67 protein-coding genes and 1 pseudogene (2 of these 68 running past the window's edge) are annotated in these 53,181 nt (G+C 72.2%); 22 read left to right on the forward strand and 46 right to left on the reverse strand.

Features of this window, described 5'->3' with window-relative positions:
* From BA062_RS11965 to BA062_RS11985, 5 genes are all read right to left on the reverse strand, one after another.
* On the reverse strand, positions 1 to 620 hold the 5' portion of the coding sequence (locus BA062_RS11965) for an AEC family transporter (protein WP_110336112.1). 310 nt of this gene lie to the left of the window's left edge; the window shows 620 of its 930 coding nt (coding positions 1-620); its start codon is at positions 618 to 620; its stop codon lies beyond the left edge, outside the window.
* A gap of 77 nt (positions 621 to 697) precedes the next feature.
* Positions 698 to 1,492 carry an SDR family NAD(P)-dependent oxidoreductase gene (locus BA062_RS11970; RefSeq protein WP_110336113.1) on the reverse strand — a complete coding sequence of 265 codons (795 nt, stop codon included), beginning with the start codon at positions 1,490 to 1,492 and terminating at the stop codon, positions 698 to 700.
* A 71-nt stretch (positions 1,493 to 1,563) separates the two neighbouring features.
* Positions 1,564 to 2,751, reverse strand: coding sequence for a cation:proton antiporter domain-containing protein (locus BA062_RS11975; RefSeq protein WP_110336114.1), 1,188 nt, complete (start codon positions 2,749 to 2,751; stop codon positions 1,564 to 1,566).
* Complete coding sequence (locus BA062_RS11980) at positions 2,748 to 3,257, reverse strand: RDD family protein (RefSeq protein WP_110336115.1); 510 nt, start codon at positions 3,255 to 3,257, stop codon at positions 2,748 to 2,750. Before BA062_RS11980 ends, BA062_RS11975 begins: the two co-directional genes overlap by 4 nt.
* Positions 3,254 to 3,712 carry a hypothetical protein gene (locus BA062_RS11985; RefSeq protein WP_146240026.1) on the reverse strand — a complete coding sequence of 153 codons (459 nt, stop codon included), beginning with the start codon at positions 3,710 to 3,712 and terminating at the stop codon, positions 3,254 to 3,256. The genes BA062_RS11980 and BA062_RS11985 overlap by 4 nt, the downstream gene beginning before the upstream one ends.
* 81 nt (positions 3,713 to 3,793) lie before the next feature.
* Between BA062_RS11985 and BA062_RS11990 the strand changes: the two genes are divergently transcribed.
* Positions 3,794 to 4,642, forward strand: coding sequence for a PaaX family transcriptional regulator (locus tag BA062_RS11990; protein WP_245959784.1), 849 nt, complete (start codon positions 3,794 to 3,796; stop codon positions 4,640 to 4,642).
* Here BA062_RS11990 and BA062_RS11995 read toward each other — a convergent pair.
* From BA062_RS11995 to BA062_RS12010, 4 genes are all read right to left on the reverse strand, one after another.
* Positions 4,599 to 5,375, reverse strand: a complete 777-nt coding sequence (locus BA062_RS11995) for a class I SAM-dependent methyltransferase (RefSeq protein ID WP_110336117.1) — start codon at positions 5,373 to 5,375, stop codon at positions 4,599 to 4,601. The genes BA062_RS11990 and BA062_RS11995 overlap by 44 nt on opposite strands.
* A 264-nt stretch (positions 5,376 to 5,639) precedes the next feature.
* Positions 5,640 to 6,110 (reverse strand): maleylpyruvate isomerase family mycothiol-dependent enzyme, encoded by a 471-nt coding sequence (locus BA062_RS12000; protein ID WP_342768900.1) that lies wholly within the window; start codon positions 6,108 to 6,110, stop codon positions 5,640 to 5,642.
* Positions 6,107 to 6,580, reverse strand: coding sequence for an SRPBCC family protein (locus BA062_RS12005; protein ID WP_110336118.1), 474 nt, complete (start codon positions 6,578 to 6,580; stop codon positions 6,107 to 6,109). Before BA062_RS12005 ends, BA062_RS12000 begins: the two co-directional genes overlap by 4 nt.
* Positions 6,577 to 6,906, reverse strand: coding sequence for an ArsR/SmtB family transcription factor (locus BA062_RS12010; RefSeq protein WP_110336119.1), 330 nt, complete (start codon positions 6,904 to 6,906; stop codon positions 6,577 to 6,579). Before BA062_RS12010 ends, BA062_RS12005 begins: the two co-directional genes overlap by 4 nt.
* A gap of 133 nt (positions 6,907 to 7,039) precedes the next feature.
* Here BA062_RS12010 and BA062_RS41315 point away from each other — a divergent pair.
* The 3 genes and pseudogenes from BA062_RS41315 to BA062_RS40510 form a co-directional block, all read left to right on the forward strand.
* Positions 7,040 to 7,207: pseudogene (locus tag BA062_RS41315) on the forward strand (phospholipase); the annotation flags it as partial.
* Positions 7,208 to 7,262: 55 nt separating this feature from the next.
* Entirely contained in the window at positions 7,263 to 7,421 is a 159-nt protein-coding gene (locus tag BA062_RS40505) for a hypothetical protein (RefSeq protein WP_245959786.1), read from the forward strand.
* 26 nt (positions 7,422 to 7,447) lie between these two features.
* Positions 7,448 to 8,230, forward strand: coding sequence for an alpha/beta fold hydrolase (locus BA062_RS40510; RefSeq protein WP_245959787.1), 783 nt, complete (start codon positions 7,448 to 7,450; stop codon positions 8,228 to 8,230).
* A 411-nt stretch (positions 8,231 to 8,641) separates the two neighbouring features.
* Here BA062_RS40510 and BA062_RS12020 read toward each other — a convergent pair whose 3' ends face one another.
* A complete protein-coding gene (locus BA062_RS12020; protein ID WP_146240027.1) occupies positions 8,642 to 9,082 on the reverse strand; it encodes a DUF6292 family protein in 441 nt (146 codons plus the stop codon).
* A 104-nt stretch (positions 9,083 to 9,186) separates the two neighbouring features.
* Between BA062_RS12020 and BA062_RS12025 the strand changes: the two genes are divergently transcribed.
* Both BA062_RS12025 and BA062_RS12030 read left to right on the forward strand, forming a co-directional pair.
* Entirely contained in the window at positions 9,187 to 9,546 is a 360-nt protein-coding gene (locus BA062_RS12025) for a helix-turn-helix domain-containing protein (RefSeq protein WP_391355195.1), read from the forward strand.
* A 7-nt stretch (positions 9,547 to 9,553) separates the two neighbouring features.
* On the forward strand, positions 9,554 to 9,973 hold the full coding sequence (locus tag BA062_RS12030) for a hypothetical protein (protein WP_110336122.1): 420 nt from the start codon (positions 9,554 to 9,556) through the stop codon (positions 9,971 to 9,973).
* A gap of 43 nt (positions 9,974 to 10,016) precedes the next feature.
* On the opposite strand, the gene BA062_RS12035 is transcribed toward BA062_RS12030, so the two are convergent.
* Positions 10,017 to 10,412, reverse strand: a complete 396-nt coding sequence (locus BA062_RS12035; RefSeq protein WP_146240028.1) for a DUF4383 domain-containing protein — start codon at positions 10,410 to 10,412, stop codon at positions 10,017 to 10,019.
* Positions 10,413 to 10,706: 294 nt separating this feature from the next.
* Here BA062_RS12035 and BA062_RS12040 point away from each other — a divergent pair, with 294 nt between their 5' ends.
* The 3 genes from BA062_RS12040 to BA062_RS12050 all read left to right on the forward strand — a co-directional run bounded on the left by BA062_RS12040 (position 10,707) and on the right by BA062_RS12050 (position 15,180).
* Entirely contained in the window at positions 10,707 to 11,381 is a 675-nt protein-coding gene (locus BA062_RS12040) for an IclR family transcriptional regulator (RefSeq protein ID WP_110336124.1), read from the forward strand.
* A 119-nt stretch (positions 11,382 to 11,500) separates the two neighbouring features.
* Entirely contained in the window at positions 11,501 to 13,813 is a 2,313-nt protein-coding gene (locus BA062_RS12045; RefSeq protein ID WP_110336125.1) for a cytochrome P450/oxidoreductase, read from the forward strand.
* Between the two features lie 35 nt (positions 13,814 to 13,848).
* Positions 13,849 to 15,180: an MFS transporter gene (locus BA062_RS12050; protein ID WP_110336126.1), complete on the forward strand. Its 1,332-nt coding sequence runs from the start codon at positions 13,849 to 13,851 to the stop codon at positions 15,178 to 15,180.
* Positions 15,181 to 15,204: 24 nt separating this feature from the next.
* Here BA062_RS12050 and BA062_RS12055 read toward each other — a convergent pair whose 3' ends face one another.
* The 4 genes from BA062_RS12055 to BA062_RS12070 form a co-directional block, all read right to left on the reverse strand.
* Positions 15,205 to 16,176 (reverse strand): heme-dependent oxidative N-demethylase family protein, encoded by a 972-nt coding sequence (locus BA062_RS12055; RefSeq protein ID WP_110336127.1) that lies wholly within the window; start codon positions 16,174 to 16,176, stop codon positions 15,205 to 15,207.
* Positions 16,173 to 17,108, reverse strand: coding sequence for a PDR/VanB family oxidoreductase (locus BA062_RS12060; protein WP_110336128.1), 936 nt, complete (start codon positions 17,106 to 17,108; stop codon positions 16,173 to 16,175). Before BA062_RS12060 ends, BA062_RS12055 begins: the two co-directional genes overlap by 4 nt.
* Positions 17,108 to 17,578: a dimethylamine monooxygenase subunit DmmA family protein gene (locus BA062_RS12065; RefSeq protein ID WP_146240029.1), complete on the reverse strand. Its 471-nt coding sequence runs from the start codon at positions 17,576 to 17,578 to the stop codon at positions 17,108 to 17,110. Before BA062_RS12065 ends, BA062_RS12060 begins: the two co-directional genes overlap by 1 nt.
* A 76-nt stretch (positions 17,579 to 17,654) precedes the next feature.
* A complete protein-coding gene (locus BA062_RS12070) occupies positions 17,655 to 19,295 on the reverse strand; it encodes an SLC13 family permease (protein WP_110336130.1) in 1,641 nt (546 codons plus the stop codon).
* A 120-nt stretch (positions 19,296 to 19,415) separates the two neighbouring features.
* Between BA062_RS12070 and BA062_RS12075 the strand changes: the two genes are divergently transcribed.
* Both BA062_RS12075 and BA062_RS12080 read left to right on the forward strand, forming a co-directional pair.
* Positions 19,416 to 20,303, forward strand: coding sequence for a LysR family transcriptional regulator (locus BA062_RS12075; RefSeq protein WP_110336131.1), 888 nt, complete (start codon positions 19,416 to 19,418; stop codon positions 20,301 to 20,303).
* Positions 20,304 to 20,403: 100 nt separating this feature from the next.
* Entirely contained in the window at positions 20,404 to 21,483 is a 1,080-nt protein-coding gene (locus BA062_RS12080; RefSeq protein ID WP_110336132.1) for a tartrate dehydrogenase, read from the forward strand.
* Between the two features lie 4 nt (positions 21,484 to 21,487).
* On the opposite strand, the gene BA062_RS12085 is transcribed toward BA062_RS12080, so the two are convergent.
* A complete protein-coding gene (locus BA062_RS12085) occupies positions 21,488 to 21,703 on the reverse strand; it encodes a helix-hairpin-helix domain-containing protein (RefSeq protein WP_110336133.1) in 216 nt (71 codons plus the stop codon).
* Between the two features lie 55 nt (positions 21,704 to 21,758).
* Positions 21,759 to 22,508, reverse strand: a complete 750-nt coding sequence (locus BA062_RS12090) for a nucleotidyltransferase domain-containing protein (protein WP_110337275.1) — start codon at positions 22,506 to 22,508, stop codon at positions 21,759 to 21,761.
* 133 nt (positions 22,509 to 22,641) lie between these two features.
* Here BA062_RS12090 and BA062_RS12095 point away from each other — a divergent pair, with 133 nt between their 5' ends.
* Complete coding sequence (locus BA062_RS12095) at positions 22,642 to 23,511, forward strand: 3-hydroxybutyryl-CoA dehydrogenase (protein ID WP_110336134.1); 870 nt, start codon at positions 22,642 to 22,644, stop codon at positions 23,509 to 23,511.
* A 12-nt stretch (positions 23,512 to 23,523) separates the two neighbouring features.
* Here BA062_RS12095 and BA062_RS12100 read toward each other — a convergent pair whose 3' ends face one another.
* From BA062_RS12100 to BA062_RS12170, 15 genes are all read right to left on the reverse strand, one after another.
* Positions 23,524 to 23,730 (reverse strand): transcriptional regulator, encoded by a 207-nt coding sequence (locus tag BA062_RS12100; protein WP_245959788.1) that lies wholly within the window; start codon positions 23,728 to 23,730, stop codon positions 23,524 to 23,526.
* A 249-nt stretch (positions 23,731 to 23,979) separates the two neighbouring features.
* On the reverse strand, positions 23,980 to 24,486 hold the full coding sequence (locus BA062_RS12105) for a pyridoxamine 5'-phosphate oxidase family protein (protein ID WP_110336135.1): 507 nt from the start codon (positions 24,484 to 24,486) through the stop codon (positions 23,980 to 23,982).
* Between the two features lie 11 nt (positions 24,487 to 24,497).
* Complete coding sequence (locus BA062_RS12110) at positions 24,498 to 24,749, reverse strand: nitroreductase/quinone reductase family protein (protein ID WP_245959789.1); 252 nt, start codon at positions 24,747 to 24,749, stop codon at positions 24,498 to 24,500.
* 36 nt (positions 24,750 to 24,785) lie between these two features.
* Positions 24,786 to 25,388 carry an Asp23/Gls24 family envelope stress response protein gene (locus BA062_RS12115; protein ID WP_110336136.1) on the reverse strand — a complete coding sequence of 201 codons (603 nt, stop codon included), beginning with the start codon at positions 25,386 to 25,388 and terminating at the stop codon, positions 24,786 to 24,788.
* Positions 25,385 to 25,921 (reverse strand): DUF6286 domain-containing protein, encoded by a 537-nt coding sequence (locus BA062_RS12120; protein ID WP_110336137.1) that lies wholly within the window; start codon positions 25,919 to 25,921, stop codon positions 25,385 to 25,387. Before BA062_RS12120 ends, BA062_RS12115 begins: the two co-directional genes overlap by 4 nt.
* A 14-nt stretch (positions 25,922 to 25,935) precedes the next feature.
* Complete coding sequence (locus BA062_RS12125; RefSeq protein ID WP_110336138.1) at positions 25,936 to 26,292, reverse strand: Asp23/Gls24 family envelope stress response protein; 357 nt, start codon at positions 26,290 to 26,292, stop codon at positions 25,936 to 25,938.
* Positions 26,289 to 26,465 (reverse strand): hypothetical protein, encoded by a 177-nt coding sequence (locus BA062_RS12130; RefSeq protein ID WP_110336139.1) that lies wholly within the window; start codon positions 26,463 to 26,465, stop codon positions 26,289 to 26,291. The genes BA062_RS12125 and BA062_RS12130 overlap by 4 nt, the downstream gene beginning before the upstream one ends.
* Before the next feature lie 28 nt (positions 26,466 to 26,493).
* A complete protein-coding gene (locus BA062_RS12135; RefSeq protein ID WP_110336140.1) occupies positions 26,494 to 26,775 on the reverse strand; it encodes a hypothetical protein in 282 nt (93 codons plus the stop codon).
* Positions 26,772 to 27,092: a hypothetical protein gene (locus BA062_RS12140; RefSeq protein ID WP_110336141.1), complete on the reverse strand. Its 321-nt coding sequence runs from the start codon at positions 27,090 to 27,092 to the stop codon at positions 26,772 to 26,774. The genes BA062_RS12135 and BA062_RS12140 overlap by 4 nt, the downstream gene beginning before the upstream one ends.
* A 3-nt stretch (positions 27,093 to 27,095) precedes the next feature.
* Entirely contained in the window at positions 27,096 to 27,563 is a 468-nt protein-coding gene (locus BA062_RS12145; protein WP_110336142.1) for an Asp23/Gls24 family envelope stress response protein, read from the reverse strand.
* Between the two features lie 26 nt (positions 27,564 to 27,589).
* Complete coding sequence (locus BA062_RS12150; RefSeq protein WP_110336143.1) at positions 27,590 to 28,045, reverse strand: Asp23/Gls24 family envelope stress response protein; 456 nt, start codon at positions 28,043 to 28,045, stop codon at positions 27,590 to 27,592.
* A gap of 123 nt (positions 28,046 to 28,168) precedes the next feature.
* Positions 28,169 to 28,744 carry an anti-sigma factor gene (locus BA062_RS12155; protein WP_110336144.1) on the reverse strand — a complete coding sequence of 192 codons (576 nt, stop codon included), beginning with the start codon at positions 28,742 to 28,744 and terminating at the stop codon, positions 28,169 to 28,171.
* Positions 28,735 to 29,307: an RNA polymerase sigma factor gene (locus tag BA062_RS12160; protein WP_110336145.1), complete on the reverse strand. Its 573-nt coding sequence runs from the start codon at positions 29,305 to 29,307 to the stop codon at positions 28,735 to 28,737. Before BA062_RS12160 ends, BA062_RS12155 begins: the two co-directional genes overlap by 10 nt.
* A gap of 124 nt (positions 29,308 to 29,431) precedes the next feature.
* Positions 29,432 to 30,403, reverse strand: a complete 972-nt coding sequence (locus BA062_RS12165) for a phosphotransferase enzyme family protein (protein WP_110336146.1) — start codon at positions 30,401 to 30,403, stop codon at positions 29,432 to 29,434.
* Positions 30,400 to 30,948 carry a TetR/AcrR family transcriptional regulator gene (locus BA062_RS12170; RefSeq protein ID WP_210406823.1) on the reverse strand — a complete coding sequence of 183 codons (549 nt, stop codon included), beginning with the start codon at positions 30,946 to 30,948 and terminating at the stop codon, positions 30,400 to 30,402. Before BA062_RS12170 ends, BA062_RS12165 begins: the two co-directional genes overlap by 4 nt.
* A gap of 85 nt (positions 30,949 to 31,033) precedes the next feature.
* Between BA062_RS12170 and BA062_RS12175 the strand changes: the two genes are divergently transcribed.
* On the forward strand, positions 31,034 to 31,867 hold the full coding sequence (locus BA062_RS12175) for a siderophore-interacting protein (RefSeq protein ID WP_110336148.1): 834 nt from the start codon (positions 31,034 to 31,036) through the stop codon (positions 31,865 to 31,867).
* Positions 31,868 to 31,997: 130 nt separating this feature from the next.
* Here the strand turns inward: BA062_RS12175 and BA062_RS12180 are convergent, their stop codons facing one another.
* Together BA062_RS12180 and BA062_RS12185 are read right to left on the reverse strand one after the other, a co-directional pair.
* Positions 31,998 to 33,443, reverse strand: coding sequence for a DUF4389 domain-containing protein (locus BA062_RS12180; protein WP_110336149.1), 1,446 nt, complete (start codon positions 33,441 to 33,443; stop codon positions 31,998 to 32,000).
* A gap of 188 nt (positions 33,444 to 33,631) precedes the next feature.
* Complete coding sequence (locus BA062_RS12185) at positions 33,632 to 34,234, reverse strand: CBS domain-containing protein (RefSeq protein ID WP_110336150.1); 603 nt, start codon at positions 34,232 to 34,234, stop codon at positions 33,632 to 33,634.
* A 122-nt stretch (positions 34,235 to 34,356) separates the two neighbouring features.
* On the opposite strand from BA062_RS12185, the gene BA062_RS12190 reads away from it, so the two are divergent.
* Positions 34,357 to 35,094, forward strand: coding sequence for a TIGR04222 domain-containing membrane protein (locus BA062_RS12190; protein WP_110336151.1), 738 nt, complete (start codon positions 34,357 to 34,359; stop codon positions 35,092 to 35,094).
* Positions 35,095 to 35,106: 12 nt separating this feature from the next.
* Here BA062_RS12190 and BA062_RS12195 read toward each other — a convergent pair whose 3' ends face one another.
* The 3 genes from BA062_RS12195 to BA062_RS12205 form a co-directional block, all read right to left on the reverse strand.
* A complete protein-coding gene (locus BA062_RS12195; protein WP_110336152.1) occupies positions 35,107 to 35,391 on the reverse strand; it encodes a hypothetical protein in 285 nt (94 codons plus the stop codon).
* Between the two features lie 151 nt (positions 35,392 to 35,542).
* Positions 35,543 to 35,761 (reverse strand): PLDc N-terminal domain-containing protein, encoded by a 219-nt coding sequence (locus BA062_RS12200; protein ID WP_110336153.1) that lies wholly within the window; start codon positions 35,759 to 35,761, stop codon positions 35,543 to 35,545.
* A 42-nt stretch (positions 35,762 to 35,803) separates the two neighbouring features.
* A complete protein-coding gene (locus tag BA062_RS12205; protein WP_110336154.1) occupies positions 35,804 to 36,532 on the reverse strand; it encodes a class I SAM-dependent methyltransferase in 729 nt (242 codons plus the stop codon).
* Between the two features lie 121 nt (positions 36,533 to 36,653).
* Here BA062_RS12205 and BA062_RS12210 point away from each other — a divergent pair, with 121 nt between their 5' ends.
* Complete coding sequence (locus BA062_RS12210; RefSeq protein WP_110336155.1) at positions 36,654 to 38,009, forward strand: MFS transporter; 1,356 nt, start codon at positions 36,654 to 36,656, stop codon at positions 38,007 to 38,009.
* A 3-nt stretch (positions 38,010 to 38,012) separates the two neighbouring features.
* Here the strand turns inward: BA062_RS12210 and BA062_RS12215 are convergent, their stop codons facing one another.
* A complete protein-coding gene (locus BA062_RS12215) occupies positions 38,013 to 38,489 on the reverse strand; it encodes a hypothetical protein (protein WP_110336156.1) in 477 nt (158 codons plus the stop codon).
* An 89-nt stretch (positions 38,490 to 38,578) separates the two neighbouring features.
* On the opposite strand from BA062_RS12215, the gene BA062_RS12220 reads away from it, so the two are divergent.
* On the forward strand, positions 38,579 to 39,331 hold the full coding sequence (locus BA062_RS12220) for a TetR family transcriptional regulator (RefSeq protein WP_245959790.1): 753 nt from the start codon (positions 38,579 to 38,581) through the stop codon (positions 39,329 to 39,331).
* Positions 39,332 to 39,425: 94 nt separating this feature from the next.
* On the forward strand, positions 39,426 to 40,184 hold the full coding sequence (locus BA062_RS12225; protein ID WP_110336157.1) for a phytanoyl-CoA dioxygenase family protein: 759 nt from the start codon (positions 39,426 to 39,428) through the stop codon (positions 40,182 to 40,184).
* An 11-nt stretch (positions 40,185 to 40,195) separates the two neighbouring features.
* Here BA062_RS12225 and BA062_RS12230 read toward each other — a convergent pair whose 3' ends face one another.
* The gene (locus BA062_RS12230; protein ID WP_110336158.1) at positions 40,196 to 41,143 is read right to left on the reverse strand and encodes an Lrp/AsnC family transcriptional regulator; all 948 of its coding nucleotides are present in this window, start codon (positions 41,141 to 41,143) and stop codon (positions 40,196 to 40,198) included.
* A gap of 173 nt (positions 41,144 to 41,316) precedes the next feature.
* On the opposite strand from BA062_RS12230, the gene BA062_RS12235 reads away from it, so the two are divergent.
* Both BA062_RS12235 and BA062_RS12240 read left to right on the forward strand, forming a co-directional pair.
* Complete coding sequence (locus BA062_RS12235; RefSeq protein ID WP_110336159.1) at positions 41,317 to 42,828, forward strand: peptide MFS transporter; 1,512 nt, start codon at positions 41,317 to 41,319, stop codon at positions 42,826 to 42,828.
* Positions 42,825 to 44,039 carry a metal-dependent hydrolase family protein gene (locus BA062_RS12240; protein WP_110336160.1) on the forward strand — a complete coding sequence of 405 codons (1,215 nt, stop codon included), beginning with the start codon at positions 42,825 to 42,827 and terminating at the stop codon, positions 44,037 to 44,039. Before BA062_RS12235 ends, BA062_RS12240 begins: the two co-directional genes overlap by 4 nt.
* On the opposite strand, the gene BA062_RS12245 is transcribed toward BA062_RS12240, so the two are convergent.
* Both BA062_RS12245 and BA062_RS12250 read right to left on the reverse strand, forming a co-directional pair.
* Positions 44,032 to 45,447: an amidase gene (locus tag BA062_RS12245; RefSeq protein ID WP_110336161.1), complete on the reverse strand. Its 1,416-nt coding sequence runs from the start codon at positions 45,445 to 45,447 to the stop codon at positions 44,032 to 44,034. The two genes, BA062_RS12240 and BA062_RS12245, sit on opposite strands and share 8 nt — an antisense overlap.
* Positions 45,448 to 45,510: 63 nt before the next feature.
* Positions 45,511 to 45,930 carry a hypothetical protein gene (locus BA062_RS12250; protein ID WP_110336162.1) on the reverse strand — a complete coding sequence of 140 codons (420 nt, stop codon included), beginning with the start codon at positions 45,928 to 45,930 and terminating at the stop codon, positions 45,511 to 45,513.
* Between the two features lie 166 nt (positions 45,931 to 46,096).
* Between BA062_RS12250 and BA062_RS12255 the strand changes: the two genes are divergently transcribed.
* Both BA062_RS12255 and BA062_RS12260 read left to right on the forward strand, forming a co-directional pair.
* Entirely contained in the window at positions 46,097 to 46,387 is a 291-nt protein-coding gene (locus BA062_RS12255) for a DUF1905 domain-containing protein (RefSeq protein ID WP_110336163.1), read from the forward strand.
* A gap of 181 nt (positions 46,388 to 46,568) precedes the next feature.
* Positions 46,569 to 47,420, forward strand: a complete 852-nt coding sequence (locus BA062_RS12260) for a formate/nitrite transporter family protein (RefSeq protein ID WP_110336164.1) — start codon at positions 46,569 to 46,571, stop codon at positions 47,418 to 47,420.
* A gap of 82 nt (positions 47,421 to 47,502) precedes the next feature.
* Here the strand turns inward: BA062_RS12260 and BA062_RS12265 are convergent, their stop codons facing one another.
* From BA062_RS12265 to BA062_RS12285, 5 genes are all read right to left on the reverse strand, one after another.
* Positions 47,503 to 48,513 carry a M14 family zinc carboxypeptidase gene (locus BA062_RS12265; protein ID WP_110336165.1) on the reverse strand — a complete coding sequence of 337 codons (1,011 nt, stop codon included), beginning with the start codon at positions 48,511 to 48,513 and terminating at the stop codon, positions 47,503 to 47,505.
* A 35-nt stretch (positions 48,514 to 48,548) separates the two neighbouring features.
* Positions 48,549 to 49,763, reverse strand: coding sequence for an erythromycin esterase family protein (locus BA062_RS12270; protein ID WP_245959791.1), 1,215 nt, complete (start codon positions 49,761 to 49,763; stop codon positions 48,549 to 48,551).
* Positions 49,764 to 49,822: 59 nt separating this feature from the next.
* The gene (locus tag BA062_RS12275) at positions 49,823 to 50,236 is read right to left on the reverse strand and encodes a CBS domain-containing protein (RefSeq protein WP_110336167.1); all 414 of its coding nucleotides are present in this window, start codon (positions 50,234 to 50,236) and stop codon (positions 49,823 to 49,825) included.
* Positions 50,237 to 50,460: 224 nt separating this feature from the next.
* Positions 50,461 to 51,471, reverse strand: coding sequence for a 2Fe-2S iron-sulfur cluster-binding protein (locus BA062_RS12280; protein ID WP_110336168.1), 1,011 nt, complete (start codon positions 51,469 to 51,471; stop codon positions 50,461 to 50,463).
* A gap of 1 nt (position 51,472) precedes the next feature.
* On the reverse strand, positions 51,473 to 52,696 hold the full coding sequence (locus BA062_RS12285) for a cytochrome P450 (protein WP_110336169.1): 1,224 nt from the start codon (positions 52,694 to 52,696) through the stop codon (positions 51,473 to 51,475).
* 138 nt (positions 52,697 to 52,834) lie between these two features.
* On the opposite strand from BA062_RS12285, the gene BA062_RS12290 reads away from it, so the two are divergent.
* Positions 52,835 to 53,181, forward strand: partial view of an AraC family transcriptional regulator gene (locus tag BA062_RS12290; protein WP_110336170.1) — the start only. Its footprint extends 592 nt past the window's final position; 347 of the gene's 939 nt are visible here — the first part of the coding sequence; the start codon lies at positions 52,835 to 52,837; the stop codon falls past the right edge of the window.

The following is a 53,181-nucleotide window of genomic DNA, read 5'->3' on the forward strand; positions in this document are numbered from 1 at the left end:
GCGAGCAGCATCCCCGGCACCGCCAGATCGGCCAGCAGCTCCACGGGCGCCAGCACGGAATCCGGCGGCACCAGACCCGTTGCGGACACCACGAGCCCGGCCGCCGTGGCCACGGCGATCGGATTGCGCAGCGGCGCGGTCACCGTGCGCAGGATCGGCGGCCGGGTGCCGTCGGCGCGTTCGGACAACACGTCGAGCACCGTGGTGAACAGCGGCGTCAGCACCGCGAGCTGGAACAACAGGACCGGCGCCACCTCGGCGGCATCGCCGAACACGTACGTCGCGATCGGCAGGCCGAGGTTGCCCGCGTTGACGTACCCGCTGGCCATCGACCCGACGGTGATCTCCCCCGCCGGCCTGCGCCGCAACAACCCCACCGGCAGGAACAGCGCGCACGCGAGCGTGCTCGTGACCGCCGTGACCACGAGGTCCTCGGAGAACACGGCACCGACATCGGCACGGGCGAGCGTGGTGAACAACAACGCGGGGCTCGCCACGAAGAACGCGGTCCGGGAGAGCACCTGTGTGGCGTGCGGGCCGAGCACGCCGGCACGGCCCACGAAGTAGCCGACCAGTACGACGACCCCGATGACCAGGAACCCCTGGGCCACCCCGTTCACAGTGCAGTCACGTCACCCAACCGTACGGCTGTGACGGAGATCAACCGGGACCGGGTGTCCGGTGAGGACCCCGCCCGTCAGGGCACGATCGAGTCGACGTAGCCGCCGTCCACCCGCACCGCGGCGCCCGTCGTGGCCGAAGCCTGGTCCGAACTGAGGTACACCACCATGTTCGCGATCTCCTCCGGTTCGATCAGCCGCTGCAGCAGCGACTGCGGCCGGTGCAGGCGCATGAACTCGCGCTGCGCCTCGGCCCACGGCAGGTCCCTGTCCACGAGCTGGTAGACGAACTCCTCCACACCGCCGGTGTGCGTCGGTCCCGCGATCACCGCGTTCACCGTCACACCCGTGCCGGCGGCCTCCTTCGCGAACCCGCGTGACACGGCCAGCAGCGCCGTCTTCGACACGCCGTAGTGGATCATCTCGGCGGGGATCACCACCGCCGAGTCGCTCGCGATGTACTGGATCCGGCCCCAGCCGCGCTCCGTCATGCCCGGCAGGTACGCGCGGGTCAAGCGCACGGCGGCGAGCACGTTGACCTCGAAATAGCGGCGCCAGTCCTCGTCGGTGATCTCCAGCGCGGGCTTCGCACCGAAGATTCCGAGGTTGTTCACCAGGATGTCCACGCGCGGCAGCTCGGCGAGCACGCGCTCCGCGCCCTCGCCGGTCCCGAGATCGGCGGCCACGCCCACCACGTCCGCGCCGTCCACTTCGGACCGCAACCGCTCGACGGCGCGCCCCACCGAGTCCGCGCCACGGCCGTTCACCGCCACCCGCGCGCCCGACCGCGCGAGGCCCGCCGCGATCTCGGCGCCGATCCCCTGCGTGGACCCCGTCACCAGAGCGATCCTGCCCGTCAGGTCCAGCCGCATGCCCGGCTCCTCCCCTTCGTGATCTTGCCCCTCCGCATCGTAGGTCTCGCCCCCACCCGGTGCAGCGCCGCTCACGGCGCACGCGTCACCGCGGCCCCGTAACGCGACGCGAGCGGCCTGGCGCTGAGACCGTGGGCCACCACGCTCGACAGCACGGTGAGCGCGATCGCCACGACGGCGGGGTCGGCGACATCGCCGAGCGCGTCGACCGCGAGCAACGCGAAGATGATCGACGGCAACCCGCGTGGACCGAACCAGCCGACGAACAACACGGTCACCCGGTCCAGACGCGTCCCGAGCAACGCCAGCGCCACCGGCACCATCCGCAGCACCGTCAGGCTCAGTACGGCGTAGACCACCACCTGCCAGCCGAGCCCCGCCGCCACGATCGGGAACGCGACGGCACCGGCCAGCAGCCACACGAGCACCGCCGCCAGTCCCCCGGTCTGCTCGACGAACCGCACGTCCCTCACCTGCTCGGAACCCGCCGTGCCGCCGAACGCCAGCCCCGCGGCGAACGCCGCGATGAAGCCGTTGCCACCGGCAGCGACCGCACCGGCGAAGGCGGCCACCACCAGTGCCAGCACCGCGGGCCCCGCGAACCCCTCGGGAACCCAGTCCAGCCTGCGCGCCCTTCTGATGAGCAGGCCGCCCACCGCGCCCGCCCCGGCACCGACGGCGCCGCCCAGCACCAGGTCGGCGAGCGCCGCGCCGACGCCACCGCCTCCCGTCCCCGCGACGCCCGCGATGGCGACCATCACCACGGGCGTCACGATCCCGTCGTTGAGGCCGCTCTCCACGTTGAGGGCCCCGCGGATGCGCCGCGGCACCGCGGGGTCGGTCAGCACCGGCAGCCCGAGCGCGGCGTCCGTCGGCGCCAGCGCGGCTCCGACGAGCACGGCCAGCCAGCCTCCCGCGCCCGGCAGCAGCCACTCCGCAACTAGCCAGCCACCCACCACCGTGAGCGGCAACCCGACTCCGAGCAGCCGCGCGTACCAGCCGGCCTCCCGCCGCAGCTGCGCCAACCGGATCGCCGAGGCATCCGAGAACAGCAGCCAGGCCAGGGTCAGCTCGATCAGCAGCCGGAACTCGTGCACCTCGATGTCGAACACCCCGACCGCCGAGCCCAGCAGACCGCCGAGCACGACGAACACCAGCGGAGCGGTCAGCTCGGCACGCTGCAGCCTGCCGCCCACCAGCCCCCACGCGAACACCGCGCCCGCCACGATCGCTCCCGTCGCGGCCGCCGAGCCGCTCATGATCGCGAACCCGGCGCGCCCGAGTGCGGGCTCCAGTCGTAGACGACCGTCGTGCGCAGGAGCACGTCCTGCACCGAGCGCCGCGCCGGGCTCACCGCCACCCAGAGCAGGCCCGCAGGGAACACCGTGCACAGCGCCGCCCGCCCCAGTGCGCGCGCCCAGCCCAGCCGCCGTCCCCCGCTGCCAGCGACCCGCAGCCCCAGCACGTGGTCGCCGTACGTCCGCCCGGCGAGCCGCCAGGAACCGGCGAGGTAGCCGACCAGCAGCGCGGCCGCCGCACCGACGAGCGCCTGCCGCGACACCGAGGGAAAGCGGAACCGCACCGGGTCGACGACGAAGATCAGGCCCGAGGTGACGAGGTAGCCGCCGGCGAGCACGGTGAGCACCACGGCGAGGTCGAGCGCGCACGCGAGCGTCCTGCTCACCAGCCCCGCGGGCCTGCCCTGCCACGACCGGGCCTCCTCGGGCACCGGGGTGAGCCTCGCGCGTGACCGCTCGGCGGTCATGCCCGGCGCCAGGGACGCACGGCCCTTCCCGCCCAGTACGCGACGGCCTCGTCCGCGCGCATCGCCTGGACCCGCACGTCGCGCACCGTTTCGGCCGTGACGGAACCGGTGGAGACCCGGATGATCTCCGGCAGGTCGATCTCCGCGGCGACCTGCGTGGCCAGCGTGGCGAGGTCGAGCCGGCGCACCACGTCCGCCGCGACGACCGGCACGGTCCTGCGGTAGGCATCCGTCAGCTCGGCCAGCACCCGCTGCCGCCCGCGCGCACCGGTCTCGGCGAGTGCGAGCAGGTGCCTGCCCGGCGCGTGTGCCGGCCGCAGGACGAGCCGGGCCACCGGCCGGGCGAGCCGGTCGAGCGCGCGACCCGCACGCAGTCCGGCACGAACGCTCTCGATCGCGAGCCCAAGGGCGACATCCGCCAGGTCCGCTGCCACCGGCCTCCGCTGTTGTGTCACCCCCGGAGCGTGGCGGCCGGCGCGGCCGCGCGGCTCATTCCCCGAGGGTGAGATCCCGGGTCTGCGGCTACGCTCGTCCAGGTGAGGGCACGTTCGGCCGGTCAGGGGCACCCGGTGCGGCCGCAGTCGCTGATGCTGAGTTTCCTCGGGCTCTACCTCCTCGGCCGCGGCACCGCGGTCTACTCGGGCAGCGTCATCGAGGTCTTCGCCAGGGTCGGCGTGTCCGAGGAGGCGGTCCGCTCCACGCTGAGCCGCATGGCACGGCGAGGGCTGCTCACGCGCACCCGCGAGGGCCGCAGGGTCTACTTCGGACTCACCCCGCACGCGACCGGCGTCCTCGAGGACGGCCGACGGCGGATCTGGGACACCGGCGCCGTGAACCGTGACTGGGACGGCACCTGGACCCTCGTGGGTTTCTCGCTGCCCGACGGGCGCTGGCGCGACCGCCACGACCTGCGCTCACAGCTCGTGTGGGCGGGCTTCGGCATGCTGCAGCACGGCCTGTGGATCGCCCCGGGCGTCAACGACGCGGCCGCGATCGCGGAACGGCTCGGCCTGACCGAGCACGTCACGGTGTTCACCGCGCAGCACGCGAAGCCGACGGAGTCGGCCGACCTCGTGCACCGCGCGTTCGACACCGCCGAGATCGCCGCGAGGTACCACGCCTTCCTGCGGCGGTGGGATGTTCCGGACCCACTGGCGGACGCACCCGACGACCTCGCACGTCAGCTCCTGCTGCACACGGACTGGCTCGAGCTGGTGCGCCGCGACCCGCACCTGCCCGCCGAGCACCTCGACCGGGACTGGCCCGCCATCAGGGCCGAGGCGCTCTTTCGCGGGCTCGACGCCCGGTTCCGGGAGCCCGCGGCCCGCCTCGCGGCCGAGGTCATGGCCGTGCTCGACGTCCGACCAGATGGAACACCCGGCTGAGCCGCCGGTAGGGGTCGCGTCGGCTCGCTTCGAGTTCGACGTCGGCGATCGTGCTCAGCCCTGTATCGCCCGCGTCGAGTGCCAGCCAGTCGGTGAACAGCCACACGCCGTACCAGGCCAGCGGGCGAAGCCCGTGAGTGGCGAACACCTCGGACAGCTCCTCGACGGTGTCGGCGCGGGTGTCCAGCCCCAGCACCCCGCGCTCGCCGCGAGCATCGAAGGCCGCCAGCGCGTCGTCCCACCGCTGTTCCAGCGCGGGACGCACGGCCAGCGTGGCCGCGTTGAGCGCCATCACCGAGACGATGCCGCCCTCGGCCGTGCACGCGGCCAGCGATGCGATCATCGGACCGGGCTCCGGCAGGTACATGAGCACGCCGTGACACAGCACGGCCGCGAACCGGCGTCCCCGGGTCAGCGCCGGCGCGTCCTCGCCGCGACCGAGCACGAGACGGACGCGCTCACGGACCTCGCCGGGCTCGCCGTCGAGGCGCTGCCGCGCGGCGTCGAGCATCGCCTCCGACGAGTCGAGCAGCACGACGTCGTAACCGAGGCGGGCCAGCGGGAGCGACTGGTGTCCGGCTCCCCCGCCGACGTCGAGCACAACGGCCGGTGGCGGCGGCAGGTGCTCCAGCAGGTGCTGGTGGAGGACGTAGGTGCGCACCCTCCCCTTCGCCGTCGCGTACGCCCCTTCGACGAACCGGTCCGCCAGGCTCGCCCACACGTCATCGGTCACGTGCCCATCCTGCTCGTTGCGCTTTTTCGGACGACAACGCGTCGTGAGACGGGGCCCGAAGGCCCCTACAAGGCCGGGCCGTATAGGGCGTTATACACCGGACTCACCAGGTTCGGCTGCGCCGCTCCAGTTCGGCCTGCCCCTCACCGGCGAGCTCGCCGACCACACTCGCCCTCCCCGCGATCGCCAGCAGCAGCGCCTCGGCCTTGCCGCGCACCTCCGGTCCCCTGCCATGCGCCCAGTCCAGGTCCGTCGCGACCAGCCTCAGCCCCCGCGCTCGCAACGCCCCTCGGATGACGGGCGCGTACAACGCGAACGGCAGCGGGGCCGCAGCCGTTCGCCCGGAACCTCCCTCGGCAACCCGAGCGGCCTGCGGATGTCCTGGTGGTGAATGAGCCCGTCGACCAGACCGATCCGGCCGCCGAACGCCGCGGTGAGGCCGCGCGGGGTCAGGTGCCGCGCGAGCAGGGCACGCAGTTCCTCCGGGTCTCGCCCCGCGTTCTCCGCGAGGCCGACGGCGTTGATGCGGCCCGGGGTGAAACGCCCCCTGGCGAGGCGTCGCAGCAGCCCTCGGCCGTCCAGCTCCTCGTAGCTGAGCATGTGGGCCACCACGTCACGGACCCGCCAGCCCGCGCACAACGACGGCGCCTCCCACTGCCCCGGGGTCAGCGTCGCCAGCAGGTCGGCGAGGTCGGCACGTTCGGCGCGCGCCAGCGCCAGCACGTCCACGCTCACGCGGCCAGCTCCACGGACGCGTGCAGCGTGCCGTCCCGGCCCCCTGGCGAGTCGAAGACCGCGTACGTGGCCCCGGCCTGGTCGCCGTAGCGCTCCAGGTGCCGGTGCCGCAGTTCGAGCCGGGTCCGGCCGCCGGGCTCCTCGGTGAAGGTGACCTCGACCTCGGTGTCCAGCTCCGGGTCGAGCCTCCAGTCGGCGCCGAGCTGCCACAGCAGCACCACGCGGCCGGGAGGCGCCCATTCGGCGACGCGGCCCCAGTCGCATTCGGAGCCGTCTGCGCCCCGCTCGAACCAGCGCCCGCCCTCGCGCGGCTCCACCACCACCTCGGCGAGTGCCGAGGATCCGATCGAATGCTCCGAGGGCCAGGACTCGGTCATCCTGGCCGTGAACAACGTGAAGGCCCGCTGCGGGGTGAGGGGAACGCTCACCTGGCGGTGGACCATGATCTCCGTGCCGGATTCGGCGCTCATGCCGGTCGCTCCTCTCGCTCGCCCTCGGCTTCGGCGAGGCGCGCGAAGTTGTCAAGTGTGCTCTTCCAGAACCCGTCGAGGTACTCCCGCACCACCGCGAGCCCCGCGGGGTCGATCCGGTACAGCCGTCGCGTGCCCGCCGAGGACTCGGTCACCAGCCCGGCCTCCTTGAGGACGCGCAGGTGCTGGGACACGGCCGGACGGGAGATCGGCAGCCGGTCCGCCAGCACCCCCACGGCCATCGCTCCCCCGGTCAGCAGCTCCAGGATGGCGCGCCGGTTGGCGTCACCGAGTGCGTCGAGTACGGCGGAAGCGGACACGGGCATATCGGTAAGTCTGGACGAACGGTAAGCCACAGTCAACCGTTCGTCGGAACTTACCGAGTTGGGCGTGCCAGACAACCGGTGCGCCACCGCAATCGGCGTCCTCGACCGCATCGGGCTCGACGGCGTCGCGTGCGTGCTACCGCGCGCCGCGGACGACACGTGGTACCCGGCGAGCTTCCTCGAACCGCTCGAGGTCGACCAGCCGCGGCTCGACCAGGCGCTCCAGGCGTGCACGCGGATGCTCGACACGTTGCGCGACAACGGGTTCGGGCCCGAGCGGACCGTGCTGCTCGGCTTCTCCCAGGGCGCATGCCTGCTCGCCGAGCACCTGGTGCGCCATCCGCGCCGCTACGCCGGTGCCGCTCGAACGCGTCACCGAGACCGCGCGGCTGCTGCGCGAGCTGGGCGGCGACGTGACCACGGAGACCTACGACGACCGCGAGCACCTCGCGAACGACTCCGCCGTCGCGGGCGCCCGGCGGGTGATCGAGAGCGCGCTCCCGTCCTCCGGCTGAACCGGGTCCGCTTTGTACGATCGCGTGTGCCCTACGCGCGAACCACCGACGACACGGCTCTGTACTACGAGGTCCACGGCGAGGGTGAGCACACGCTGCTCCTGCTGGCCGGACAGTCCAACAGCCACCACTGGTGGGACTGCGCCCGCCCGGACTTCGACGCGGTGTTCCGCACCATCGTGCTCGACTACCGCGGCATCGGCCGCAGCGACAAACCGGACACCAACTCCTACAGCACGCGGGGTTTCGCCGCCGACGTGCTCGCCGTTCTCGATCACCTCGGCGCCGGGCGCGTGCACGTCTACGGCACGTCGATGGGCGGCCGGGTCGCGCAGTGGCTCGCCGCCGACCACCCCGAGCGGGTCGGCAGGCTCGTGCTGGGCTGCACCTCCCCCGGCGCACCCCACGGCGTCGAACGCGACGACGAGGTGCGCCGCGCGCTCGCCCAGCCCGACGCGAAGGCGGCCCGGCGGGCGCTGCTGGAGCTGATGTACACACCGGACTGGCTGGCCACGCATCCCGGCCCCTACAACACGATCGGCGAGCGCGGCACCCCCGGCCACGTGCTCCGCCGCCACCGCAAGGCCAGCGCCGACCACGACAGCTGGGCCGCGCTGCCCGCCATCACCGCACCCACGCTCGTGGTGCACGGCACCGACGACCGCTTCAACCCCACCGCGAACGCGCCGCTGCTCGCCGAGCGCATCCCGGACGCCCGCATGGAGCTGATCGAGGGCGCCCGGCACGCGTACTTCGAGGAGTTCCGCGCCGTGGCGAGCCCGCTGGTGCTGGACTTCCTGACCACGTGAGGCGTCACCGCCTGTGCGCCTCCCGCACCGGCAGCCACACGAGGTACGCCCGCCGAGGCACCCGGTCACCGCTCCGACCGGCAGCTGGACGGGCTCGCACAGTCACTGCGCCACGCCGTCGGCGGCGGTCAGCAGCAGGGCGCCGACACCCGCCGAGGGCAGTACCGGCACCCCGCGCTCCGGGTCAGGCGGCGCCCCGGGGTGCCGGTGCTGCGAGCGCGACGGATCCGATCGGACCCGCGATCGCGGTCGCGCCGCCCGCGAGCTCGTCGCCCAGCGCGACGGCGTTGAGCGGGCGCGCCACGAGTCCCGCCAGCCCGGAACGCAGAACTCGGCGTCCGGAACGCAGAACTCGGCGTCGGGAACGCCCGACTCGCGGTCCTGAGCGCACGACTCGCGGGTTCGTGGCTGCTACACCCGCGCGAGTCCCGTGAGCGCCCGTGCGGGCTCGGCGTACTCGGCCAGCAGCACGGGGAGGTCGTCGGCCGCGTGGGCCTGCCGCAGCGCGGGCGGTTCGGGCGGGCCGGGCAGTTCGCCCGCGAACAGCCGCTCGGCGAACGCCGCCACGACCCTCGGCGGCGGCAGTATCCGGTCACCGAGGTAGGCGAGTACCAGCAGATCCTCGCCGCAGCGGGACTCCACCGCGCCCGCCCAGCCGTGCTCCTCGTCCCAGATCAGCGCCACGTCCCGGTCGGCGAAGCCGGGCAGCTGCCCGTTCAGCGCGATGTACGCGCTCACCGGGGTCTCCAGCTGCACGTACGAGCCCTGTCCGGTCAGGCCGAGCGCGTCCTCCACCAGACGGATGTACCGGCGCAAACCCCTCGCGGGTGCGCTGTGTGATTCCAGATCCATTGTTCGTCCCCGAGCAGGTTCCTCGAAAGAACAACCACACCTGAGAAAATCTATAGTTCGAACTGAAGATTGAGTCAAGCTCCACATCTAGATACCCTGGACACGTGGATGTAAACCGGTTGGATGACGAGGACTATCCGGCCTGGACCATGGGCCAGGCCGCCGACGCGCTCGAGGTGCAGCCCGCGTTCCTGCGCAGCCTCGACGCGGCCGATGTCGTCCAGCCGCACCGGTCGGCGGGCGGGCACCGCCGCTACACGCGGCGCCAGCTTCGGCTGGCCGCGCGCATGCGAGAGCTGTTCGACAACGGCATGACGCTGGCCGCGGCCGAGCGCATCGTGCGACTGGAGGACGAGCTCGCGCAGTCACAGGCGGAAAACCGGGAGCTGCGCCGCAGGCTGGGCGAGCACGACGGCGACAGCGCGTCCGGTTCGGGTGAGGGAGTGACCACGCGAAGGGACTGAGGGGACGATGACACTGGAGAACGTCTGGATCCGCACGCTCGGCGACGGGCTGATCCGCGCCGACCAGGTGATCGGGATCGGCAGCCGCCGCACGCCCGCGCTGGCGGGCAAGCCCGGCCGGTGGCTGGTCACGGCGGCCCTCGCCGCCCCGGCCGGCAGCGGCACGGCCGACGGCTGGGAGGTCACCAACCTGCACCGCACGCTCGCACAGGCAGACCAGGAGCCCCGGCAGGCGCCCGAGGCACTGGCCCGCCTGCTCGCCGAGCTCAGTGCCACCCGCGCGGCCGGCCTGATCACACCCACCGTGTGCGGCCCCGACCGTGGCGAGGTGCGCTTCGACTTCGCCCCGTTCGACACCGCCGCACAGGGCGGCGGCCCCGCGCTCGGCACGGCGGCGCGGATCCCGGATGCCGTACCGGTCGGCTAGGAAGGCTTCCCGGTGAGGGGCCGCGCCCTTCACCGGGAAGCGGTCAGTCCACGGTCAGCCGTGGGGACACGATCGTCGCGAGCAGTAGCGCGAGGATCGCCACGCCGAGGTGCACAAGGTTGTCCACGGGTTCGAGGCCGAGCAGCCCGAACGGCACGTCTCGCCCGCCGAACACGCCCACGAACCACAGCACCAGGCAGGCAACGCCGGTGCCGCGCAGGAAGCGCTGCGCGCCGGGCACGGTCCGCGAGATGTTCCACCCCCACACGCCGAGGCTGGCGTAGGCGAGGCTCTGCGCGAACGACAGCTGCGGAAGCGCGGAGACGACCAGTGACGCGAGCCCGGTGACCGCGGCGAGCAGGAACGCCGCGGACATCACGGCGGCCACCGCGGGCAGCTGCCCGGCACGGGTGGTCTCGGCCCTCACAACGCGGGACAACTCTCCCTCCTCTTTTCCAGGGCAACAGGAATCGCCCGAACGAAGAAACAAGTGTGGATCGAGACAGCGAGCGCGCACCGGCGGTGAGTGCTCGGCCGCGTCGCTCGTATCTCCAGATATAGCACGAAAATCCTCGAGCCGCCGCCTGGCACGCTGTGAGGTGATCCGACCGTTAGACCGTCCTGATTGGACTCTCAGGGTACCGGGCCCGCGCGACGGAGATCCACCGGCCGGCGCCACGCCCGCCACGCAGTAAGGTCGGCGGGGTACCGCAGGCGAAGGGGGCCCGAGCGCATGAGCACGCTGCAGACGCTGGACCGGGGTTTGCGCGCGCTCGAGGTGATCTCGCACTCCCCCGCCGGCATCTCCGTCGCCGAGCTCGCCAAGGAGCTCGGGATCCACCGGGCCATCTGTTACCGCATCGTCGCGACGCTCGAGGAGCACCTGCTCGTGGCCCGCATCGACGACGGGCGGGTCCGGCTCGCGGTCGGCGTGGCCGTCCTCGCGTCGCGGTTCGAGTCCCGGTTCACCGAGGACGCGCGGCCGTTGCTGCACGCGCTCGCCAACGAGACGCACGCCACCGCGTTCATCTCCGCCGCCGAGGGCAGGGACTGCGTGGCCGTGCTCGTGGCGGAGCCGGAGGACACCGTGCTGACGGTCGGGTATCGCGTCGGCAGCAGGCACCCGCTCACCAAGGGCGCCGCCGGGATCGCCATTCTCGCGGCCCGGCCGGAGCACCCGGCCGACCCCAAGCCGGTGCAGCAGGCCCGCCGCGACGGCTACAGCCTCACCCGGGGCGAGCTGGAGCGGGGCGCCGTCGGCATCGCGGCGGGCATCCGCGCTCCCTCCGGCCTCGGCACGGCCGAACACTGCGTCGGCGTGGTCGCCATCGACGGGCTCGACACCGACCTCGCCGCGGACGCCGTCATGCGCGCAGCCCGCGAGCTGGAGCGGCTGCTCTCCGCCTGAGCCGACGGCAACCTTCTTGACTCCCTCCCGGGCCCCGCTTACGCTCTGCGCTGTTCGCTGACAGCGACAGTATGTTCGTTATTCGTAAACCACCAGCTCATCACCGTGGAGGGCGCAGTATGAGCACAGGGTCGTGCCCGGTCGACCACTCGGCTTCGGCAGCCACGGGCTGTCCCGTGTCGGCCAACGCGGCCGCGTTCGACCCGTTCGGCGACGCGTACCAGGCGGACCCGCCGGAGGCGGTCCGCTGGTCGCGCGAGGAGGAGCCCGTCTTCTACAGCCCGGAGATCGGCTACTGGGTCGTCACGCGCTACGACGACGTCAAGGCGGTGTTCCGGGACAACATCCTGTTCTCGCCGTCCATCGCGCTCGAGAAGATCACCCCGGTGTCCGAGGAGGCCACCGCCACGCTCGCGAAGTACGGCTACGCGATGAACCGCACGCTCGTGAACGAGGACGAGCCCGAGCACATGCCGAGGCGGCGCGCGCTCATGGAGCCGTTCACGCCCGAGCAGCTCGCGCACCACGAGCCGATGGTGCGCAAGCTGACCAGGGAGTACGTCGACCGGTTCGTCGACGCGGGCAAGGCCGACCTCGTCGACGAGATGCTGTGGGAGGTACCGCTCACCGTCGCCCTGCACTTCCTCGGCGTGCCCGAGGAGGACATGGAAACGCTGCGCAAGTACTCGATCGCGCACACCGTCAACACCTGGGGCCGCCCCTCACCGGAGGAGCAGGTGGCGGTGGCCGAGGCGGTCGGCAGGTTCTGGCAGTTCGCGGGCACCGTGGTGGAGAAGCTGCGGCGGGACCCGTCGGGGCCGGGCTGGATGCCGTTCAGCATCCGCGCCCAGCGCGAGCAGCCCGAGGTCATCACCGACTCCTACCTACACTCGATCATGATGGCCGGCATCGTCGCCGCACACGAGACCACGGCCAACGCCGCGGCCAACGCGATCAAGCTCCTGCTGGAGAACCGCACGGTGTGGGAGGAGATCTGCGCCGATCCGGCGCTCATCCCCAACGCCGTGGAGGAATGCCTGCGTCACTCCGGCTCCGTCGCCGCGTGGCGGCGGCTGGTCACCGCCGACACCACGATCGGCGGCGTGCCGATCCCCCAGGGCGCCAAGCTGCTCATCGTCAACTCCTCGGCCAACCGCGACCAGCGGCACTTCGACAACGCCGACGCGGTCGACATCCGGCGCGAGAACGCCAGCGACCACCTGACGTTCGGCTACGGCAGCCACCAGTGCATGGGCAAGAACCTCGCCCGCATGGAGCTGCAGATCTTCCTGGAGGAGCTGACCACCCGGCTGCCGCACCTCGAGCTGGTGCCCGACCAGGAGTTCACCTACCTGCCCAACACCTCCTTCCGAGGCCCCGACCACCTGTGGGTCCAGTGGGACCCTTCGGCCAACCCCGAGCGCGGCGACCCCGCGATCCTGCGGCGGCACCGGCCGGTGCGCATCGGCGAGCCCTCGACGCGCGCGATCACCAGAACGGTCACGGTCGAGTCGGTCGAGCCCGCCGCCGACGGCGTCGTCACGCTCACCCTCACCGACGCGGCGGGCAACCCGCTGCCCCCGTGGTCGCCGGGCGCGCACGTCGACCTGGACCTCGACGGGCTGTCCCGCCAGTACTCCCTGTGCGGCGACCCCGCCGACACCCACCGGTACCGCATCGCGGTCCTGCGCGAGCCGGACAGCCGCGGTGGCTCCCGCTACGTGCACGAGCGGCTGCGGCCCGGCAGCGCGCTGACGCTGCGCGGGCCCCGCAACCACTTCCGGCTCGACCCCGCCGCCCGGCACTACGTCCTCGTCGCGGGCGGCATCGGCATCACGCCGGTCATCGCGATGGCCGACCACCTGCGTGCCGCGGGCGCGAGCTATGAGCTGCACTACTGCGGCCGCACCACGCGCGGCATGGCGTTGCTCGACCGCGCCCGCCGCGACCACGGCGGGAACCTGACGGTCCACTGTGGCGAGGAGGGCGGACGGCTCGACGTGACCACCCTGGTCGCCGAGGACGCCGACGGGGTGCAGGTCTACGCGTGCGGACCGCAGCGGCTGCTGGCCGCGCTGGAGGAGCAGGCGGCGGGCTGGCCCGCCGACACCCTCCACATCGAACACTTCACGACCACCAAGAGGGAGCTCGATCCCAGCGTCGAGCACGGATTCGACGTGGAGCTGGCCGACTCCGGCCTCACCGTGCACGTGGCCCCCGACCAGACGGTGCTCGCGGCGCTGCGCGCGGCGAACATCGACATCTCCAGCGACTGCGAGGAGGGTCTCTGCGGCTCGTGCGAGGCGCCGGTGCTCGACGGTGAGGTCGACCATCGCGACGTCGTGCTGACCAAGGCCGAACGGGCCGCCAACACCCTGATGATGACGTGCTGCTCCCGCGCGTGCGGGAGCAAGCTCACCCTCGGCCTCTGAGCCGGTTCTCCCCCTTTCCAGAAAGGTTCTCGACAATGACGTCACCGGTGGAACACCCGGCCGCGCGCACGGCGCCCGGCGAGCGCGCCGGGTTCCGGCGCGTGCTGGCGGGCAGCATGGCCGGGGCCGTGCTCGAGTGGTACGACTTCGCGATCTACGGCATCCTCGCCGCGACCGTGCTCGGCCCGCTGTTCTTCCCTGGCGACAGCGGCATCGTGAAGCTGTTGCTGGCGCTGGCCACACAGGGGCTGGGTTTCGTCGCCCGCCCGCTCGGCGGCATCGTGTTCGGCCATCTCGGCGACAAGTACGGCCGCAAGCCGATGCTCGTGGTCACGTTCCTGCTGCTCGGCCTGTCGACGGCGATGATCGGCCTGTTGCCGACCTACTCCGAGATCGGGCTGTGGGCCACGGTGCTGCTGGTGGTGCTGCGCATGGTGCAGGGCTTCGCACTCGGCGGTGAGTTCGGCGCCGCCGTGCTCATGGTCAGCGAGTACGGCGAGCCGAAGCGGCGCGGCTTCTGGGCCGCCTGGCCGCAGGCCGGCGCACCGCTGGGCACCGTGCTGGCGACCGTGGTGGTCACCACCATCGGCGTGCTCTTCCCCGGGGACGCCTTCGACCGCTGGGGCTGGCGCGTCGCCTTCCTCGTCGCCATCCCGCTGCTGATCATCGGATTCTGGATCCGCCGCAGCGTCGAGGAGTCCCCGGTCTTCCGGGCCGCGCAGGCCAGGGCCGAGACCCGGGCCGCCACCGCGCCGCGCTCCAGCGTGCTCGAGGCGCTGTCCCGCCCGCGCCCGGTGCTGCACGGCCTCGGGATGCGGCTCGGCGAGAACATCGCCTTCTACATCTACACGGTGTTCGTGATCGCCTACGCCACCACGTCCTTCGGCTACGACCGCGGCGACGTGATCATGGCGGTCACGTTCGCGTCGGTGGCGCAGTTCCTCGGCATGATCGGCGGCGGGCACTGGTCCGACCGCGTGGGCAGGAAGAAGGCCATGCTCGTGCCCGCCGTGGTGCTGGTGGTGTGGGCACCGGCGTTCTTCTGGCTGGTGCAGACCGAGAGTCTGCCGATGCTGTGGCTCGGCGTGTGCGTGGGCGCGTTCTTCCACGGCATGCTGGCCGGAACGGAGGCGGCGTGGATCACCGAGCTGTTCCCGACGCGGCACCGCTACGCCGGGGCGTCGCTGGTGTTCCAGGGCTCGTCGATCATCGCGGGCGCGCCCGCCCCGCTCATCGCGGTCTGGCTGATCGACTCGTTCGGCGTCGGCACCGTGATCGGCTACCTCGTGCTCACGATGGCGGTCACCGTGGTGGCGGTGGCGACGAGCCGGGAGACGAAGGGCGCCGATCTCGACGCCCTCGACTGACCGCTCGTGGAGTACCTGCCGGGCTCAGCTGCCGAGCAGGTACTCCACCGCCGCGTCCCGGAAGGGCGTCAGCCCCTTGTACCCGGCGATGTCGTCCGGGAGCTCGGCCAGTACGCGGCCGAGCCGCAGGCGCCACGCGGGTACCCGTGCCAGCTCGGCGAGCGGGAGCAGGTAGGTCCGGATCAGGAACAGCAGCGCGCCCGACGCGCCGAGCCGGACGAGGTGCTGCACCTCGACGCGCAGGTGCACGAGCGCGGCCAGCTCGCGGCCCCGCGCCGTGGCGGCCCGGGCGCGGTCGGCTGCCCACTCGGGGGACGACTCGGCCGAGTGGTCGAGCCGCCCGCCCGCCGCCAGGCTCCAGTTGGTCCGCCGGTACTCCTGTCCCGGCCGCAGCCGCAGGAGGAACCGCTCCGCCCTGGCCAGCACACCGTCCTCGTGGACGCGCGGGACCGGGCCGTGCACCTCGTCGAACCGCATCCCGACGTCGAATCGCAGCGACCAGCCCGAGGCGAAGGTGACCAGCCCCGCGTCGGCCCACAGGGCACCCTCGCGCTGGTCGAGCAGCACGATGTCGTCCTGGATCTGGCTGCCCAGGAACCCGAGCGGGCCGCCGGGCAGCGCGTCGTCGTCGCCCTCGCGGAACCGCGCGCACACGCCGAGCAGATCGTTGCGCCACGCCAGCTCGCCGCCCTCACACCGCAGCGACAGCTCGTCCGGACGCTGTGCCGCCAGCTCGCGCAGGCACGTCAGCAGCGCGTCCCAGCACGCGGGGCGCACGTGCGGCAGCACCTGCAGCCTGCCAGGGTCGGCCTTCAGGATGCGCTTACGCTCGGCCAGGTCGGCCGCGTAGTCGTCGTCGACGTCGAGCAGCACGCCACCCCACTCCCCCGTCTCGGTGCGCACCGGGACGCGGGCGGGCTCGATGTTCGTGGAGTAGCGGTAGGTGTCGGCCCGCAGCGGGAATGGGAAGCGGGCGAGCCGGGACTCGGGGTTCACAGGTCCACCTCCAGCACGCCGGTCTCGCTGCGGGACACGCACGGCAGCACGCACGTGCCCGCCGCGCGCTCGTGCTCGTCGAGGTACTCGTCGCGGTGCTGTGGCTGCCCGGCGAGCACGGGAACCCGGCATTCGCCGCACACGCCCTGGCGGCACATGCTGGGCACCGCGACCCCGGCGGCGTGCAAGGCGTCGAGCAGCGTGGTGCCTGCCGCGACCGCCACGTCCCGGCCCGAGCGGCGCAGCCGGGCGGTGAAGGGCGTGCCGGGAGCAACCTCCGCTGCCGTGAACCGCTCGCGATGCACGCGCTGTGCGGGCCAGCCCGCGGCCTCCGCCGTGTCGGTCACGAGCTCCATCAGCGGCGCCGGGCCGCACACGTACAGGTGCGTGCCGAGCGGCTGCCTCCGCAGCGCGTCACCGAGCAGCCCGCGAAACTCCCGGCGGTCACTCGTCCGCCGCAGCCGTTCGCCGAGCAGTCGGTCGAGGTCCGCGGCGTAGGCGGGCGCGTCCGGCCGGTGTGCGTAGAGCAGTTCGACGTCCCGGTTCCAGCGCACCGCGTCCCTGACGTGCGCGAGCATCGGCGTGATGCCGATGCCACCCGCCACCAGCAGGTGCCTGCGGGCGGTGAGCACCGGGGCGAACGCACACCGCGGCGCCGACACCACGAGCGGATCACCGGGCCGCCGCTCGTGCAGCCAGGCCGATCCGCCGCGTCCGCCGGGGCGCCGTAGCACGGCGACGGCGTACTCGCGTGGTTCGGCACCGCCGTTGGTGAGCGAGTAGGCGTTGCGGCGCTCACCGCACTCCGCGACCACGTGGCTGCCGGCCGGGTGCGCGGGCAGCGGGCCCCCGTCCGGCCGTGCCAGCACCAGCTCACGGACACCGGGCACCACCTCGGCGCTGCGCGTCACGACCAGCTCCAGCCCGGTCATCACGTCTCCGGGTCCGCGAGGACGCCGAGGTAGGCGGCGTGCCTGCGCGACACGTGGTCGTGGACGAGCAGCCCACGCCCACAGTTCGCACAGGCCACGGCCTGTCCCGCCTCGCACTCCGTCTCGGTGGTGCCGCCGCAGTGGGCGCACCACACGCGCTTGCGGCCGGTGCCGCACACGTGCACCCGGATCTCCGCGTCGATCGCGTCGCGTTCCACGGCGAGCGACCTCGCTCTGAGAACGTCGGCCTCGGGACCGGCGAGCATCAGCCGCCAGCCGACGGTCGCGCCGTCGAGCCGGTCACGAAGCTCCGCGAGGGCGCGTTCCGTGGCCCCGTCGCCGTGCCACGCCCACACCGGTGCGCCGGTCGCGGTGAGCGCCGCCGCCCACCGGCGGGCCACGGCGCGTCCCTCCGCCGAGAAGGACATCACGGCGAACGAGGTGCCCGCGTGGTCCACTCCGGGATCCACCGCTGGCCACCTCGGCACACTCCTACCGGTCACCACGCAGAGGTACCCGAGCGGGACCACCGCCCGCAACCGGCCGTCAACCGCCGAGCCCGGTCAGCGAGGCCATGAGCGGCACGATCGTGATGATCAGCAGCGCGCCCACGACGTCGAAGCAGACGCCCGACCTCACCATGCGCGTGATGGGTACCGTGCCGGAGCCGTAGACGATCGCGTTCTGCGGTGTGGACACCGGGAGCATGAAGCCGAAGGACGCCGCGAACGTCGCGGCGAGCGCGGGCACCACGGGATCGACGCCGGCTGCGACGGCCAGCGGGATGACGATGGGCACCACCACGGCGGCGGAGGCGGTGTTGCTCGTCGTCTCCGAGATCACGATCGCCAGCACGACGGCGAACGCGGTGAGGGCGAGGCCGCTGGTGATGCCGAGGCCCGCCGACGCGGCGTCACCGATCGTCTCGGCGAGCCCGGTGTCGTCGAGCAGCGAGCCGAAGATGATGCCGGTGCCGAAGAGCAGGATCGTCCCCCAGTCGATCTTCGCGGCGTCGGCCCAGTCGAGGGTGGGCCGGCGCTTCTTCCAGTCCCTGGGCAGGATGAACAGCAGGCAGGCGCCGACGACCGCGACGATCCCCTCGTTCAGGGTGTCGTCGAGCGCGGTGTACAGCGCGGAGTCGGTGCCCGCGACGAGGCCCGACACCGCGGGGGTCAGCCACAGGCCGACGGTGACCGCGAACGCGATGATCGTGTTGATCTCCGCGCGGCCCAGCCGGCCCAGTTGGGCCCGGCGCTCGCGGACGTACTCCTCGACGCCGTCGATCCGGCGGATCTCGGGTTTGTTGAGCAGCAACAGGATCACCGCGAGGACCACGAACATGGCCGCGCAGACCGGAAGCGCCGTCGCCGTCCACTGCGCGAACGAGATGGGCGTGCCCGTGGCCTCCTCGATGAGGCCACGGCCGATGAGGTTCGGGGGCGCTCCCACCGGGGTCAGCAACCCACCCACACTGGCGCCGTAGGCCAGCATCAGCATCAGCGCCGCACCGACGCGGACGCGCAGGGGGTCGAAGTCCGGGCGCACCACGCCCTTGTCCTGCATGAGCCTGGCGATCACGGCCAGGATGCCGAGTGCCGTCGGCATCAGCATCGCGACGGTCGCGGTGTTGGACACGAACGCCGACAGGACACAGGTGATCCCGCCGAAGGCCGCCATCACGCGGACCGTCGAGCGGCCCACACCCGGCAGGGCGAGCACGAAGAACGCGAGCCGTTGCGCCACACCGTGTTTCAGCATCGCCTGCGCGAGGATGAACGCGCCGATGAACGTGAACACCGTCGCCGACCCGAACGGCTCCAGCACGTCGTCGGCGGGCGCGACGCCGAGCAGCACGATCGCGGCGACGCCCAGGAGGCCGCCGACGGGCAGCGGCACCGGTTCGCACACCCACAGCACGATCACGCCGAGCAGCACCGCCGCGAGCGTCTGCTGCGCATCGTCCAGCCCCAGCGGCAGCAGCAGGAAGCCGGCGGTCAGCACCGGCGCGAGCAGCCAGCCGACAGTCCGCCTGCCCCGTTCGAACCGCTCCTCCGCGGGCGAGAGCCGTTGCTCCCCGCGACCGCGCAACGTCGTCCCGCCGAGCAGGGTCGCGGTGACGTCGGTCCGGCCCGCGTCCGCGCCGGCCCGGGGCCCGGGCGACGACCGCGGCGATGACTGCACTGTCATGGGTCCTCCTGAGCGTCCTCGATCGGAGCCCACCTTCGGCGAAGGTCCCGCGACGCGTCCAAGACCGCTTCTCTACCCTGCGTATAGGTAGCGCCTATGAATCACGGATCCGGAGGCAGCGTGGACGCCCGTCAGCTCGGCTACTTCCTCGCCGTCGTCGACCACAACGGCTTCGGCAGAGCCGCGGAGCACGTCCACATCGCGCAGCCGTCGCTCTCCCAGGCCATCGCGGGACTGGAGCGTGAGCTCGGCGTGCCGCTGTTCCACCGCGTCGGACGTGGCGTGGTGCTCAGCGAAGCGGGCAGGCAGCTCGTGGAACCGGCACGGCAGGTGCTGCGCGACCTCGACGCCGCCAAGGCCGTGGCGCAGTCGGTGAAGGGCGTCCGCCGCGGGCGGCTCGATCTGGTGTCGATGCCGTCGCCCGGCATCGAGCCGCTCACCACGCTCCTGGACGGGTTCGCGCGGGCACATCCGGGGATCACGCTCACCGTGGACGGTGCGTTCACGCCGGAGCAGGTGGTGGAGTCGGTGCGCTCCGGCGTCGCGGAGATCGGGCTGCTGGGCTCGGCGGGCGACCCGCACGCCGGGGAGCTGACCGTGCTGCCACTCGAGGACCAGCCGCTGGTGCTGGTCTCCCCGCCGGGGCACGACCTGCCCGGCGGCGACGTGGTGCGGCGCGAGCACCTCCGCGGCCGCCGGATGATCGTGTCCCAGCGCGGCAGCCTCATGCGCAGCCTGGTCGACGACGTGCTCGCGAGCGGCACCGAGGTCCACCTCGCCGCCGAGGTCGCGCACCGCACGTCGATCCTGCCGCTGGTGCTGGCGGGTTTCGGGCACGCCGTGCTGCCCTCGTCGTGGACCACGCTCGCCGAACGGGCGGGAGCCGTCGTCCACCGCATCGAGCCCGAGGCCGTCCTGCGCGTCGCGCTCGTGAGCCGGCCCTCCGGGCTCACCCCGGCGGCACGTGCCTTCCTCGACGTCGCGGCGGCCTACGCGCAGGTCCCATAGGCAGGGCCTATCGGCCGCATCGACGGGCCGTCTTGGACAACCAAGGGCACTCCGCGGTCCACTCGGAGTGAGACCTTGCCAGCCCGGACCAGGAGCACCCATGACCGCAGCGCAGCAGTTCCGGATCGCCGCCATCCCCGCCGACGGTGTCGGCACCGAGGTCGTCGCGGCGGGCCGCGCCGTGCTCGACGCGATCCAGGCGTCGTCGGGCGGCCGCATCGCGTTCGACTGGGAGGAGCTGCCCTGGGGCTCCGCCTACTACGCCGAGCACGGCGTGCTGATGCCCGACGACGGGCTCGACGTACTGCGCGGCAAGGACGCCATCTACTTCGGCGCGGTCGGCTGGCCCACCGTGCCCGATCACGTGAGCCTGTGGGGCCTGCGGCTGAAGATCTGCCAGGGCTTCGACCAGTGGGCCAACATCCGGCCGGTGACGTTCCTGCCCGGCATCACCAGTCCGCTGCGCAAGGCCGACGACACCGACCTGGACTGGGTGGTGGTCAGGGAGAACTCCGAGGGCGAGTACGCCGGGTTCGGCGGCCGCAACTTCGGCGCCCGCGGCGAGAAGGGCGAGGTCGCGGTCCAGTCGTCGGTGTTCACGGAGGTGGGCTGCGAGCGGATCATCCGCTTCGCGTTCGACCTCGCGCGCACCCGCGCCCGCAAGAAGGTCTCCAGCGTCACCAAGAGCAACGCCCAGCAGTACGGCATGGTGCTGTGGGACGACATGTTCCGCCGGGTCGCCGCCGACTACCCCGACGTGGAGACCGAGAGCGTGCTCGTGGACGCGATGTCGGCGAAGTTCGTGCTCCACCCGGAGGACCTCTCGGTGGTGGTGGCCTCCAACCTCAACGCCGACATCCTCTCCGACCTCGGCAGCGCGCTGGCCGGCAGCCTCGGCCTCGCCGCGAGCGCCAACCTGAACCCGGATCGCCGCTACCCGAGCATGTTCGAGCCCGTGCACGGCTCGGCGCCCGACATCGCCGGGCAGGGCGTGTGCAACCCGATCGGCGCCATCGGCAGCGCGGCGCTGATGCTCGACCACCTCGGCCTGCCGGACGAGGCCAAGCGCGTCCAGGCCGCGATCGAGGCCACCACCGCGCAGGGCGTCCGCACCCGTGACGTCGGTGGCACGGCGGACACCGAGACCGTGACGCGGGCGATCATCGCCAACCTGGGGTGACGCCTCAGTGGTCCGCGAACGCGAGGCCCCTGGCGGCCAGCTCCTCCTCCAGGATCCGGATCGCCTTGGGGCCCACGCCGTGGATCTTGAGGAGTTCACCGGCGGTGACGCCCGTCAGCTGCTCGTAGCGGGTGTAGCCGTGCAGTGCCAGCTCGCGCGGGGCGACCTTGCCCATGCGCCGGGGGAACTCGGTCGGCGCGACGGTCTCCGGTTCCGGCATGCGGCTCCCCTTCCGATCTCCAACCAGATCGCGAAGGTAGCAGGGAGCACCGACATCACGTGGCCGCGTCGAACAGCTTCCCGGCCGCGGTGATCGCCTCGGCGAGCGCGTCCGGCTCGGGCCGCAGTGCGCCCACGACGGCGTCGATCTCCCGCAGCCCGGCCCGTGCGAGGAGGCGCTTCTCGTTGGTGACCCACTCGCCGCGCCCGGCGAGCACGGCGTGTGCCGTCTCCGCGGCGGCGGTCGCCAGCGCGCCCGCGACCTCGGTGAGCCGGCCACGCGGGGCGAAGCCGCCGCGCGCGTAGCCGAGGGTCAGCGCGGCGCGGCCCCGCCACATCGCCGGGGCGGACTCGCGCAGCGCCGCCGGAAAGGCGGGCCGGGGCAGCACGCCGTGCAGCACCCTCGCCAGTGCGAGCTCCGCGACCACCAGGTAGCTCGGGATCCCCGCGAGGTGGAACATCAGCGGCTCCCAGTGGAATCGCCCCTGCTCCGCCTCCGCCAGCTCGTGCTCGACGACGTCCAGATCGCGGTAGTGAACGTCGGTGTGGCGGCCGTCGACCGTCAGCCAGGCACCGCCGTTGAAGACACCGCCACCCCACGCGCCGAGCTCGCTGACCTCGCCGTCCCAGCCGATCGCGCGCAGATCCTCCGGGTCGAACCCGCCCCGGTAGTACACGGCGAAGTCCCAGTCGCTGCCCGGGGTGTGCGTGCCCTCGGCCCGCGAACCGCCCAGGGTCACGGCGTGCACGCCGGGCAGGGAGGCCAGCCGTGCGGCGACGTGACTCTGGAACGCCTCGTCGTTCATCGTGCTTCCGTTGTCGTCCGCTCTCATCCTGAAGATCATCCCCGACGTGAACTTCTCTATCGCACGGCCTGGCCCCGGCGGGTGAGATGTTCCTCGCACCAGAACAGTCGGAAATCCTACTAATGTCGGCGGCGTGGACGACATCACGAAGGTAGGCGTGGTCGGCGGCGGGCTGATGGGCTCTGGCATCGCCGAGGTGTGTGCCCGCGCGGGCCTGGACGTCACGGTCACCGAGGTCGACGCCGCCGCACTCGACGCGGCACGCACGCGGATCGGCGGCTCGCTCGACCGCGCGGTGCGCAACGGCAAGCTCACCGCGGAAGAGTGCTCGGCCGCGGCTGAGCGACTCTCCTACACCACCGATCTCGACGACTTCGCCGACCGCGACCTCGTGGTCGAGGCGGTCGCCGAGCGCGAGGACGTCAAGACCGACGTGTTCGGCAGGCTCGACAAGATCGTCTCGCGGCCCGACGCCGTCCTGGCGTCCAACACCTCCTCGATCCCGATCATGAAGCTCGCGATGGCCACCACGAGGCCCGAGCAGGTGGTCGGCATCCACTTCTTCAACCCCGTGCCCGTGCTCCCCTTGGTCGAGCTGATCCCGTCGCTGCTCACCTCGGAGCAGACGGCGGAGCGGGCGTCGGCCTTCGCGACCGGCGTGCTCGGCAAGACCGTGGTGCGCGCACAGGACCGCGCGGGGTTCGTCGTCAACGCGCTGCTGGTGCCCTACCTGCTCTCGGCGATCCGCATGCTCGAGTCGGGTTTCGCCGACGCCGAGGACATCGACAACGGCATGGTGCACGGCTGCGCGCACCCGATGGGGCCGCTGCGCCTGGCCGACCTCATCGGACTCGACACCACCAAGGCCGTCGCCGAGTCGATGTACGCCGAGTTCAAGGAACCGCTGTACGCCCCGCCTCCGCTGCTGCTGCGCATGGTGGACGCCGGGTTGTACGGCAAGAAGTCCGGCCGGGGTTTCTACGACTACCCGAAGAAGTCCTGACCCGACCCTGGTTCACCGGGACCGGTCGTGGTCGAGCACCCGGCGCAGGGCGGCGAGGTCGGCGTCGAACGCCTCGCGTCCCGGCCGGGTGATCGTGAGCCAGGTCCGCGGCCGCATGCCGACGAAGCCCTTCTCGATCAGCACGTAGCCGGCGTTCTCCAGCGTGCCCTGGTCGGCCGCGGCCAGCGCCGCCATGATCGACAGCCGGGCGTGGATCAACTCGTCGAGACCGTGCCGGGGACGCGCTCCTGTCGGTGTGCTTCCTGACGGCCCGGCGGGTGCGGGTCCACGACGTCACCGACTCCCGGCACCCGGTATCAGCCCGCCCACCGCCGCCCTGCCCTGATCCGGTCGCCGGCCCGCTGGATCTCCCGGAGGGCCGCGCTCGCGTCAAGCGGGTGCGGCTGGACCATTCCTCAATGGAAGTAAGTACTCAACTCCCGCTCAAATGGCCTGGCCAGTCGCGGTTCAGTCCGGCTCCGGCGCGGTGCTGCCCGTCAGCGGCAACGCGGGCAGCCCCAGCTTGCGGTGGTCCCACGAGCGGGTGCGGACCGGGTCGAGGCGGATGACGATCCGCTTGTTCATCATCGCTTCGAGGGCGGGCCGCGCCGACTCGTCGTAGGGGCCGGTGTAGCGCTCGTAGACGTCGATCGCGGTCTGCCAGTAGTCCCCGGAGGCGGTGTCGTCGATGATCGTGGCCTTGGCCTCGATGGAGACGCCACGCAGCTGGTCGTAGGTCTCACCGGCCTCGACGAGGACGACCGCGGTGGGATCGCGGCGAAGGTTCACGGCCTTCTGCGACTTCGCCTTCGTCTCGAACCAGATCGCGCCGTCGCGGTAGCCGTACCACATCGCGACCAGGTGCGGCACCCCGTTCGCGCCGACGGTCGCGAGCGTCGCGGTGCGGCTGCGCCGCAGGAAGTCGTCGATCTCCTCGGCGGTCATCACGATCTGGGCGCGCTGGTTGGTTCCCACCCGTTCACTCCTCACTGTCCGATCATCGGGGCTCGAGGAGCATGACCGAGATCTCGCGCGACGTCCAGCAGGCGGAGCCAAAGCGCCTCGCGCTCCGCCGCATCGGCCCTCCTGGCCCGGACCGGCCGCAGCCCACCCTTGATCTGCACGGTCGTGTCCGGCGTGGACAGCAGGTTCCGGTACCACTGCGGGTGTTCACTCAGCGCGGCGCCGACGCGCCAGGATCCTCCCCGAAACGAGAACACGTTCTCGATGACGAGCATGGTGTCAGGTCGGTCCCGCGACTTCAACCGTCCGGCTCAGCGCACCCGCTGCCGCGGGCTCGCACCCAGTTCGATGCGCACGGCGACCGGCAGCGTCTCCACGCCGAGCGCCGTCCGCGCCCTGGCGAGCACCTGGGCGTCGAGGTCCTGCCACACCCGCCGGAGATCGGTGCCCTCCCGCAGCCAGATCTGCAGGCGCAGCGCGGGTTCCCCGGGATCGCCGACGGAACGGACCTTGGCCTTCGTGACACCGTCGACCGACTCGGTGTCGGCCCGCACGGCCGCGGACAGCGCGCCCGCCGTGACCGTCAGCGCGTGGCCCTGCGTACGGTCGAGATGGAGGTCGGGTTTCGGCTCCGGGCGCAGCGAACGGAAGAACCACCACAGCCCGAACCCCAGCAGCACGAGGCCGGCCACGATCGCGATCACGCGCGGCACCACCGGTTCCCGCGCGGCGAGCCACTCGGTCACGGCCGGGTCGAGCACGGGCCGCCGGGCACGGTAGGTGCCGAACCAGCCGACGCCCAGCACGAGCACGGCCGTTCCGGCGAACAGGGCGAGCAGCCCGGTGACGAACGTGAGCGAACGTTCAGCGCCCTGGGAGCGGGCGAGTGCCCTGGCGGAGGCGGATTTGCTCATCGGCGGTCCCGGGGAGAGTCGACGACGACGGAGACCTTCGGGCGCCGCACCAGCGGCAGGTCGGCGATCAGCCCGGTGACGCTCTCGGTCAGGCGTGGCCGCAGCTGCTCCTCACTCTCGAAGGTGCTGGACGCCCGCACGCGCACCTTCCTGGCGCTCGCCGTCACGGACGCGGAAGTGACGTTGTCCTGCGCCCGCACGTGGGTGCCGACCACGCGGGCCAGCGACCGGGGCGAGGTGGTGACGCTGACGTCGGTGGCCGGGTCGGTCAGACGCACGTCCCTGCGCCGGGCGACGGCCGAGGCCAGCAGCAGGACGAGCCCGCTCACCGCGACGACGATCGCCGCCACGCGCACCGAGAACGAGTCCCAGCCGGTGTTCGCGAGCGCGTCGCGCCAGGCGGGCCACGGCACCGCGAGCGGCGCGTCGGCCGGGCGCCACCACTGCCAGGCCACCTCCAGCGCTAGCAGGGCCCCCGCCGCGGCGACGGCAAGCCCGAGCAGTGTCGACAGTAGACGGACGAGTACACGCACGACGGCTCCCCCGCTCAGCTCACCCGCGCGCGGGTCTGGGCCACGAGTGCGGACACCGTGACGTCGAGCGCGCGCACCCGGTAGGAGGTGATGCGCTCCACCTCATCGGTCACGGCGGTGCGCACCCGCTCCACCACCTCGCCGACGGCCGCGGGGTAGCGCAGCGCCAGTTCGAGCGCCAGGTCCACGTCGTTGCCGTGCCCGGACACCTTCACGCTGGCACCGCGCGGCCCCGAGCCGATCCCGGGGACGCGGCGCGGGACGCGCTCGGTCCCGTCGACGCGATCGGCGGCGTGCTCGGCGACCTTGCGGACGACGGCATGGGCGATCTCCAGCGTGCCGCGCTCCTCCGCCACGGCCGCGCCGGTCACCGGTCCCTGCCCCGGCCGAACAGGTCGGACAGGTCGAGCTCGCCGTCGAGGGCCCTGCCCACGACGAGGCCGATCACCCCGACGGCCAGCGTGACGAGGAACGCGGCGAAGCTCTGCGAGGCCGCGAGGCCCAGCACGAGACCGCCGAGCAGACCGGTCTGGGTTGCGTTCATCGTTCTTGATCTCCTCGGTTGTCTCGGTTCATCGGACGCGGTGGCGCCGCGCGCGGCGCCACCGCCACCGGGCGAGCAGTCCGGTTATTCCCCCGCGCCGGGTGGTGAACACCACCGGCGCGTCGGACCGGTCGCGACCCCGGTCCCCCGGGTGCTCGCTGTCGCCGCCGGTCTCGCGCTCGCTCTCGCGGAACCGGGCCACACCGGCGACGAAGACGTCGGGATCGCCGCCGACGTCGGGATGGTGCCGGCGGACGAACGCGCGGAACTCGGCCCGCCGTCGCGCGTCCCGGCCCGGTTCCTCCGTCACGGGGCGTGCCTCTGCTCCGGTGTGTCCTCGTGGACGTGGACGATGTCAGCGACCTCCACGTTCACCGGCACAGCCCCTGCGATCGCGCGCACCCGTGCGCGGAGGTCGTCGAGCACGCCGGGCAGGCCGTCGTCGAGGCGCAGCACCACACCGAGGTCCACCGGCTCCCCCTCTCCGGTCACGCGCACGCCCACGACCTTGCGGCCGGGCAGGTGGGTGGCGAGCGTGCCGCGCACGCCGCCATCGAGCCGCACCACGGAAGGATGCGCGATGAGGTCGCCGGCGATCGCGTCCGCGAGGCGTTCGGCTGTACTCATGGTCTACTCCACCCGGGTGGTGGTCTCCTCGGCCTCGTCGTCCTCGGGTACGTGGATGTCGTTGACCGCGATGTTGACCTCGATCACCTCGAGGCCGGTGATCTCCTCCACGGTGGTGATCACGTTGCGCCGCACGGCCCTCGCGACGTCGACGATGCGCGCGCCGTACTCCACGACCAGGTCGAGATCCACCGCGGCCTGTTTCTCCCCCACCTCCACCGACACGCCGGACGTGGTCGCGGTGCCGGAGCCGGGGATGCGCTCACGGATCGCCCCGAAGGCGCGGGACACGCCGCCGCCCAGTGCGTACACGCCGGACACGTCGCGCGCCGCGATACCGGCGACCTTCTGCACCACCGACGACGCGATGGTGGTCTTGCCCGCGGTGCCGTCCTCGTTCAGCGTGGTCGTGGAACCGGCCCGCGTGGCGGGAGAGGTGCCGGTGTCGCCGCTGCTGTTGTTCTGTGCCATGGAACTACTCTCCTCGATCGCTCTGGTCACCGCACGCGGCTCACGGCCGCGCGCTCTCCGTTGTCCTCCGGCAGATGGACGTCCTCGACCGCGATGTTGACCTCCACCACCTCGAGCCCGGTCATGTCCTCGACGGCGGCGATGGCGTTCGCGCGGATCGCCCGCGCCACCGCGGGAATCGGCACGCCGTAATCGACCACGACGCGCAGGTCGATGGCGGCCTGCTTCTCGCCGACCTCGACCGACACGCCCTGTCCCGCGCTCGCACTGGCGCCGGGGACGCGCTCCCGCAGCGCCCCGAGCGCCCGCGCCGCACCGCCGCCGAGCTCATGGACACCGGACACCTCGCGCGCGGCCATTCCGGCTATCCGGCGGACCACGGTGGTCGCGATGGTCGTCATGCCCTGGTCGGTCACCAGCAAACTCGTGCCAGGTCCCACGGCCTTTCTGTCCACAGTGGCCGCCGGTGCGGTGCTCGTCATCGTGCTGACTCCTCGTACCCGTGTCGAACCGGGGTCTGCTGCCCCGCCACCCATCACGACACGGGCGGCGCCGGAACGTCACGGGTGATCGTGGCGATGTCGCGACGATCACCCGATCGAGTGTCATCTCTCGTCGACGTCGGCCACGTCGATGTCCAGCGCCGCGAGCCGCACTCCGACGCGGGCCGTGCACGCCGCCGCCGCCCGGCGCCGCACCACGGTCAGGAGCCGGGAAAGGTCCGCACCGTACGTCACCGTCACCGCCAACCGTCCTTCCACGACGGTGGTGCCGTCCTCGTCCGCACCGGTGGCACGCACGACGCACCGGCGCGCGCGCACCCCGTCGATGGCGTCCACCGCGAAACGCACCACGGCCGCGACGGCCCGGTCGCTCACCTCGGTGCGGCCCGGCCGGCCCGCGTCCACGGGCAGCATCGCGCGGGGCGCCCTCGGTTCCGCCCGCACTGCGGCCATGATCCGCGCGGTCAGGTCGCGGGCAGGCCGTGGCCGTTCGGCCCTCAGGGTGCCGGTGGCGGCACGCAGCTCGCCGAGCCCGCGCAGCGCCGTCGAGCAGTGCGGGCAGGTCAGCTCGTGCTCGTCGGCCCGGCCCCTTTCGACGGCGTCCAGCCGCTCCCACAGCCCGTCGAGCGACCGGCCGCACGGCAGCTCGTAGTCCGCCTCTGGCTGGTTCAGCGCCATGGCCGCATCACCTCCGCGAGCTGTGCCCGGGCGCGGGCGATCCGGCCCCGCACCGCGGTCGTGGAACCACGCACGATCCGGGCGATCTCCTCGTAGGACCGCCCGTGGACCTCCCGGAGCAGCCAGCAGGCCCGCTGCTCGGGAGTCAACTGCGCCAACGCCTTCAGCAAGGCCGCCACCTGGTCGTTCAGCTCGGCCGCCGACTCGGGCTGCGCCTCCACCCGCCGCGTCGCGGTGGTGTCCGGGTCCACGTCGGCCACCGGACGGCGCGCCCGCAGCACGTTGAGACACCGGTTGGTGGTGGACCGGTACAACCAGCCCACGAAGGCGGAGTCGTCCTGCAGCTGGTCGAGCCGTCGCCACACCGTCAGGAACACCTCCTGCACCACGTCTTCGGCCTCGCCCGAACCAGCCAGCATCCGCAGCGCGAGCCGGTACATGGGCCCCTGGTAGCGGCGCACGAGCTGCTCGTAGGCGCGCGTGTCACCGTCGCGGGCACGCGCCACCAGTGTCTCGTCGTCGAGCGCCGCCGCGGCGCCCGGCTCCCCGATCCCTGGCCTCATCGGCCGGCCGGTCCCCGTCCCGACCTCATCGCACCTCCCTCGTGCCTCACCCGTCTTCGCAGGTTCGGACACGGCCCCGGGCTGAACGTCACGCACACCGGCGCCAGCATAGGTGTGAGGTGCGTTACCTCGCCTGCCCGAGCAGGCCGCGCGGGGAGAGCACGTCGGCGACGTAGCCGAGGTTGGTCTCCCGCTCGTCCGGCGTACTGCCCGGGTCGAGCACGAGCCGGGCGGGCTCGGCGACGTCCTCCAGCACGCGCACGCCGCGGTAGTAGGCCAGCAGGTCCGGATCCGGGTCGTGGTGGCCGTAGCCCTCCGCGAACCAGCGCTGCTGCTCGCCGGTGACCGACGCCGCCGCGATCACGCCTCCCCCGAGCACGAACATGAGGTCCCGTTCGGGCGGGGCGAGCACGGCGTCGTCGAAGTCGATCAGCACGACCTCGCCCGCGCTCGTGACCATGAGGTTGCCCAGGTGCGGATCGGCGTGGCAGGGCACGGCCGCGGGCAGCCCGGCGCGCTGCCGCAGCTTCGCCCCGAGCCGGATCGTCCGCTCGCGCACGGCGCGCAGTGCGTCCCGGTGGGGCAGCCACATCGCCGCGAGCCGTTTCCCGTGCGCGTCGCGCGGGAGCCCGTCGAGCTCGGCGTCGACGCGGTCGAACAGCGCGGCCCACCGGCCGGGCTCGAAGTCCTCGCGGGGAACCCAGCGCCGCAGGGTGTCGTCCGGGGGCACGGCGTGCAGTGCCGCGATCAGCCTCCCGTAGGCGTTCCACCGCGCACGGTCCATTCCGGACTCCAGCGCGGTGTCGCCGTCGACCCAGTCCACAACCGACAGTCGCAGGCCGTCGACGTCGGCCCACAGCTCACCCGCGCTGGTGCGCCGCGGCTGCGGCGCGTACCGTCCGCCGAGCGCGGCGGGCACCACCAAGCCGGCCGGGGAACCGCGCGCGGTCGACTTCACGGCGAACGCACGGCCGCCGGCGTCGGTGACCCGGTACAGCCGGGCGGCGTTGTCCGCGCCTCCGTTGACGGGTTGTGCCCCGGCGACCGTCAGGCCGTACAGCTCGGCGAGCCGGGCCCTCAGGCGTTCCGGGGTCATGACGCGGGAACCAGCGCACGGCACAGGCGGGTGAGCCCGTCGAGCACGCGCTGCTCGTCCTCGGGGCGGTGCACGATGTGGTCGGTGGCGCCGTGCATCGCCGAGTAGAGGATCACCGCCGTCACCGTCGGGTCGGCCACGGGCGGGTCGAGCTCGGCGAGCAGCCCCGCCAGCGCGTCGACCGCGACGTTGGGAGCGTCGCGCTCCACCCCGCCGGCCGGATGGAACAGCACGTCGTGCAGGCGCAGCTCCCTGAGGTACTCGGCCACACCCGTGCGCATCCACCGCTCGACGCGCTCGGCTCCGCTCGCCTGCCCTGCCGCCGCGAGCTGCGCGTCGGCGAAACGCCGCACGAACCGGTCGCGCAGGGCGTGCAGCAGTTCGGTCTTGTTGGCGAAATGCAGGTAGAACGTCCCCTTCGCCACCCCGGCGCCCGAGGTGACGTCGTCCACGGTGAACGCATCGGCGCCGTCGCGCCGCACCAGAGCCTCCGCCGCGTCGAGCAGTTCGCTGCGCCGCTGCCCGGCGGGTTTCGTTCGCGTCACCACACTCCCTTCGGCCAGGACACAGGCTACTGTGCCCGGGACGGGCCCATGAGGTAAGTTGAGCCTAACCTAAGCAGGAGGCGTGATGGCGCGTACGAACCTCTCGTCCACCCGGGTCAAGCCGGTGACCGCGGGGCTGGTCACCCTCGAGGTGCTGCGGCGCGAACGGATCTCCGAGCACTTCGCCAGGGTCACCCTGGGCGGACGTGACCTCGAGCGGTTCACGCCGATGGGCTTCGACCAGTGGTTCCGGCTGTTCCTGCCCGTCGCCGAGAACTCGCTGGCGCGCCTGCCGGACAAGTTCAACACGCTCGCGTACGCCAAGTACCTCACCATCGCCAAGACGGAGCGGCCCGTGCTGCGCAACTACACGGTGCGCGCGTACCGGCCGGACGGCCCCGGCGGGCCCGAGCTGGACGTCGACTTCGTGCTGCACGGCACGGCGGGCGACGGGACCGCGGGACCCGCCGCCACGTGGGCGCAGACCTGCGAACCGGGCGACCCGGTGGCGATCCTGGACGAGGGCATCGGATTCAACCCGGACCCAGGGCTGCGCCGGGTCCGGCTGGTCGCCGACGAGACCGGCCTGCCCGCGATCGCCGGCGTTCTCGCCTCCCTGCCTGCCGACGTCACCGGCGAGGCGATCATCGAGATCCCCGGCGACGACGACCGCCAGGAACTCGCGGCACCAGACGGTGTCGCGCTCCACTGGGTGGTGCGCACCGGCCACGCCGCGAGGCCCGGCCAGGCCGCGCTCGACGCCGCCACGGCGATGGAGCCGCCGATTGAGCGCTTCTACGGCTGGGTGGTCGGCGAGCAGACCCTGCCCAGCACCCTGCGCCGCCACTGGGTCCGCGGGGGCGTGCCGAAAGACGACATCATGTTCTGCGGCTACTGGCGCGCGGGCAAAGCCCACTGAGCACTCCGCCCGCTGCAGTGAAGGCCACCTTCACTGCGTTGAATCGGGCGCAGCGGCGCGGAGCGCCTCCGTTTGGGTGGTGGTGGGAGACGGGCGGGCGCAGGCAAGGTGGCCTTCACTGCGGATGGCGTCACCCCTGCTGAGCGCGCGTGGGCTCACCGGCGGGTGGTTCGCTGCCTCGTGGGTGCTGGGCCGCCAGGTGCGCGGCGCGACCCACCAGGAGGCCACCCGCGCCGAGCAGGACCACGCCCAGCGCTAGCGCCCCGCCACCGACCCACGGCAGCGCGGGCACGGTCGCTCCGGCCTCCGCGCGCACGCTCACGCCCCGGCTGCGGTCGGCGTTGAGCACGACGACCGACCAGTCGCCCACGTCCACGGGGGTGCGCACGGTCTGGATTCCAGTGCCGCTCGACTGCGCCGTCCAGATCCCGGCCGTGGCGGGCGGCGTAGCCGGCGCGCTTCCACTGTGGACGGTCATCGCCGTGGACCTGCCGTCGTTCACCTCCTGCACCGTCGCGTACTCGGTGCCCGCGAGGTACCTGGCCGCCTCGTCGGAGGGAGCGATGCCGACGAAGATCGCCTCACCCGGATCGGTCGAGACGGCCCGGATGCGCACGTCACCGAGAGCCGACCCGACCCATTCGGGCGCTCCGGCGAACCGTGCGGCCTCGGTCGCGAGCGCGTAGGTGCCGGTGTCGAACGTGCCCGACGCGGTGAGGAAGCCGTCCGCGTCGCGCTGGGTCCGATCGGCCCACAGCATCGCGATGCCCCCGGTGATCGGGCCCATCGCCACGAGCGCGAGCAGCGCGCCGACCACGACGGCCGTGATGCGGCCTGGTGTCCAGCCGCGCGGCCGGGCCGCCGCGGCACCGGACTGCGGCACCGGGGCGGGGCCCTCGGGCCGGCTCGGCTGTTCACTGCCGCCGAGGTCGAGCCGGAAGGGCGGGTACGCGTCGGTCATGAGCCCGGCGTAGGCGGCGACCCGCACCACCCACCGGTCCATGCCGAGCACGAAGTCGTAGACCGGTCGCGGGTAGGAGCCGGTGAACAGCAGCACGACACCGGCCACCAGCACGAGGATGCCGATCAGGCCGCCACCGGCCCAGGTGGTGTCGTCGTTGTCGCCCGGCCACCACAGCAACCACAGCCCACCGCCCGCGAACAGCCCCACGACGATGTAGTGCGGGATGGCCAGCAGCCACCACTTCACCAGCACCAGGCCGCGGGAGAGCCGCGCCGGGTAGTCGATGTCCAGGTGCGCCGGGTAGTCCGGGACCTCGGCCAGGGTGAACGGTGGGTAGCGGTCGGTGCCGAGTCCCGCGTAGGCGTAGTAGTGCACCCGCCACGCCCACCTCAGGACGCCGACGTTGAAGTCGAAGATGCCGCGCGGATAGCGTCCGGTGACCAGGATGGCGAAGAACGCCACCACCGTCAGCACCCCGAACGCGAGCCACAGCAGCGACAGCACCAGGTAGTGCGGGATCGCCAGCAGCCATTTCACCAGCCACAGCCAGCGGGACAGACCGGGATCGAGCTCCGCCTCGACCCGGACCGGATAGGTTTTCGCGTCCGTCATGCCGACGCACCTCCTCACCTGCTCGCACGTCTGCACCCGACGGTGCGCCCCGCACCGCGCCGCCGGACAGGAGCGAAGGTCCTCGAACGGGATGGCTTCCGGCCCCGCCGACCCGCGCTCGGCAGTGAAGGCCACCTTGCCTGCGTTGAACGCAGGCAAGGTGGCCTTCACTGCGGTCGGCCGTGCGGTCAGGCCGGTGTGCTGACGCAGGTGGCCCTGAGGACCCCGGGAACGCCTTCCGCGAGCACCTTCGCGACGTGGCGGTCGGTCTCGCTGTCGAACCGGTCGGTGATCGTCACCTCGCCCGCGTGCACCGCGACGGTCCACCGGCCGGGCCCACCGAAGATCGCGAGCCGGTGCTGGACGTCGCGCGCGAGGGCGTCGTCGCTGCGCGCGAGCATCCGGACGAGGTCGCGACGGCTCACCACGCCGATCACCGTGGTCCCGTCCACCACCGGCAGACTGCGCAGGCCCCGGTCGAGCATGTCCCGCACCACGTCCACCACGTCCTCGCGCACGCTCGCGGCCACGGCGGGCGCGGTCATCACGTCGCCGACGAGGTCGCCCGCCCTCGGCCGGGCCTCCTCACCGGCCCGTGGTGAGCGGGTGTCGCGCGGGAACCGGTCCCGCACCAGGTCGGCCTCCGTCACCACACCGAGCAGCGAGCCCTCCTCATCGACGACGGGCAGTGCCGTGAAGCCGCGCTCGGCCAGCGTCGCCGCGGCATCCTTCACGGTGGTGTCCGGCGTGACCGTGACAACGGGTGTGCTCATGACGTCGCGTGCTCGCATCGTCCGTGCTCTCCTCACTCCGCTCCGTACATCCATCGTGACGGCGCGGGGGCCTCCGGGCACAGGGGCCGAAGGTCCTTTCGGCGGTAACCAAGGTCTATTCCGGTGCCAGAATCGGAGACATGGACGGCGGCGTACTCGCCTGTGCCTGCGCGGGCGGACTGTCCGCGGCAGCGCTGCTGCTGCGTGGTGTGCCGTTTCGCGCGAGGCACCCGGTCACGCTGTCGCCGGCCGAGGCCGGTTTCCTTCGCGGCGGACCGAGGAGCGCGGCCGGCGCGGCGCTGGAGTCGCTGGCCGACGCGGGCCGGGTGGAGCCGCATCCGGCCGGGGGTGCGCGCCGCACGTACGGCACCCAGGGGCAGCTGCCGGATCCGCTGGAGCGCGCCGTCTACAGCGCGTTGCACGACCGGCTCGGCCCGCGCGCACTTCGGCACCGGCCGGAGGTACGGCGAGCGCTGCCGGCCCTGGTGCGGCGGCTGGCCGTGGCCGGGCTCGTGCCGGGGCGCGTGCGCTGGGTCGCGGTCCGGCTCGCACTCGCCGGCGTGGGGATGCTCGCGGTGGCGCGCTGGGCACACGGCGAGACCCGGCCCTGGGTTCTGGCCGTCCTCGGCGCGGCGGTGGCACTCGCGGCCGTGGTGTGGATGCGGCCGCGGCGCACCGTTACGGGCTCTCGGGCTCTCCGCGGGCACACCCGTGCGGCGTCCGGCTTCCGAGAGGCGGCGCCCGACTCCGCCGGGTCGGGTGGCGCGGCGTACCTCGCGTGGTACTCGGACCACGACCGCCCGGGCTACGGGGCCGGCTTCGGCGAGGCGGGCTCGGGCGCGATGGACTCCTCCGGCAGCTGGTCCGGAAGCGACTGACGGGTCCTGGCGTCAGGGCCGGGCCGTGCGCAGGCCGTGGTCGAGCCCGTCGACCGCGGCCTCCACGGCGTCGCGCGCGCACCGGCCGACAGCCCGGGTGCGCACCGTGCGGCCGGCCCAGACGGCCGTCACGTCGGTGCGGACGGCCGCGGGCATGGCCGGATGCCGCGTGCGGGACATCCGCACGTCGAGCGAGTCGATCGGGTAGCGCGCGCAGAGGGCACGGGTCCGCTCGAGCGCGTAGTCCAGGAATGCCGGGTCGACGCCCGAGGCGGCCTCGACGTGAACCGTCGGCACGGGCCGCCCGGGAAGAGATGTCGTCACAAGCGCCGACGATCCCTGCCCACGGGCGGCGGGCACAGGGTCGTTGGTCCCCATTCGCCGCTGACCTTCGCCGCGGGCTCGGGCCGGAACGTGGCGGCGATCCCGGCAGGGCGCCGCGCGGGGTTCAGCGCCTGCCGAAGCACAGGTAGGCGGCCGGGCCGATGAAGTTGATCGCGATGACGAAGCCCCACACCCGTTTCGGGCCCCGCACCGAGGCCGCCGGCCTCCTGGCGAGATCGGCCCACGCGTAGCCCGCGAGCGCGAACTGGACCACCGCGCCCGAGCCGATCACCACCCGCTCCGCCGGCGAGAGGTCCGTCCAGCGCCGCTTCCTCCGCTTCATGGCACGCAGTATGCGCGCCCGCTACCCACCTCGCGCGGGGTCTCACCCGGTGCGCCGCGCGAGGAAGACGAACTCGCGGCCGGGCCGGTCCGGCGCCTCGCGCACATCGAGCACCCGGTAGCCCTCGGCGCTCAGGCTCGCCTCGACCTCGTCCCGGTCGCGGAACCGGATGGTCGAGTCGGAGGTCAGCACCGCACCGTCGGCGAGGAACTCGTAGACGTGGCGGAAGGAGACCAGCGGCGGGCTGACGTCGGTGACCTCGAGCGACCGCCGCACCGGGCCGGTCCCTGGGACGTCCACCGTGACCGGCGCCGGGTCGGCGGCCCAGTCCTCCCACGCCCGCCGTCCGGGGCGTCTGGTCTCGAACACGAGGTGACCGCCGGGACGCAGGGCCGCGTGGATGCCCCGCAGCGTCTGCGCCCAGGCCGCGTCGGTGAGGAACACCTGTGCCACGTTGCCGGTCAGCACGGCCAGATCGGCGCCGAACGCGGGCAACGTCGTGGCGTCGCCGTGGACCCACGTGATCCTCCCCGCGCGGTCCTTCGCCTTCGCGATCTCGAGCGATGCCTCGGCGGGGTCGGCGCCGACCACGGTCCGGCCGCTCTCGGCGAGCAGGATCGCCAGTGAGCCCGTCCCGCAGCCGACGTCGACGACCCGGCGCGCGCCGAGCTCGCCGGCGATGGCGAGGTAGGCGGCGAGGTCGTCGCGCGCGCCCTCGAACGCGTCGTACAGGGGCGCGAGGCGGCGGTCGGCAAAGATCGGATCCGGCACGCCGCGAGCCTAGTCAGCTTCCGCACGCGATGAAGCCTTGCCTTCGGGGACGGGATTATTTACCGTCCATTCGGTCGTTTTGTGAGACCTCCTCGATCCCCGCTCGAACAACGGAGTTTCGATGCCCACTGAGAAAGCCGCGGCCGCTCGCGCGCGCCGCACGTCGACCGAGGAGCGCAGGGTGCTCATCAGCACCCTCGCGGGAACCACCATCGAGTGGTACGACTTCTTCATCTACGCGCAGGCCGCGAGCCTCGTGCTGGCACCGCTCTTCTTCGCACCCGTCGGCGAGCACGCACCGGGCCTGGCCACGGTGATCTCACTGGCCACGATCGGCATCAGCTTCCTCTTCCGGCCGCTCGGCGCCGTGGTCGCGGGCCGCTACGGCGACCGCCTCGGCCGCAAGCGGATGCTCGTGCTCACGCTCGTGCTCATGGGCGCCGCGACCGCGTTGATCGGCGCGCTGCCCACGTACGCGGACATCGGGCTGGCCGCGCCGATCGTGCTGATGTTGCTGCGGATCCTGCAGGGCTTCTCGGCGGGCGGCGAATGGGGCGGCGCGGCGCTCATGTCCGTCGAGCACGCACCACTGAACCGGCGCGGCCTCTTCGGCTCCTACCCGCAGGTCGGCGTTCCACTGGGGCTCATCCTCGCCACCGGCGTCCTGTGGGTCACCACCACGGCCACCACGCCCGAGCAGTTCGAGAGCTGGGGCTGGCGCGTGCCGTTCCTGTTCTCCGTGGTGCTGATCGGCATCGGCTACCTCATCCGCAGGGCCGTCGAGGAAAGCCCCGTATTCCAGGAGATGCTGGCGAAGAAGAAGCAGTCGGCAGCGCCGCTGCGCGACGTCTTCCGTGGCAACACGAGGCAGATCGTGCTCAGCGCGCTGATCTTCGTGGCGAACAACGCCGCCGGGTACCTCGTGATCGCCTACTTCATCAACTACGGCGTCGCGACGCTCGAGCTGCCGAGGTCGTCGGTGCTTCTCGCGATCGTCATCGGCTCGCTGGGCTGGCTCTCGGCGACGGTCTACGGCGGCGCGCTCTCCGACCGGCTCGGCAGGGTGCGCACGTTCCAGCTCGGCTACGCGCTGGTGTTCGTGTGGATGATCCCGCTGTTCCTGCTGATCGACACCCGCAACATCTGGCTCTTCGGCGCCGCGATCTTCGTGCTGACCATCGGGCTCGGCCTCTCCTACGGGCCGATGTCGGCGATGTACGCGGAGATGTTCCCCGCCGCCGTGCGGTACTCCGGCGTCTCGATCGGCTACGCACTGGGCACCATCCTCGGCGGCGCGTTCGCCCCGATGATCGCGGAACTGCTGATGCAGCGCACCGGCTGGTCGGGCTCCGTGGGCGTCTACATCATGGTGCTATGCGTGATCTCGTTCGCCGCCGTCTCCGCGGTCAAGGAGACCAGGGGCGCCGAGCTCAGGGCCGCCTCGGACGAGCGCGACGGCACCGATGTGCCCGCGTAGGCGCTAGCGGGCACCGCCGGGCACGAGCGTCCTGAACAGGGCGCCGGGCGTCGACGAGCGGATGGTCGCCAGCACGGCACCGAGGCTCGGCAGCCAGCGGCGATGGGCGTCGGGCTCGACGATCCACCTCGCGTGGATCTCGGGCCTGCGCCAGTCCGGCAGCGGCACGGTGGTGCCCGCGGGCAGCACCCTGACCTGCTCGGGCGGCGGCGCGTCGCCCCACGCGGGCAGCTCGGCCTCCACCAGCAGGATGCTCATCATCTCGCGTTTGGTGGGTATCGCCAGCACGGGACCGAGGCAGTCCTGCCTGGCGAGCCCCGCCAGCACCGCCTCCGACTGCGCCTTCGGCATGGCCACGGCGCCGATTCCCGATCCGATCACGAGATGCGGGCCCGTCGCCTCCCACCGCACGGGCCAGCCGAACACGCCACGGTAGTCCGGAAACGCCGGCCTCGTTACCAGGTCTCGCTGCAGCTCCATGGCGCTCCTCGTCTCCACGGCACCTCGGGTCTGCGTCGATGCTAACGGCACTGCGTGCCGTTAGCAATGGGGCCTGGTAAGTTCGGCGCGTGTCGGTGGAACCTCAGCAGACGGGCCGCCGCCGGGTCGGCCGGACCACGGAGGGTCGCAGGCTCCTGCGGCGCACGCTCACCGTGGCGGCGATCGACCTGTTCCTCGAAAGCGGCTACGAACAGACGACCGTCGACGACATCGCGGCGGCCGCGGGCGTGGGGCGGCGGACGTTCTTCCGGTACTTCCGGTCCAAGGAAGACGCCATCTTCCCCAGTCACGACGAGGTCCTGCGCGACATCGAGCGCCTCTTCGCCGAGGCCGACGACCGGCAGAACCCCGTCGAGGTGGCCTGCGCGGGCGTCACCCTCGTGCTCGACTCGTACCTGTCCGACCCCGACGTCTCGGTCAAGCGCTACACCCTGACCCACACCGTGGCCCCCTTGCGGGACAAGGAGGTCGCGAGCGTCGACCGTTACCAGCGCGTGCTGGCGCGGTACCTGCGCACGCGGTTCGAGACCGACGGGCAGCCACTCGCTGACCTCCGCGCGTCCGTGGCCGCCGCGGCCGTCGCCGCCGCGCACAACCACGTGCTGCGCCGGTGGCTGCGCAGCGGGGGCACCGAGGACGCGCATGCCATGGCGCGCAAGGCTTTCCAGCTCGTGGTCGACGCCTTCTCCACGGAGCCGCCCCGGCGCGAGACCGGCGACGACGAGACCGTGGTCGCGGTACTGCGCAGCTCCGCGTCGCTGGCGGAGGTCGTGCAGCAGATCAGCGCGTCCCTGCGACCCGGAGGCGGATCCGCTCAGTAATGGCACTACGTGTCGTTACAGCGATCGTCCACACGGCATCACCCGTGGCGAAAACCGGTGGCTTTCGCCGGACGGCCCGCGCCAGGATGTCGGCGTGGGCCTGAGCGAGGAACAGATCGAGCGGTTCGTCACCGACGGCTTCGTCAAGCTGCCGGGAGCGTTCTCCCAGGACGTCGGCGAGCGCTGCGTACGCGAGTTGTGGCGGGCGATGGATTGCTCCCCCGACGACCCGGCGACGTGGCGCGAACCCGTCGTCCGGCTCGGCGGGTTCGCGACGCCGCCGTTCCGGGAGGCCGCCAACACCCCGGTGCTGCACGAGACGTTCGACGCGCTCGTCGGCGAGAACCGGTGGGTTCCGCTCGGCGGGCTCGGCACTTTCCCGGTGCGGTTTCCCAGCGACGACGAGCCCGGCGACGACGGCTGGCACGTGGAGGGCAGTTTCGCCGGGCCGGGCGGCGAGGGGCGGCTGAACCTGCGTTCCCGCAACCGCGCGCTGCTGCTGTTGTTCCTGTTCTCCGAGGTGGGTCCCGACGACGCGCCGACCCGCATCCGCGTGGGCTCCCACCTCGACGTCCCTCCGCTGCTGGCGGACGCGGGCGACGAGGGCCGCGAGTGGATGCCGCTCTGCGTCGACGCCGTCGACGCCTCGGCGCACCGTCCGGTCACGCTCGCGACCGGCACCATCGGCGATGTCTTCGTGTGCCACCCGTTTCTGGTGCACGCCGCGCAACCGCACCGCGGCACCCGGCCGCGGTTCATGGCACAGCCACCGCTGACGCCGACCGGGCTGCTCGACCTCGACGAGGAACGCCCCAGCCCCGTCGCGAGGGCGGTCCTCGACGGACTGCGCTGAGCCTCGCGGAGTCAACTGTGGACGGACGCGGGCGCGCCGGCGAGTGGCAGCGCCCGGTCGCTCTCCTCCTTGATCGCGCGCAGATGCGCCCAGGACTCGACGGTCCGGACACCGGGCAGCGCTCGCAGACGCTCCAGCGTGGCCAGCACGTCGTCGAGTGAACCCGCGCGGATGGTGCCGATCCCGTTGCACCAGCCGATGCCGGTCGCGAAGCAGTCGATCTCGTCGAGCGCGACGACCTCCCTCGCGACCGGCTCGGTCTCGCCGATCATGTTGAGCGCGAACCCCACGGTGTAGGTGCGGCTGAGCGGGTTGAGCCGGACCAGCGCGCCGACGTGCACCACACCGGATTCCAGCAGGCGCAGGACCCGCGCCCTGGTGGCTCCCGGCGAAAGGCCGCTGACGCTCGCCAGCTCCGCGAACGACGCACGCCCGTCGGCCCGCAGGTGCGCGAGCAGCGCGTGGTCGGAGGCGTCGAGCTCGATCTCGCTCAGCGGCCCGGGGCTTTCCAGCGGCCCCGGCGGGAAGTACGGGTCCTTCCAGATCCGCAGGTACGTGATCGCCTGCACGGCGCGTACCCCGGGCACCGCCTGCACGCGCGCCAGGCCGTGCGCGAACGCCTCCATGTCCTCGGTACGCAGTTCGGCGGTGACCGCGAACCGGCCCGCCGTGGTGGTGACGAAGGAGATCTCGTCGAGCTCGGCGATCTGCTCGGCGACCGGCGCCGCCGGCCCGTGGGTCTCCACGATCACGTGACCGAGCTGGTTGAGCCCGAACACGGCGGGATGGATGGCGCCGACCAGGCGGATGCCGCCCTCCCCCAGCAGCCGCTGCACGCGCGCCTTGGTGGTCGACCTGGCGAGGCCGACCAGCCGCGCCAGCGTCTCGTAGGAGGCCCTGCCGTCGCGGTGCAGCGCGCGCACGAGCTGCTCGTCGATCTCGTCCAGGTTCGCTCGCACGCGGTCAACCTAACGCATGCCGCCTCGCTCGCCGAATAACGCGCGCACTCTCATGTCGATCGCCGTAACAGCGACCACGACTATCGGAAGCCGTCGAATCGTCTCTTGATCGCCCGATAGTGCAGATGTATCGTCTGCTGCCAATCACGGGTCCGGGCGAAGGGTGCGGTGGGATGGGCAGTACGGATACGGATCGCGCGTTCTTCGGCCAGCCCCGCGGCCTCGTGGGGCTGTTCTTCGCCGAGGCGTGGGAGCGGTTCTCGTACTACGGCATGCGGGCGCTGCTGCTGTACTACATGACCGACCGGATGCTGGACGGCGGACTCGGGATCGACTCCGCCGACGCCAGGTCCCTCATCGCGGTGTACGGCTCGGCGACCTACATGGCCGCGATCCTGGGAGGCTGGATCAGCGACCGGCTCCTCGGCGACCGGCGCGCGACCCTGCTCGGCGGCGTCCTGATCATGTGCGGGCACATCTGCCTGGCGATCCCGGCCGGCGCTGGAGCCCTGTTCGCGTCGATGATCTTCATCGCGAGCGGCACCGGGCTGCTGAAGCCGACGATCTCCTCATCCGTGGGCGACCTCTACGCGCGCGACGATCCGAGGCGCGACTCCGGTTTCAGCATCTACTACATGGGCATCAGCGTGGGCGCCGTGGCCGCACCGCTCGTGGTCGGCACGGTCGGCCAGACGTACGACTACCACCTCGGGTTCGGGATCGCGGCCGTCGGCATGGCGCTCGGCCTGATCGTGTACGTCCGCACGCAGCGGCACCTGAGCCCGCTCAGCGACCGGCCGAAGAACCCGCTGCGGTTGCGGGAGGTCCCGCGTGGACGGCTGGCGGGCGTGCTCACGGGTATCGCCGCGCTCGTCGCGATCATCGTCGTGACCGTGGCGACGGGCACCCTCGACGCGGGCGGCATCGTCAACGTCATCAGCGTCGTCGCGATCGCCGTCCCCGCCGCGTACTTCACGGTCATGTTGCGCAGCCGCCGCACCACCACCGTCGAACGCGCGAGGGTCCGCGGCTACATCCCGATGTTCGTCGCGGCGGTCGCCTTCTGGTGCATCCAGGAGCAGGGCGCGACGGTGATCGCCCAGTACGCCGACGAGAGCACCGACCTGAACGCGCTCGGGTTCCCCATCCCGGCGTCGTGGTTCCAGTCGGTCGGCTCACTGGTGCTGATCATCCTGACCCCGGTGTTCGCGGTGCTGTGGCTGCGCCTCGACCGGTCCGCCCGGCCCCCGTCGCCCGCCCACAAGTTCGCCGTGGGCCTCGCCATCGCCGGGCTGTCGTACCTGCTACTCGTGCTTCCCGCACTGGGCGGCGGGCAGTCCAACCCGCTGTGGCTGGTCGCGAGCCTCGCGGTCGTCACGATCGGCGAGATGTGCCTGTCGCCGATCGGGCTCTCGGCGACGGCGCGGCTCGCGCCCGCCGCGTTCGCCACGCAGACGATGGGCCTGTGGTTGTCCTCCAACGCCGCGGGCCAGGGCATCGGCGCCCAGCTCGTCAAGTTCTACGACGCCGGCTCGGCGGCGGCCTACTTCGGCCTGCTCGGCGCCGGTGCGGTGGTGATCGCGCTGCTGCTGCTCGCCGTCACTCCCCTCATCCGCAAGCAGACCGAACGGAAAGCGCCGAGCGGTGACCGCGGCGCCGGGACCCTGAGTGGAGTTGAGCGATGAAGCGCACCGTCTTCCGCGGCGGCACCCTGTTCGACGCGGTGTCCCTGACCGCCGAATCCGCCGACATCGCGGTGGAGAACGGCTGGATCGTCGACGTGGGCAGTGGACTGGACGGCGACGAGGAGGTGGACTGCACCGGCCGGGGCGTCCTTCCCGGACTGATCGACTGCCACGTGCACCTGACGATGACCGGTTCGGACGTCGTCGAGAGCGCGCAGCAGCCGTTCTCGCTCCAGTTCTACGAGGGCGCGCGGAACATGGCGAAGACTCTCGCCGCGGGCGTCACCACGGTGCGGGACGCCGCGGGCGCGGACCTCGGCATGCGGGTGGCGCAGGAACGCGGGCTGATTCCCGGCCCACGGATGCAGATCTCGCTCAACATGCTCAGCCAGACCGGCGGGCACGGTGACCCGTGGTGGCCGTCGACCTGTGTCCTCGACCTGCTTCCACCGCACCCCGGCCGTCCGCCCGTGATCGTGGACGGCCCGGAGGAGATCCGCCGCAAGATCAGGGAACTGGTGCGCGCGGGTGCCGACGTCATCAAGGTCGCCACCAGCGGCGGCGTCGTGTCGAGCGGTGCGGGGCCGCGGATCCCGCACTTCCGCGACGACGAGATCAGCATGATGGTCACCGAGGCGGCGGCGGCCGGGCTGCACGTCATGGCGCACGCCCACGGCGAGGGCGCGAAGGCCGCCGTGCGCAACGGGGTCCGCTCGATCGAGCACGGCCACTTCCTCGACGACGAGACGCTCGCGATGATGGCCGAGCGCGGCACGTGGCTCGTGCCGACGCTCAGCGCCGGAGTGGGCCTGCGGCAGGCGATCGAGTCCGGTGTCCCCTACCCCGAGCACATCGTCGAGAAGATCCAGGCACCGAGCGAGAGCAGCGTCCGGCGTGCCGTCGACGCCGGGGTGCGGATCGCGATGGGCACCGACGCTCCCCTGTACCCACACGGCGAGAACCTCCTCGAGCTGGAGCTCCTCGTCGAGCACGGCCTCTCCCCGGCCGACGCACTGCACGCCGCGACGCTGTCCGCCGCCGAGCTGATGGGGCTCGAAGCCACGCTCGGTTCCCTGACCCCCGGCAAGCGGGCCGACCTGGTGGTCGTGGACGGCGACCCACTCGACGTGCACGACCTCGGCAAGCGCGTCCTGGCCGTCTACCAGGACGGGCGGGCCGTGCACGTCGCCGACCGCGATCCGGTCAGCTGAGCGCGGGAGCGCGCCTGCCGTACCCGGTGGCCTGCTCGAACGCGTACCCCACCTGGAGCACGAAGAAGTCCGCCCTCGGCGGGCCGACGATCTGCAGCCCCACGGGCAGCCCGCCGTCGGTGAACCCGCCGGGCACGGACAGCGCCGGATTGCCCACTGTGGACACGAAGTAGCACGAGCGCATCCAGCCGAGGTAGTCCTCCTGCGGGACGCCGTCGACCGACGCCGGGTATTCCTGCCCGGCGTCGAAGGGCAGCACCTGGCACACGGGCAGCAGGAGCACGTCGTACCGGGTGAAGAACTCCCGCACCCGGTGGTACAGCTGGGTCCGCAGCGCCTCGGCGCGGCCGAGGTCCGGGCCGGTCAGCGCCCTGCCCTGCTCGACGTTGCGCCGCAGGGCGGGCTTGACGGAATCCGGCTCGCGGTCGACGAGCTCGCCGAAGGACTGCTCGAACTGCCACGCCCGCAGCGTGCGGAACACCTCGTCGGCGCCGGTGAAGTCCGGGCAGTCCCGTTCGACGACGCAGCCCAGCCGCTCGAACAGCTTCACCTGCGGTGTCAGCACCTCCAGCACGCCGCGCTCCACCGGCACGGCGCCGCCGAGGTCCGGCGACCACGCCACGCGCAACCCGGTGAGGTCGCGTTCCAGCGGCCGCCGGAACGTCTCGCCGGGGTCGGTCAGCGCGATGGGACTGCGGTCGTCAGGGCCCGCGAGCACCGACAGGGTCAGCGCCGTGTCGGCCACCGTGCGCGCCATCGGCCCCTGCACGCCGAGGCGCGCGAAGCCCAGCGCGGACGGGTAGCCGGGCACCCGTCCCGGCGAGGGGCGCAGGCCGACGACGTTGCAGAACGACGCCGGGTTGCGCAGCGAGCCGCCCATGTCGCTGCCGTCGGCGATGGGCTGGAAGCCCGCGGCCAGCGCGGCCGCGGCCCCGCCGCTGCTGCCACCGGCGCTGCGCGTGAGGTCGTAGGGGTTGCGCGTGGTGCCGAAGACGGGGTTGAACGTGTGCGAGCCCGCGCCGAACTCCGGGGTGTTGGTCTTGCCGATGGTGATGGCACCCGCGGCTCGCAGCCGTTCGACCACGAGGTCGTCCTCGTCCGGCACGAAGCCGGCCAGTGCTGGCGAGCCGAACGTGGTGCGGATGCCCTTGGTCAGGTGCAGGTCCTTGTGCGCGACGGGCAGCCCGTGCAGCGGGCCCGGCTCCTCGCCCGCGGCGAGCCGGTCGTCGGCGGCCTTCGCGTCGGCCAGCGCCCGCTCCGGCACGAGCGTCGCGATCGCGTTGACCCGCGGGTTGTGCCGGTCGATGCGGTCGAGGTGGGCCCGCATGAGTTCCACGGCACTGAGCTCGCGCCGCCGCAGGGCCGACAGCTGCTCCACGGCGCTGAGCCGGCAGAGGTCGTCGTTCACCGAGTCCTCCCAGGTTCGATCACGACCAAGGGTGGGCGCCGAGGTGTTCACGGGGCAAGGGGGTCAGCCGTGGTGGTGTTCGTGCCTGCGCCGGTAGACGAGCCAGGCCATCGCCACGAACATCACGGCGTGCCCGATGCCCATCAGCGCGCCGCCGGAGATGAGCCCGGCCCAGTACGGCACGAGCAGCACCACGAACGGTAAGTACATCGCCGCGGTCATCTCGGCCACGGCCGGGAGGCTGTGCCGGCGCACGAGCATCCAGGCCGCCATCGCGACGGCCATCTCCGTGGCCATGATCATCGCCCGCACGTCGGTGTACTCGAACACGCCCGACCAGCCCGCCGCACCGAAGGCCCAGCGCACCAGCGGTCCGAGGATCGCCATGCCCAGGCCCATCGCGGCCGACATCTCGAGGTAGTGCAGCACCGCCCTGCGGGTGACCGAGCGGGAACGCGGGCTGCGGACGGCGGTGGTTGTCATGGCGACCTCCCAGATCGGATAGCTTCACTATCTATAGCGGCAAGCTACACTATCCATATCGGTGCGTCCACGGCGTCACGAACCTTTTCTCCGCCACGATGTCGAGAAGGGGCCGCCGGCTTCGACCAGGCGGTGAACCGCACGCCACCCCGACGAGGAGGCCGACATGACCGGCAAGCACCAGGGCCCGCTGGACAAGGAGTTCACCGCGACCCTGCGCACAAGCCCCAGCAAGGGCGGCTGGACCTACGTGGTCATGCCCGGCTCCGCCGAGTACTTCGGCACCCGCGGGCTCGTCAAGGTCCGCGGAACGATCGACGGCCACCCGTTCCGCGCGTCGTTCATGGCGCTCGGCGACGGCACCCACAAGCTGCCCGTGAAGACCGACGTCCGCCGCGCCATCGGCAAGAGCGAGGGCGACACCGTGCACGTCCGGCTGCGCGAGCGCCTCGGCTGACCGGGCGCGACGCCTGCACACCGCCCGCCCGGCGACGGTGAGCCCGACGTGATCCGATGGCACCGGCGCCGTCACAAGCCGGACACATTCGGCACCGAGACTCACCCGGGTCAGTCCTGATCTGGGACACCGGGCGGGCGCTGGGCGCCGCCGGTGCGCCCGCGGCACAAGGAGCGGCGTCATGTCCTACGTGAACCCGTCGGAGTTCGTCGGGAAGATGATCGATGCGGGTGAGTCGAAGGCGTTCATGTCCACGCGCGACACCGTGATCCGGGCGTTCATGGCCGGCGCGATCCTCGCGCTGGCCGCGGCGTTCGCCGTCACGGTGACCGTGCAGACCGGCAACGCGCTCGTCGGCGCACTGCTCTTCCCCGTCGGGTTCTGCCTGCTCTACCTCCTCGGCTTCGACCTGCTCACCGGCGTGTTCACCCTGGTGCCGCTCGCGTGGCTCGACAAGCGGCCCGGCGTGGGCCTGCGCGCGGTGCTGCGCAACTGGGGCCTGGTGTTCCTCGGCAACTTCGCCGGTGCCCTCACCGTCGCGCTGATGATGGCTGTGGTGCTGACCTTCGGCTTCTCCATGGACCCGAACGAGATCGGCCAGCGCCTCGGCGAGATCGGCTCGGATCGCACGGTGGGCTACGCCGAGCACGGTGCGGCCGGGATGCTCACCCTGTTCATCCGCGGCGTGCTGTGCAACTGGATGGTCTCGACCGGTGTCGTCGCGGCGATGATGTCGACATCGGTGTCCGGCAAGGTGATCGCGATGTGGATGCCGATCCTGGTGTTCTTCTACATGGGCTTCGAGCACTCGGTGGTCAACATGTTCCTGTTCCCGAGCGGGCTGATGCTCGGTGGTGACTTCTCCATCGGCGACTACCTGCTGTGGAACGAGATCCCCACCGTCGTCGGCAACCTCGTCGGCGGGCTCACGTTCGTGGGGCTCACGCTCTACGCCACCCACGCCCGCACCGGGATGTCCCGGCGCCGCCCCGTCGAGGACGACTTCGACATCCCCGCCAAGGTCAACGCCTGAGCCGTCCCCGGCAGTGAAGGCCACCTTGCCTGCGTTGAACGCAGTGAAGGTGGCCTTCACTGCACGGTGCGGGGGCCGTGGGTCAGTCGGCGCTGTCCACGAGGAGAGCGCCCGCGGCCCGTGGCAACGGCTCCCCGCGCGGCGGGATCCGCTCCGCCGCACCGGGATCGACCGTGCCGAGCGAGCCGTCGGCGGCGCCGCGCGCGATCGCCCGCATCGAGCTGAGCGCCGAGGCGATCTGCGCCTGCTCGTGCTCGGCGCCCAGGTCGCTCAGCTCGATGAGCACACTCCCCTTGCCGAGCAGCCCGTAGGCGTTGCGGGCGATGCCCTGGTAGTCACCGCCGGGATACTGCGTGACGTTGCCGCCGGCCTCGGTCATCGCCCGGTGCGCCACCACCGAGATCTGCTTGGCCAGCGCGACGTCCGCGGGAGCGACGCCGGGGTGGGTCGGCCACATCAGCGACGCGGTGATCTCCCTGCCCTCGTGGTCGACGTAACGGCCCTGCATGTGGTAGTCGACCACGATGTCCGGGTCGAAGCCCGCGTGGTGGGCCTGGATCAGCCCGGCCTCGGTGGCGGGGTTGTCCTCGGGTGCGACAGCCGGATCGTGGTACCGGTTGATGTCGTAGCCCTTGCCTGCCTCGCCGTACTCCGGCTGGGCGTCCGGATCGTAGTTGTAGCGCCAGTTCTGCTCGTGCCCGTCCGGGTTGGCCCGCACGATGATGTCCACCGTGACCTGCGAACGCAGCCAGCGCTGGTACTTGCTGTGGCCGGCCCCGGTCTCACGCAGGAACTCCAGTGCCGCCGGGGTGCCGAGCGGCTCGTCGCCGTGCTGCTGGGTGATGTAGAGGATGCGCAGCGGCCCATGTCCGACCCGGGCGCTCCACACCGGCCTGCCCTGGTTGGACTTGCCGATCTCGGACACGTCGACCGCACCCCGGCTCCGCCATTCCAGCGCGTGCAGCGCCCAGGCCAGTTCGGCGGTGCTGGGCCGGGGATCGACCGGCCGGTCGCGCGGGGTGGCCTGTGCCGGTGAGACGAAACCGAGTACGGCGACGGCGGCGAGCAGTCCCGTGAGCGTCGATCTGATCATGACCAGCCAGTCTGCCGCCCGGAACTGCGGGCCCGCTACGCCCGTTCGACGGGTTCGAGCACGTCCCCGACGCTCATCGGCAGTGGTCGCACTCCTCGAGTCTCCGCGAACCACAGGAAGGCGTCGTAACGCTCGCCGAGCACGGTGGGCACGTAGTTGCCCCACCGCTCCCGCTCGGGATGGTAGACAACCCCGATCGCCCGGTGGCCCAGCTCGTCGGTGAGAACCTCGGGGGACCGCTCGCCGTCGGGAAACACGAACGCGGCGTGCTCGGGCGCGGCGTCACACAGCACATCCTCGAGCGAGCCGGGGCGGGCCGGTGGCACGGGCAGGACCTCCGTCGGCGCGCCCCACGCCCGTGCCGCCACCACACGGCCGTGGTGCGAGCCGAAGCCCACCAGCACGGTGTCGGCGGAGCCGTGACGCTCGCGGGCGAGTTGGCCGAGGTTCACCTCGCCCGCCTCAGCCATGTCGGTGGCGCGGGCGTCGCCGACGTGTGTGTTGTGCGCCCAGACCACGGCCTTCGACCCCTTCCCGTAGTGCGCCAGCAGCCGGTCCAGCGTCGCGGCCATGTGCCGGTCGCGGATGTTCCACGCCTCCAGTCGCCCGCCGATCATCGCGCGGTAGTACCGTTCCGCCTCGGCCACCACCTCGGCGTGTTGCCACGCCCGGAACCGCTCGGGACCGTCGGCGGCAGCCCGCTCCCGCAGCCGCACGAGCAGGTCCACGACCTCGTTCTCACAGTTCTCCGGCACGAACCGGGTGGCGCGCGCGTAGGCGCCCGGATCCTGGTCGTACGGCTCGAAACACCGGTACGCGGCCAACGCCGTCGGCACGGCATCGGGGTCGTGCTCACGCAGGTGGACCAGGATCGCGCGCAGCGACTCCCACAGCGAGTACACGTCCAGCCCGTGGAAACCGATCCGCTCGCCCTGCGGCAGTACCGCGTTGTGCGCGCGCAGCCACCGGCAGAACTCGGCGACCTCGTCATTCGCCCACATCCACGTCGGCCAGCGCTCGAAAGTACCCAGCGCGGCCCTCGGATCGCCGGGCGCACCGCTCAGGCGGCGCACGCAGGCGTCGACGCGGTCGCAGTCCGGCCAGTCGCCCTCGACCGCCACGAACGAGAACCCCCGCTCGGCGACGAGCCGCTCGGTGAGCGCGGCCCGCCACGCGTAGAACTCGTGCGTGCCGTGGCTCGCCTCGGCGAGCCACGGCACCCGCGCCTCGCCGACGCGGTCCAGCAGCACGTCCAGATCTCCCGCGTCGGTCAGCGGCCGGGCCAGCCCGGTGATCTCCTCTCGACAACTCAGCGCGAGATCGCCTCCAGCAGGTCGCCCACCTGCGGGTCATCCAGCGCACGGGCGACGTCGGCCTGCGCGACGATGCCGACGAGGTCGTGGCCGTCGATCACCGGCAGGCGGCGCACCTGGTGCCGGGACATGGTCCGGAAGATCTCGTCGGCGTCGTCGTCGGCGCCGATGGTCACGGCCTCGCCCTGTGCGAGGTCACCCGCCCGCACGGCGCGCGGGTCCTTGCCCTCAGCCAGTACCTCGACCACGATGTCGCGGTCGGTGAGCATGCCCTTGAGCCGGTTGTCCTCCCCGCAGATCGGCAGAGCACCCACGCCGAGCTCAGCCATCCGCTTCGCGGCGTCCAACACGGTTTCGCTGGTGCGCACGCATTCGGGGTCCCTGGTCATGATGTCGCGTGCCTTCGTCATCGCGAGCTCACTCCCTTCACCGGACCCGGACCGGGTCCACCCCACCGGCATACCCGGCGCGGGCGCCGCCAAACGCGAACGTCCACCGGTTCCACTATGGACAACGCGGGGCCGCTCACGCCGGACGGTGCGCACGAACGCGTTCCCGGCGTCCAGATCGGACAGTGATCCGTCCATGAGCGACGCCATCGCAAACCGCCCCCGCCGCCGGGTCGCCGACCGGGCTACCCCAGCGCGTCGGCGGGGGTGAACTTCTCGCGGTGGATGTGCCGCGGAGCCATGCGGCGGCGCTTGAACGCCTTCACCCCGGCCTCCACCATCGGCGGCGGTCCGCACAGCCAGCCCGACCACCCGCGCGCGCTGCCGACGTCCTCGACGAACGCGTCGGTGGGAAAGCCGCCGCGGTACGCCGGGTCCGGTTCCTCGGACAGCACGGGGACGAACTCGAAGCCCCGGTGCTCCTCCGCCAGCTCGCCGAGGCGCTCCAGGTCGTAGAGGTCCGCCGCGCCGCGCACGCCGTGGTAGAGCAGCACCTGCCGGCCGGGCTGGCGCCGCAGCGCCGTCCTGGCGATACCCACCAGCGGGGCGAGGCCCGTGCCGCCGCCGATGAGCACCATCGGCCCGCCGTCGTCCTCGGTCTCTGGGGGCAGGTGGAAGTCCCCGAGCGGTCCGGTCGCCGACACGGTGTCCCCCGCGGCCAGCCCCGCGAAGAGCCAGCCGTCTGTGGCGACGCCGCCGGGCACCCGCCGGACGTGCAACTCGAGCACCTTGTCCTCGTCGGCGGTGTTGGCCAGCGAGTACTGTCGCCGCGCGCCCGAACCCGGCACCACCAGCTCGACGTACTGGCCCGCCTCGAACGCCAGCGGCTCGGCCAGACCCAGCAGCACCCGCCGGGTGTCGCGGGCGATGTCGGCGACCTCCAGCACCGTGGCGCTCAGGTCCCGCAGCGGGTGCGTCGTGCGGCCCTCGGCTCCGCCGCCCACGGTGACGTCGCCGAGCGGGCGCGCCTGACAGGCCAGGGCCAGGCCGGCGCCGCGCTCCTCCACCGTGAGCGTGTCGAGCGGGGACGCGCCGTGGTCGACCTCCCCGGAGAGCACCGTGAGCTTGCACGTCCCGCACGTGCCCTGGTTGCACGAGTTCGGCATCCACACCCCGGCCCGCAGGCACGCGTCGAGCAGGGTCTGGCCGGCGGCGCACTCGACCCGGCGGCCGCCGACGCTCACCGCGAAGGTCATCTCAGACCTCCCACGTGACGTGCAGGCTCGTCGGGCCGCGGAAGCCCCAGCCCCAGAACTCCACACCCTCGCGGGTGTCGCGCTCCAGGTTCGGGATGGCCTCGAACAGCTCCTCCAGCGCGATCCGCATGACGTGGTTGGCGAAGTAGATGCCCGCGCAGGCGTGGTTGCCCGCCCCGAAGGCGAGGTGCGGCAGCGGGGGCCGGTGCAGGTCGTAGGTCGACGGCGCCTCGTACTGCCCCGTGTCGTGGTTGGCCGAGCCGTACGACAGCATCACCGGGGTGCCCTCGGGCAGGTCGACGCCCGCGATCGTCACCGGCTTGGTGGAGATCCGCGCGGTGGCCGACCAGATGGGCGAGGTCCAGCGCAGGCCCTCCGAGATCGCCCTCGGGATCAGCGCCGGGTCGTCCACGACCTCCTCCAGCTGCTCTGGCCGCGAGAACAGGCCGACGAGCGTGGAGGCCATGCCGTGCCCCGGCTCCTGCATCGCGCCGAGCAGGTAGACGTAGATCGTCGGGTAGATGTACTCGCGATCGCGGGTCTGCCCCGGGGGCATGCCGTCGTGCAGCCAGTGTGAGATCGCGCTGTCGTCCGGGTGCTCGATCCACCGGTCGATCAGCGGGTCGACGATCGCGCGGATCTCGGCCTTCGCCTGGTCGCCCTCCGCGAAGCCCTCCGGGTTGGCGAACTCGCCGTTCTCGTCCACCGCGGCGTTGGTGAACGAGCGGCTCAGCTTCGCGAACCACTCCCTGAGCTTGTCGGAGTCGACGTCCTGCAGGCCGAGGAGGTCACCGAGCGAGCGCACGCTGACGGGCTCGCAGTACTGCGCCACCAGCTCCGCCCTGCCGTCGTTCTCGAACCGCTCCAGGTAGCGGCGGGCGATCGGGCGCACGAGGTCCTCGATCCAGCGGTCCACCTCGACCGGCTGGAGGGCTGGCTCGACCATCGACCGCAGGTCGGCGTGGATGTCGCCGTTGACCCCGATGATCGCCGGGTGCCCGAAGGTCCGCCCGCCCGCGGGCGTGATCACGGCCTCGAAGTCGGGGCTCGTGGCGACCTCGCGGCACACCTCGGCGGTGGAAGCGACGTACGAGCCCAGCACCGGCACGTAGGCCAGTGGCGCCTCGGCCCGCAGCCGCTCGTACGCCTGGTACGGGTTGCGCTCCAGCTCGGTCATGGTGACGTCGTTCAGCCAGGTCAGATCGGGCCGCTCGGTCGTCGTCATCGCAGGTCCTCCCACGTCGTTGTCCGGGATGGACGGGAAGGTAAGCGGGCGAGAGCGCCCCCGGCGACACGCTTCGCGCGGCGGCGGCACGGATCGCGCGACGAGTTCGTGACCTGGCTCTCAGGTATCCTCTCCGCCATGCGCGCACGGCGTGGTGCCGCACCCCGGGACTGGGACCAGGCGTCCCGGGAGGTGGCGGAGGCGTACTTCCCGCACGAGCTGCGGCTGGTCGGCGGTGGCCGGGACCCGCGCCTGACTCTGCGCACACTCGACCTGGGGCCGGTGCTCGTCGGCCACGTGGGCTGGGGCGCCGACGTCCGGATCGCGTGCGACTACCCCGGCGCGTACGAGATCAACCTGCCGCTGACCGGGCATCTGGAGAGCCGTGGCCGGTACGGTCCGGTGACCTCCGTGCCGGGCCAGGCCACGGTGTTCCGCGCGGACACGCCGTCGCTCATCAGCCACTGGGACGCGACGTGCACGGT

The sequence above is a fragment of the Prauserella flavalba genome (assembly GCF_003202235.1).
GTDB lineage: Bacteria > Actinomycetota > Actinomycetes > Mycobacteriales > Pseudonocardiaceae > Prauserella_A > Prauserella_A flavalba.

Excerpts from the sequence above, each read along its gene's own strand:
- BA062_RS11970 (WP_110336113.1), bottom strand. The coding sequence starts at position 1,492 with ATGCGGCTGGACCTGACGGGCAGGATCGCTCTGGTGACGGGGTCCACG.
- BA062_RS11975 (WP_110336114.1), bottom strand. The coding sequence starts at position 2,751 with ATGAGCGGCTCGGCGGCCGCGACGGGAGCGATCGTGGCGGGCGCGGTG.
- BA062_RS11980 (WP_110336115.1), bottom strand. The coding sequence starts at position 3,257 with ATGACCGCCGAGCGGTCACGCGCGAGGCTCACCCCGGTGCCCGAGGAG.
- BA062_RS12005 (WP_110336118.1), bottom strand. The coding sequence starts at position 6,580 with ATGAGCGCCGAATCCGGCACGGAGATCATGGTCCACCGCCAGGTGAGC.
- BA062_RS12010 (WP_110336119.1), bottom strand. The coding sequence starts at position 6,906 with ATGCCCGTGTCCGCTTCCGCCGTACTCGACGCACTCGGTGACGCCAAC.
- BA062_RS12020 (WP_146240027.1), bottom strand. The coding sequence starts at position 9,082 with ATGGATCTGGAATCACACAGCGCACCCGCGAGGGGTTTGCGCCGGTAC.
- BA062_RS12030 (WP_110336122.1), top strand. The coding sequence starts at position 9,554 with ATGACACTGGAGAACGTCTGGATCCGCACGCTCGGCGACGGGCTGATC.
- BA062_RS12040 (WP_110336124.1), top strand. The coding sequence starts at position 10,707 with ATGAGCACGCTGCAGACGCTGGACCGGGGTTTGCGCGCGCTCGAGGTG.
- BA062_RS12045 (WP_110336125.1), top strand. The coding sequence starts at position 11,501 with ATGAGCACAGGGTCGTGCCCGGTCGACCACTCGGCTTCGGCAGCCACG.
- BA062_RS12050 (WP_110336126.1), top strand. The coding sequence starts at position 13,849 with ATGACGTCACCGGTGGAACACCCGGCCGCGCGCACGGCGCCCGGCGAG.
- BA062_RS12060 (WP_110336128.1), bottom strand. The coding sequence starts at position 17,108 with ATGACCGGGCTGGAGCTGGTCGTGACGCGCAGCGCCGAGGTGGTGCCC.
- BA062_RS12070 (WP_110336130.1), bottom strand. The coding sequence starts at position 19,295 with ATGACAGTGCAGTCATCGCCGCGGTCGTCGCCCGGGCCCCGGGCCGGC.
- BA062_RS12080 (WP_110336132.1), top strand. The coding sequence starts at position 20,404 with ATGACCGCAGCGCAGCAGTTCCGGATCGCCGCCATCCCCGCCGACGGT.
- BA062_RS12085 (WP_110336133.1), bottom strand. The coding sequence starts at position 21,703 with ATGCCGGAACCGGAGACCGTCGCGCCGACCGAGTTCCCCCGGCGCATG.
- BA062_RS12090 (WP_110337275.1), bottom strand. The coding sequence starts at position 22,508 with ATGAACGACGAGGCGTTCCAGAGTCACGTCGCCGCACGGCTGGCCTCC.
- BA062_RS12110 (WP_245959789.1), bottom strand. The coding sequence starts at position 24,749 with ATGCTCGTCATCGAGAACGTGTTCTCGTTTCGGGGAGGATCCTGGCGC.
- BA062_RS12115 (WP_110336136.1), bottom strand. The coding sequence starts at position 25,388 with ATGAGCAAATCCGCCTCCGCCAGGGCACTCGCCCGCTCCCAGGGCGCT.
- BA062_RS12130 (WP_110336139.1), bottom strand. The coding sequence starts at position 26,465 with ATGAACGCAACCCAGACCGGTCTGCTCGGCGGTCTCGTGCTGGGCCTC.
- BA062_RS12140 (WP_110336141.1), bottom strand. The coding sequence starts at position 27,092 with ATGAGTACAGCCGAACGCCTCGCGGACGCGATCGCCGGCGACCTCATC.
- BA062_RS12145 (WP_110336142.1), bottom strand. The coding sequence starts at position 27,563 with ATGGCACAGAACAACAGCAGCGGCGACACCGGCACCTCTCCCGCCACG.
- BA062_RS12150 (WP_110336143.1), bottom strand. The coding sequence starts at position 28,045 with ATGACGAGCACCGCACCGGCGGCCACTGTGGACAGAAAGGCCGTGGGA.
- BA062_RS12155 (WP_110336144.1), bottom strand. The coding sequence starts at position 28,744 with ATGGCGCTGAACCAGCCAGAGGCGGACTACGAGCTGCCGTGCGGCCGG.
- BA062_RS12160 (WP_110336145.1), bottom strand. The coding sequence starts at position 29,307 with ATGAGGCCAGGGATCGGGGAGCCGGGCGCCGCGGCGGCGCTCGACGAC.
- BA062_RS12165 (WP_110336146.1), bottom strand. The coding sequence starts at position 30,403 with ATGACCCCGGAACGCCTGAGGGCCCGGCTCGCCGAGCTGTACGGCCTG.
- BA062_RS12175 (WP_110336148.1), top strand. The coding sequence starts at position 31,034 with ATGGCGCGTACGAACCTCTCGTCCACCCGGGTCAAGCCGGTGACCGCG.
- BA062_RS12180 (WP_110336149.1), bottom strand. The coding sequence starts at position 33,443 with ATGACGGACGCGAAAACCTATCCGGTCCGGGTCGAGGCGGAGCTCGAT.
- BA062_RS12185 (WP_110336150.1), bottom strand. The coding sequence starts at position 34,234 with ATGCGAGCACGCGACGTCATGAGCACACCCGTTGTCACGGTCACGCCG.
- BA062_RS12190 (WP_110336151.1), top strand. The coding sequence starts at position 34,357 with ATGGACGGCGGCGTACTCGCCTGTGCCTGCGCGGGCGGACTGTCCGCG.
- BA062_RS12200 (WP_110336153.1), bottom strand. The coding sequence starts at position 35,761 with ATGAAGCGGAGGAAGCGGCGCTGGACGGACCTCTCGCCGGCGGAGCGG.
- BA062_RS12210 (WP_110336155.1), top strand. The coding sequence starts at position 36,654 with ATGCCCACTGAGAAAGCCGCGGCCGCTCGCGCGCGCCGCACGTCGACC.
- BA062_RS12215 (WP_110336156.1), bottom strand. The coding sequence starts at position 38,489 with ATGGAGCTGCAGCGAGACCTGGTAACGAGGCCGGCGTTTCCGGACTAC.
- BA062_RS12235 (WP_110336159.1), top strand. The coding sequence starts at position 41,317 with ATGGGCAGTACGGATACGGATCGCGCGTTCTTCGGCCAGCCCCGCGGC.
- BA062_RS12240 (WP_110336160.1), top strand. The coding sequence starts at position 42,825 with ATGAAGCGCACCGTCTTCCGCGGCGGCACCCTGTTCGACGCGGTGTCC.
- BA062_RS12250 (WP_110336162.1), bottom strand. The coding sequence starts at position 45,930 with ATGACAACCACCGCCGTCCGCAGCCCGCGTTCCCGCTCGGTCACCCGC.
- BA062_RS12255 (WP_110336163.1), top strand. The coding sequence starts at position 46,097 with ATGACCGGCAAGCACCAGGGCCCGCTGGACAAGGAGTTCACCGCGACC.
- BA062_RS12260 (WP_110336164.1), top strand. The coding sequence starts at position 46,569 with ATGTCCTACGTGAACCCGTCGGAGTTCGTCGGGAAGATGATCGATGCG.
- BA062_RS12265 (WP_110336165.1), bottom strand. The coding sequence starts at position 48,513 with ATGATCAGATCGACGCTCACGGGACTGCTCGCCGCCGTCGCCGTACTC.
- BA062_RS12275 (WP_110336167.1), bottom strand. The coding sequence starts at position 50,236 with ATGACGAAGGCACGCGACATCATGACCAGGGACCCCGAATGCGTGCGC.
- BA062_RS12280 (WP_110336168.1), bottom strand. The coding sequence starts at position 51,471 with ATGACCTTCGCGGTGAGCGTCGGCGGCCGCCGGGTCGAGTGCGCCGCC.
- BA062_RS12285 (WP_110336169.1), bottom strand. The coding sequence starts at position 52,696 with ATGACGACGACCGAGCGGCCCGATCTGACCTGGCTGAACGACGTCACC.